48 protein-coding genes, 1 tRNA gene and 2 pseudogenes (1 of these 51 running past the window's edge) are annotated in these 57671 nt (G+C 68.9%); 26 read left to right on the top strand and 25 right to left on the bottom strand.

All coding sequences use genetic code 11. The features are described from left to right. Window positions 1-2305: the 3' portion of a type I DNA topoisomerase gene (topA, locus tag EDD30_RS17520; protein ID WP_071805486.1), read on the top strand. The gene continues 524 nt to the left of window position 1, outside the view; the window shows 2305 of its 2829 coding nt (coding positions 525-2829); its start codon lies off the left edge, out of view; the stop codon is at window positions 2303-2305. Window positions 2306-2352: 47 nt separating this feature from the next. Here topA and EDD30_RS17515 read toward each other — a convergent pair whose 3' ends face one another. From EDD30_RS17515 to EDD30_RS17500, 4 genes are all read right to left on the bottom strand, one after another. Continuing rightward, complete coding sequence (locus EDD30_RS17515) at window positions 2353-4596, bottom strand: MMPL family transporter (protein ID WP_084556398.1); 2244 nt, start codon at window positions 4594-4596, stop codon at window positions 2353-2355. A 139-nt stretch (window positions 4597-4735) separates the two neighbouring features. Continuing rightward, the gene (locus EDD30_RS17510) at window positions 4736-5380 is read right to left on the bottom strand and encodes a response regulator transcription factor (protein ID WP_071805484.1); all 645 of its coding nucleotides are present in this window, start codon (window positions 5378-5380) and stop codon (window positions 4736-4738) included. Further along, the gene (locus EDD30_RS17505) at window positions 5371-6495 is read right to left on the bottom strand and encodes a sensor histidine kinase (RefSeq protein WP_071805482.1); all 1125 of its coding nucleotides are present in this window, start codon (window positions 6493-6495) and stop codon (window positions 5371-5373) included. The genes EDD30_RS17510 and EDD30_RS17505 overlap by 10 nt, the downstream gene beginning before the upstream one ends. Before the next feature lie 27 nt (window positions 6496-6522). Next, window positions 6523-7836: a D-arabinono-1,4-lactone oxidase gene (locus EDD30_RS17500; protein WP_071805481.1), complete on the bottom strand. Its 1314-nt coding sequence runs from the start codon at window positions 7834-7836 to the stop codon at window positions 6523-6525. 218 nt (window positions 7837-8054) lie between these two features. Here EDD30_RS17500 and EDD30_RS17495 point away from each other — a divergent pair, with 218 nt between their 5' ends. Further along, window positions 8055-8684 carry a TetR/AcrR family transcriptional regulator gene (locus tag EDD30_RS17495; RefSeq protein ID WP_244945292.1) on the top strand — a complete coding sequence of 210 codons (630 nt, stop codon included), beginning with the start codon at window positions 8055-8057 and terminating at the stop codon, window positions 8682-8684. 13 nt (window positions 8685-8697) lie between these two features. Here the strand turns inward: EDD30_RS17495 and EDD30_RS17490 are convergent, their stop codons facing one another. Further along, on the bottom strand, window positions 8698-9903 hold the full coding sequence (locus EDD30_RS17490) for an amino acid deaminase/aldolase (RefSeq protein ID WP_071805477.1): 1206 nt from the start codon (window positions 9901-9903) through the stop codon (window positions 8698-8700). A 241-nt stretch (window positions 9904-10144) separates the two neighbouring features. On the opposite strand from EDD30_RS17490, the gene tmk reads away from it, so the two are divergent. The 5 genes from tmk (at window position 10145) to EDD30_RS17465 (ending at window position 14987) form a co-directional block, all read left to right on the top strand. Beyond that, the gene (gene tmk, locus EDD30_RS17485; RefSeq protein WP_244945610.1) at window positions 10145-12454 is read left to right on the top strand and encodes a dTMP kinase; all 2310 of its coding nucleotides are present in this window, start codon (window positions 10145-10147) and stop codon (window positions 12452-12454) included. After that, window positions 12451-13644, top strand: coding sequence for a DNA polymerase III subunit delta' (locus EDD30_RS17480; RefSeq protein ID WP_071805473.1), 1194 nt, complete (start codon window positions 12451-12453; stop codon window positions 13642-13644). Before tmk ends, EDD30_RS17480 begins: the two co-directional genes overlap by 4 nt. Before the next feature lie 103 nt (window positions 13645-13747). Continuing rightward, the gene (locus EDD30_RS17475) at window positions 13748-14074 is read left to right on the top strand and encodes a hypothetical protein (RefSeq protein ID WP_071805471.1); all 327 of its coding nucleotides are present in this window, start codon (window positions 13748-13750) and stop codon (window positions 14072-14074) included. Continuing rightward, window positions 14074-14370, top strand: coding sequence for a type VII secretion target (locus EDD30_RS17470; RefSeq protein WP_071805469.1), 297 nt, complete (start codon window positions 14074-14076; stop codon window positions 14368-14370). The genes EDD30_RS17475 and EDD30_RS17470 overlap by 1 nt, the downstream gene beginning before the upstream one ends. Further along, entirely contained in the window at window positions 14370-14987 is a 618-nt protein-coding gene (locus EDD30_RS17465) for a hypothetical protein (RefSeq protein WP_071805467.1), read from the top strand. The genes EDD30_RS17470 and EDD30_RS17465 overlap by 1 nt, the downstream gene beginning before the upstream one ends. A gap of 145 nt (window positions 14988-15132) precedes the next feature. On the opposite strand, the gene EDD30_RS17460 is transcribed toward EDD30_RS17465, so the two are convergent. Continuing rightward, window positions 15133-16650, bottom strand: coding sequence for a hypothetical protein (locus tag EDD30_RS17460; protein WP_071805465.1), 1518 nt, complete (start codon window positions 16648-16650; stop codon window positions 15133-15135). Between the two features lie 205 nt (window positions 16651-16855). On the opposite strand from EDD30_RS17460, the gene EDD30_RS17455 reads away from it, so the two are divergent. Further along, on the top strand, window positions 16856-17692 hold the full coding sequence (locus tag EDD30_RS17455) for a PSP1 domain-containing protein (protein WP_071805463.1): 837 nt from the start codon (window positions 16856-16858) through the stop codon (window positions 17690-17692). On the opposite strand, the gene EDD30_RS17450 is transcribed toward EDD30_RS17455, so the two are convergent. Then, complete coding sequence (locus tag EDD30_RS17450; protein ID WP_071805462.1) at window positions 17689-19428, bottom strand: metallophosphoesterase; 1740 nt, start codon at window positions 19426-19428, stop codon at window positions 17689-17691. The genes EDD30_RS17455 and EDD30_RS17450 overlap by 4 nt on opposite strands. Before the next feature lie 84 nt (window positions 19429-19512). Between EDD30_RS17450 and EDD30_RS17445 the strand changes: the two genes are divergently transcribed. Beyond that, window positions 19513-19586, top strand: a tRNA-Thr gene (locus EDD30_RS17445). Window positions 19587-19767: 181 nt separating this feature from the next. Here the strand turns inward: EDD30_RS17445 and EDD30_RS40655 are convergent. Both EDD30_RS40655 and EDD30_RS38310 read right to left on the bottom strand, forming a co-directional pair. Continuing rightward, window positions 19768-20310 (bottom strand): annotated as a pseudogene (locus EDD30_RS40655) (site-specific integrase); the annotation flags it as partial. Window positions 20311-21322: 1012 nt separating this feature from the next. Beyond that, complete coding sequence (locus EDD30_RS38310; RefSeq protein WP_143162681.1) at window positions 21323-22696, bottom strand: NsdA family TPR-like regulatory protein; 1374 nt, start codon at window positions 22694-22696, stop codon at window positions 21323-21325. A 362-nt stretch (window positions 22697-23058) separates the two neighbouring features. Between EDD30_RS38310 and EDD30_RS38305 the strand changes: the two genes are divergently transcribed. From EDD30_RS38305 to EDD30_RS17435, 3 genes are all read left to right on the top strand, one after another. After that, a complete protein-coding gene (locus EDD30_RS38305; RefSeq protein ID WP_143162680.1) occupies window positions 23059-23502 on the top strand; it encodes a hypothetical protein in 444 nt (147 codons plus the stop codon). Between the two features lie 127 nt (window positions 23503-23629). Further along, the gene (locus tag EDD30_RS41480) at window positions 23630-23758 is read left to right on the top strand and encodes a hypothetical protein (protein WP_280526151.1); all 129 of its coding nucleotides are present in this window, start codon (window positions 23630-23632) and stop codon (window positions 23756-23758) included. Then, complete coding sequence (locus EDD30_RS17435; protein ID WP_143162679.1) at window positions 23758-24885, top strand: methyltransferase domain-containing protein; 1128 nt, start codon at window positions 23758-23760, stop codon at window positions 24883-24885. The genes EDD30_RS41480 and EDD30_RS17435 overlap by 1 nt, the downstream gene beginning before the upstream one ends. Before the next feature lie 582 nt (window positions 24886-25467). Here the strand turns inward: EDD30_RS17435 and EDD30_RS17430 are convergent. Further along, window positions 25468-25953 (bottom strand): ATP-binding protein, encoded by a 486-nt coding sequence (locus EDD30_RS17430; RefSeq protein WP_123678338.1) that lies wholly within the window; start codon window positions 25951-25953, stop codon window positions 25468-25470. A gap of 803 nt (window positions 25954-26756) precedes the next feature. On the opposite strand from EDD30_RS17430, the gene EDD30_RS17425 reads away from it, so the two are divergent. Together EDD30_RS17425 and EDD30_RS17420 are read left to right on the top strand one after the other, a co-directional pair. Further along, complete coding sequence (locus EDD30_RS17425) at window positions 26757-27461, top strand: GAF and ANTAR domain-containing protein (RefSeq protein ID WP_123678337.1); 705 nt, start codon at window positions 26757-26759, stop codon at window positions 27459-27461. Continuing rightward, on the top strand, window positions 27461-28285 hold the full coding sequence (locus tag EDD30_RS17420) for a GAF and ANTAR domain-containing protein (RefSeq protein WP_071806528.1): 825 nt from the start codon (window positions 27461-27463) through the stop codon (window positions 28283-28285). The genes EDD30_RS17425 and EDD30_RS17420 overlap by 1 nt, the downstream gene beginning before the upstream one ends. 568 nt (window positions 28286-28853) lie before the next feature. Here EDD30_RS17420 and EDD30_RS17415 read toward each other — a convergent pair. The 5 genes and pseudogenes from EDD30_RS17415 to EDD30_RS17395 form a co-directional block, all read right to left on the bottom strand. Continuing rightward, window positions 28854-29228 (bottom strand): STAS domain-containing protein, encoded by a 375-nt coding sequence (locus EDD30_RS17415; protein WP_071806530.1) that lies wholly within the window; start codon window positions 29226-29228, stop codon window positions 28854-28856. Between the two features lie 116 nt (window positions 29229-29344). Continuing rightward, on the bottom strand, window positions 29345-30088 hold the full coding sequence (locus tag EDD30_RS17410; RefSeq protein WP_071806532.1) for a GAF and ANTAR domain-containing protein: 744 nt from the start codon (window positions 30086-30088) through the stop codon (window positions 29345-29347). A gap of 108 nt (window positions 30089-30196) precedes the next feature. Beyond that, window positions 30197-31336 carry an ATP-binding protein gene (locus EDD30_RS17405; protein WP_071806533.1) on the bottom strand — a complete coding sequence of 380 codons (1140 nt, stop codon included), beginning with the start codon at window positions 31334-31336 and terminating at the stop codon, window positions 30197-30199. A gap of 2 nt (window positions 31337-31338) precedes the next feature. Then, window positions 31339-32088: a GAF and ANTAR domain-containing protein gene (locus tag EDD30_RS17400; protein WP_071806537.1), complete on the bottom strand. Its 750-nt coding sequence runs from the start codon at window positions 32086-32088 to the stop codon at window positions 31339-31341. Window positions 32089-32952: 864 nt separating this feature from the next. Then, a pseudogene (locus EDD30_RS17395) lies at window positions 32953-33107 on the bottom strand (response regulator); the annotation flags it as partial. 523 nt (window positions 33108-33630) lie between these two features. Here EDD30_RS17395 and EDD30_RS17390 point away from each other — a divergent pair. The 3 genes from EDD30_RS17390 (at window position 33631) to EDD30_RS17380 (ending at window position 38090) form a co-directional block, all read left to right on the top strand. Further along, window positions 33631-35655: an APC family permease gene (locus EDD30_RS17390; RefSeq protein ID WP_211277848.1), complete on the top strand. Its 2025-nt coding sequence runs from the start codon at window positions 33631-33633 to the stop codon at window positions 35653-35655. A gap of 205 nt (window positions 35656-35860) precedes the next feature. Beyond that, entirely contained in the window at window positions 35861-37432 is a 1572-nt protein-coding gene (locus EDD30_RS17385; RefSeq protein ID WP_244945289.1) for a TrkH family potassium uptake protein, read from the top strand. Beyond that, window positions 37425-38090: a potassium channel family protein gene (locus EDD30_RS17380; RefSeq protein WP_071806535.1), complete on the top strand. Its 666-nt coding sequence runs from the start codon at window positions 37425-37427 to the stop codon at window positions 38088-38090. The genes EDD30_RS17385 and EDD30_RS17380 overlap by 8 nt, the downstream gene beginning before the upstream one ends. A 446-nt stretch (window positions 38091-38536) precedes the next feature. Here EDD30_RS17380 and EDD30_RS17375 read toward each other — a convergent pair whose 3' ends face one another. Continuing rightward, window positions 38537-39673 (bottom strand): IS701 family transposase, encoded by a 1137-nt coding sequence (locus tag EDD30_RS17375; protein WP_084557716.1) that lies wholly within the window; start codon window positions 39671-39673, stop codon window positions 38537-38539. Between the two features lie 459 nt (window positions 39674-40132). Next, window positions 40133-40492 (bottom strand): Acb2/Tad1 domain-containing protein, encoded by a 360-nt coding sequence (locus tag EDD30_RS42040; RefSeq protein ID WP_425321269.1) that lies wholly within the window; start codon window positions 40490-40492, stop codon window positions 40133-40135. Window positions 40493-40618: 126 nt separating this feature from the next. Between EDD30_RS42040 and EDD30_RS17365 the strand changes: the two genes are divergently transcribed. Further along, complete coding sequence (locus EDD30_RS17365; RefSeq protein WP_170047387.1) at window positions 40619-41644, top strand: MOSC domain-containing protein; 1026 nt, start codon at window positions 40619-40621, stop codon at window positions 41642-41644. Here the strand turns inward: EDD30_RS17365 and EDD30_RS17360 are convergent. From EDD30_RS17360 to asnB, 6 genes are all read right to left on the bottom strand, one after another. Beyond that, window positions 41537-42724, bottom strand: coding sequence for an MFS transporter (locus EDD30_RS17360; protein ID WP_170047385.1), 1188 nt, complete (start codon window positions 42722-42724; stop codon window positions 41537-41539). The genes EDD30_RS17365 and EDD30_RS17360 overlap by 108 nt on opposite strands. 133 nt (window positions 42725-42857) lie before the next feature. Further along, window positions 42858-43874, bottom strand: coding sequence for a nucleoside triphosphate pyrophosphohydrolase (locus EDD30_RS17355; protein ID WP_143162764.1), 1017 nt, complete (start codon window positions 43872-43874; stop codon window positions 42858-42860). A 64-nt stretch (window positions 43875-43938) separates the two neighbouring features. Beyond that, window positions 43939-45291, bottom strand: a complete 1353-nt coding sequence (locus EDD30_RS17350) for an FAD-dependent monooxygenase family protein (protein ID WP_143162763.1) — start codon at window positions 45289-45291, stop codon at window positions 43939-43941. Between the two features lie 72 nt (window positions 45292-45363). Continuing rightward, entirely contained in the window at window positions 45364-46278 is a 915-nt protein-coding gene (locus EDD30_RS17345) for an HAD family hydrolase (protein WP_143162762.1), read from the bottom strand. A gap of 96 nt (window positions 46279-46374) precedes the next feature. Beyond that, the gene (locus tag EDD30_RS17340; protein WP_084556553.1) at window positions 46375-47364 is read right to left on the bottom strand and encodes a diiron oxygenase; all 990 of its coding nucleotides are present in this window, start codon (window positions 47362-47364) and stop codon (window positions 46375-46377) included. Further along, window positions 47361-49739 (bottom strand): asparagine synthase (glutamine-hydrolyzing), encoded by a 2379-nt coding sequence (asnB, locus tag EDD30_RS17335; RefSeq protein ID WP_244945288.1) that lies wholly within the window; start codon window positions 49737-49739, stop codon window positions 47361-47363. The genes EDD30_RS17340 and asnB overlap by 4 nt, the downstream gene beginning before the upstream one ends. Window positions 49740-49927: 188 nt before the next feature. On the opposite strand from asnB, the gene EDD30_RS17330 reads away from it, so the two are divergent. Together EDD30_RS17330 and EDD30_RS17325 are read left to right on the top strand one after the other, a co-directional pair. Further along, window positions 49928-50233: a PqqD family protein gene (locus EDD30_RS17330; RefSeq protein ID WP_084556552.1), complete on the top strand. Its 306-nt coding sequence runs from the start codon at window positions 49928-49930 to the stop codon at window positions 50231-50233. Continuing rightward, window positions 50230-51024: a hypothetical protein gene (locus EDD30_RS17325; protein ID WP_071806602.1), complete on the top strand. Its 795-nt coding sequence runs from the start codon at window positions 50230-50232 to the stop codon at window positions 51022-51024. The genes EDD30_RS17330 and EDD30_RS17325 overlap by 4 nt, the downstream gene beginning before the upstream one ends. On the opposite strand, the gene EDD30_RS17320 is transcribed toward EDD30_RS17325, so the two are convergent. Both EDD30_RS17320 and EDD30_RS39160 read right to left on the bottom strand, forming a co-directional pair. Next, a complete protein-coding gene (locus tag EDD30_RS17320; protein ID WP_071806601.1) occupies window positions 51014-51601 on the bottom strand; it encodes a phosphoribosyltransferase in 588 nt (195 codons plus the stop codon). The genes EDD30_RS17325 and EDD30_RS17320 overlap by 11 nt on opposite strands. Beyond that, on the bottom strand, window positions 51601-51768 hold the full coding sequence (locus tag EDD30_RS39160) for a hypothetical protein (protein WP_170047383.1): 168 nt from the start codon (window positions 51766-51768) through the stop codon (window positions 51601-51603). Before EDD30_RS39160 ends, EDD30_RS17320 begins: the two co-directional genes overlap by 1 nt. A 631-nt stretch (window positions 51769-52399) precedes the next feature. Here EDD30_RS39160 and EDD30_RS17315 point away from each other — a divergent pair. Genes EDD30_RS17315 through EDD30_RS42035 form a run of 6 tightly spaced genes read left to right on the top strand, consistent with a single transcriptional unit; the run spans window position 52400 to window position 57421 of the window. Further along, window positions 52400-53383: an ArsR/SmtB family transcription factor gene (locus EDD30_RS17315; RefSeq protein WP_071806600.1), complete on the top strand. Its 984-nt coding sequence runs from the start codon at window positions 52400-52402 to the stop codon at window positions 53381-53383. Window positions 53384-53408: 25 nt separating this feature from the next. Further along, entirely contained in the window at window positions 53409-54107 is a 699-nt protein-coding gene (locus tag EDD30_RS17310) for a dTMP kinase (protein WP_071806599.1), read from the top strand. 23 nt (window positions 54108-54130) lie between these two features. Continuing rightward, window positions 54131-54817 (top strand): methyltransferase domain-containing protein, encoded by a 687-nt coding sequence (locus EDD30_RS17305; protein WP_071806598.1) that lies wholly within the window; start codon window positions 54131-54133, stop codon window positions 54815-54817. After that, entirely contained in the window at window positions 54814-56019 is a 1206-nt protein-coding gene (locus tag EDD30_RS17300; protein WP_071806597.1) for a radical SAM family protein, read from the top strand. Before EDD30_RS17305 ends, EDD30_RS17300 begins: the two co-directional genes overlap by 4 nt. Before the next feature lie 2 nt (window positions 56020-56021). Next, the gene (locus EDD30_RS17295; RefSeq protein WP_071806596.1) at window positions 56022-56912 is read left to right on the top strand and encodes a nucleoside-diphosphate kinase; all 891 of its coding nucleotides are present in this window, start codon (window positions 56022-56024) and stop codon (window positions 56910-56912) included. Then, window positions 56909-57421 (top strand): SLOG cluster 4 domain-containing protein, encoded by a 513-nt coding sequence (locus EDD30_RS42035; RefSeq protein ID WP_071806595.1) that lies wholly within the window; start codon window positions 56909-56911, stop codon window positions 57419-57421. The genes EDD30_RS17295 and EDD30_RS42035 overlap by 4 nt, the downstream gene beginning before the upstream one ends. The last annotated feature ends 250 nt before the right edge of the window (window positions 57422-57671 follow it).

Genomic DNA, 57671 nt, shown 5'->3' with positions numbered 1-57671 from the left:
GGTCATGCCGAAGCTCTCGGCGGGCCGGGTCCAGTCCGTGGCCACCCGGATCGTGGTCGAGCGCGAGCGCCAGCGGATGGCGTTCCGCACGGCGGAGTACTGGGACATCAACGCCCAGCTCGCCATCCAGGAGAAGGCCGAGGGGACGCGCTCGTTCTCCGCGACGCTGATCGCGCTCAACGGCGACCGCGTCGCGACCGGCAAGGACTTCGAGCCGACCACCGGCCGGCTCAAGGCCGGGGCCGCGGTCGTGCATCTGGACGGCGACGGCGCCCGCGGGCTGGCCGCCCGCCTGGAGGACCGGCCGTTCACCGTCACCCGGGTCGAGGAGAAGCCGTACCGGCGCCGGCCGTACGCGCCGTTCATCACCTCGACGCTGCAGCAGGAGGCCGCGCGCAAGCTGCGGATGTCGTCGGCCCAGACGATGCGGACCGCGCAGCGGCTGTACGAGAACGGTTACATCACGTATATGCGTACCGACTCGGTGAACCTGTCGGAGACGGCCATCGCGGCCGCCCGCCGGCAGATCGCCGAGCTCTACGGCGAGCGCAGCGTTCCGCCGGAGCCGCGCCGCTACACCGGCAAGGTCAAGAACGCGCAGGAGGCTCATGAGGCCATCCGCCCCGCCGGAGACGTCTTCCGCGCCCCGGGCGAGCTGGCCAACGAGCTGTCCGGCGACGAGTTCCGGCTCTACGAGCTGATCTGGCGGCGTACGGTCGCGTCTCAGATGACCGACGCCGTCGGAAACTCGATCTCCGTGCGCATCCGGGCGGTCTCGACCGCTCAGGAGGAGGCGGACTTCGCCGCGACCGGCAAGACCATCACCGACCCCGGCTTCCTGCGCGCCTACGTCGAGTCGTCCGACGACGAGAACGCCGAGGCCGAGGATGCCGAGCGCCGCCTGCCCAACCTGGTCAAGGATCAGCCGCTGACCGCCGAGGAACTGGCCGCGGTCGGTCACCACACCAGCCCGCCGGCGCGCTACACCGAGGCCTCGCTCGTCAAGGCCCTGGAGGAGCTCGGCATCGGCCGCCCGTCGACGTACTCGTCGATCATGCAGACGATCCAGGACCGCGGGTACGTGGAGAAGCGCGGCCAGGCGCTGATCCCGACCTTCATCGCGTTCGCGGTGATCGGCCTGATGGAGCAGCACTACCCGCGCCTGGTCGACTACAACTTCACCGCGGCGATGGAGAACGACCTCGACGGCATCGCCGGGGGCGAGAACGCCTCGCTGGACTTCCTCACCTCCTTCTACTTCGGCAGCCAGAAAGCCGGCGCGGACGACGCCATCGCCAACGCCGGGGGTCTGCGCAAGCTGGTCACCGAGAACCTCAGCACCATCGACGCCCGGTCGATCAACTCGATCCCGCTCTTCGCGGACGAGGAGGGTCGCATGATCGTGGTGCGGGTCGGCCGGTACGGGCCGTACCTGCAGCGGCAGCACCCGGGGGCCACCGAGGAGTCGCCGAACGACCGCGCGTCCATCCCGGACGGCGTCGCGCCCGACGAGCTGACCCCGGAGAAGGTCACCGAGCTCTTCCTGGGCGGCGGCGGCGAGCGCAGCCTCGGCGACGACCCGGCGACCGGCGGGCCGGTGCTGCTCAAGTCCGGCCGCTTCGGCCCGTACGTGGAAAGTGGTGAGCGGCGCTCGTCGCTGTTCCGCACCCAGTCGCCGGAGACCCTCACCCTCGAACAGGCGCTGCAACTGCTGAGCCTGCCCCGCGTCGTGGGCAAGGACCCCGAGGGCGCCGAGATCGTCGCCAAGAACGGCAAGTTCGGCCCGTACGTGCAGCGCGGCACCGACTCGCGGTCGCTGCAGAGCGAGGGCGAGCTCTTCACCATCACGCTGGACGAGGCGCTGGCGCTGCTGGCCGCCCCGAAGACCCGCCAGCGCGGTGCCGCCAAGCCGCCACTGCGCGAGATGGGTCCGGACCCGGTCACCCAGAAGCCGATGGTGATCAAGGACGGGCGGTTCGGCCCGTACGTGACCGACGGCGAGTACAACGCGTCGCTGCGGCGGGACCAGACGCCGGAGGAGCTGACCGTCGAGCAGGCGTCCGAAATGCTCGCGGAGAAGCGCGCCAAGGGCCCGGCCCCGAAGAAGAAGGCCGCGGCGAAGAAGGCCCCGGCGAAGAAGGCCGCCGACGGCGCCGAGCCCGCGAAGAAGGCCACGGCCAAGAAGGCGGCGGCGAAGAAGGCGACCGCGGCCAAGAAGGCGACTCCTGCAAAGAAGGCGGCGCCGGCGAAGAAGGCGACCGCGCGGAAGGCCGCGCCCGCGAAGGCGACCGCCGCCACCGAGTAGGAAGTGCCGGGCCAGGACCCGCTCCGGCGGGCCCTGGCCGACAGGACCTATGCGTCGTCGGCCGGCTGAAGCTGCGCGCTGGTGGCCCGGGTGTAGCCGTGCTGCGGAGGCGCCCACCGGGTGCCCGACCCGACGGCCGCCGGGGTTCGCTCGGCCGGCCGGCCGACCGTGATCCGGCCCGGCCACCAGTTCCGGTCGCCGAGCACGGCCATCAGCGCCGGCAGCACGTACGTGCGGATCACCAGCGCGTCGATCAGGATGGCGGTGGCCAGCCCGACGCCGAGCTGCTTGAACTCGATCAGGCTCAGCGTGCCGAAGATCGAGAAGACCCCGACCATCACGACGGCCGCACTGGTGACCACGCCGGCCGAGCGGGTGATGCCCTCCTCGACCGCCGCGCGCAGGGGCCGGCCCTGCTGAGCCGCCTCGCGGATCCGGCTGACCACGAAGACGTGATAGTCCATCGACAGCCCGAACAGGATCACGAACAGGAACAGCGGCAGCCAGTTGATCAGAGCGCCGGACGAGCTGAAGTCCAGCACGCCCTCGGCCCACGTGTGTTGGAAGACCGCTACCAGCACGCCGAACGCCGCCGCTGCGGAGAGCAGGTTGAGCAGGACCGCGGACAGCGCGATGGCGATCGAGCGGAACATCACCGCCATCATCCCCATGGTCAGCAGCAGCACGAAGCCGACCACCCAGGGGAGCCGTTCCTGCAGGTGGTGGGTGAAGTCGTCGCCCTGGGCCACCTTGCCTCCGACCGCGTACTCGACGCCGGAGATGCCGCTGACCGCCTCCGGTAGCCAGCTCCGCAGGGCGGCCAGCGAGGCATGCGCGCCGTCCGACTTGGCGGAATGCGGCGTGCCGACGGTGACGGTGTGCACGGTCCGGTCGGCGGACTCCCGTACCGTCGGCTCGCGGTCCTTGGCGAACAGCGGATCGGCCTCGGCCTTGTCGATCAGCCCCTGCAGCGCCGTGGTGACCGCCTCCGAGTGCGCGGCCGGCGCCCGCACGACTACCTGGTGCGTGGTGCCCTCGCTGGGGAAGTGCGCCGTCAACCGGTCCATGGCCCGGACCACCGCGATGTCCCGGGACAGGTCCTCGGTGCTGGACTGCTTGAGCCTCATGTCCAGCGCCGGCGCCGCCAGCGCCAGCAGCGCGCCGACCGACACGATCAAGGTGAGCACGGGGTGGGACAGGGCCGGACGCAGTAGCTTCGGCCACACCCGGGATGGTCCGGAACGCATCGTGAGGCGCCACAGGAACGGCACCTTGGGCCGATCCACCCAGCGGCCGAGCTTCGCCAGCAGCGCCGGCAGGACGGTCAGCGACGCCAGCATCGCGACCGCGACCACCACGATCGAGCCGGTGGCCAGCGAGGTGAAGGTCGTCTCGCGGGCCAGGTAGAGACCGGCCATGGCCACGATCACCGTGATGCCGGACATGAGGACGGTGTGACCGGAGGTCAGTGCGGCGATCTCGATCGCGTCGAGCCGGTCCCTGCCCCTGGCCCGTTCCTCCCGTTCGCGCTTGACGAAGAACAGCGAATAGTCGACGCCCACCGCCATGCCCATCAGCAGGATGACGTTGGTGACCGTGCTGGTCGCCGGCACGAAGTGGGAGACCAGCGCGGAGAGGCCGATGGCGGCGCCCACCGAGGAGAGCGCCAGCACCACCGGGATGCCCGCCGCGATCACCGCACCGAAGACGACGAGCAGGATGAGCAGGGTCATCGGCAGGCTGAGGAACTCGGCCCGTGCGAAGTCCTCGCCGAGGGTCTCGGTCAGGCCCTTCGCGGTCGAGCCGGTGCCGACCTGTTCGACCCGGAAGCCGGGGTGCGCCCGCTGAACGGCCGCGCTCTGGTCGAGCAGAGGTTGCACGTGCGCGTCCGCCGTCTCGGTGTCACCCGCCATCGTGACCGGGACCAGGACCGCTTCGCCGTCCGGGGCGGGGATCGCCTTGCCGACCTCGGCGACCTCGGGCAGGGCCCGCATCCGCGCGATGACGTCGTCGGACACCGCCTCGGCCGCGGTGGCGTCGAGCTTGCCGCCGTGCTCGGCGGTGATCAGGACGCTCTCCTCGGGTGCCTCCGCGAAGTCGCCGGACGCCTCCAGCCGGGTCGCCGTACCGGACTCGCGCACGCCTGACTCGGCGTCGCTGATCCGGTTGGTGCCGACCGCGCCGCCCAGCAGGTAACACACGACGACGAAGGCCGTCCACAGGCCGATCGCAGACCACGGATGGGTCGCGCTCCAGCGCGCGATCCGCACCGTTGCCGGGTTCTTCCTCACGTTGTTCCTCTCGAGCCCACGGATGTTTCGGGACCTCGATGACGCTAGGGAGCCACGGCGTCGGCGCCTATGAAGTGAACCCCCGAAAACCGGGTGGGAGACCGCAGTCGGATCCTGCGGAAAACCACAGTCGTCCGGGTCAGGAGCCCAGGTACCGCAGGACGGCCAGGACCCGCCGGCTGTAGCCGGTCGTCCGGGTCAGCGCCAACTTCTCGAAGATCATGTTGGCGTTCTTCTCCACCGCGCTCTGCGAAATGTGCAGCTTCAGCGCGATGGCCGCGTTGGTGTGGCCCTGCGCCATCTGTTCCAGCACCTCGCGTTCGCGGGTGGTGAGCCTGCTCAACGGGTCCACGCGCGTGGTACGGGCCAGCAACTGGCGGACGACCTCGGGGTCGATGGCGGTCCCGCCGTGGTGCACCCGCTCGAGCGAATCGAGGAACTCCTCGACCCGTGACACCCGGTCCTTGAGCAGGTAGCCGACTCCGGCGGTATCGGAGGCCAGGAGCTGGGTGGCGTAGTTCTTCTCCACGTGTTGCGACAGCACGAGAACACCGACCGTCGGCCACCGGCGGCGGATCTCGAGTGCCGCACGCAGGCCCTCGTCGGTGTGCGTCGGCGGCATGCGGATGTCCACCACGATGAGATCCGGCCGGCGTTCTCGCACCTCGCGGACCAGCTCGTCGCCGTCACCGACCGCGGCGAGCACCTCGTGCCCCTCCTCGGTGAGCAGCCGGATCAGCCCCTCGCGCAGCAGGATCGAATCTTCGGCCAGGACTATTCGCAAGGAATCTCCACAGTGATCTCGGTCGGTCCGCCCGGTGGGCTGCTGACGAACAGCTCGCCGTCCAGGGCGGCGACGCGCAGACCCAGCCCGGACAGCCCGCTGCCCGCCGGATCCGCGCCGCCGCCACCGTCGTCGGTGATCCTGGCATGGACACGGCCCCGGCCGTGCCCTATCACCACGGCGATCGCGGTGGCGCCGGAGTGCTTCACCGCGTTGGTCACCGCCTCGGAGACCACGAAGTAGGTGGCGGTTTCCACCGGTCGGGGCAGCCGGGCGGGCAGGTCGAGGTCGATCCGCACCGGAATGCCGGCCCGTTCGGCAACCCCCGCCAGCGCCTCCGGCAGGCCGAGGTTGTCCAGCGCCGACGGGTACGCCCGCCAGGCCACCTCGCGCAGCTCGACCAGTACCTCCTCCGACGCGCGGTGCGCCTGTTCCAGCAGGCGGCCGGCCTCCACCGGGTCGCGGTGCCGGCGGGCCCGGCCCAGCAGCATGGCCAGGGCGACCAGCCGCTGCTGGACGCCGTCGTGGAGGTCGCGTTCGATGCGCTGACGTTCCCGGTCGACGGCGCGCACGATGCCGGCCCGGCTCGTGGAGAGCTCGGCGATCCGCCGCTTGAGCAGCTCGCGCTCCGAGGGCCCGAAGTAGCGGCGGGCCAGCCTGCCGTCGAGGGCGGCCAGCGCGATGATGCCCTGCACGTCCAGGAAGAGCAGCACGCCGCCGAGAAGCACCTGCGCGAGGAGCTCCCAGATGCCGACCGAGCCGCGGATCACACCTCGGGTGAGCAGCACGACCAGCACCACGCCGAAGCCGAGCAGCCCGACCACCACCCCGGAGAGCAGCCCGGTGGTCAGACGGGCGGCCAGATAGGGCAGGGTCTTCCGTTCGTCGCGGTCGGCAGGGAAGACGTCGCCGAAGAACCGGGACCGGCGGCGCAGCTCGAGGCCGGTCAGCCACCGCACGCCGGCGAGGAACCGTCGGACGGCCGCCGGGCGGGTGCGCGGCCAGAGCATCGCCGGTCCGAGCACGATGCCCCCGGCCACGAGGTAACCGGCCTCCAGCAGCGCGGTCAGGATGCCGGCCAGATATCCCAGAGCCCGGTTGGTGAAGGATGCCACCGGCAGTCTCACGGTGTCGGTGGGCGGCTAGCTGCCCAGTACACGTTCGAGGTAGGCGTTGGTGAAGACCCTGCCGGGATCGAGCTGGTCGCGCACGGCCAGGAAGTCGTCGAACTTCGGGTACGCCCGGCGCAACGACTCCGCGCTGCGATAGTGCATCTTGCCCCAGTGCGGGCGCCCGCCCAGCGACTCGCACACCGCCTCGAAGGCCCGGAAGTACGGCTCGTACGGACTGCCCGAATACTGGTGGATCGCGATGTACGCGGAGTCGCGCCCGTACCCGTGGGAGAGCCAGATGTCGTCGGGTCCGGTGAAGCGCACCTCGACCGGGAACTGGATCTTGAACGGCAGCCCCTCGACGATCCGCGGCAGAGCGGCCAGCGCCTCGGTCACGCATTCGCGCGGGAGTTCGTACTCCATCTCGACGAAGTGGACGCGGCGCGAGGTGCAGAACACGCGGTCGGACCGGTCCGTGAAGGTCCGGGCCGTCAGGGCCCGGGCCGCGAGCGCGTTCATCGGCGCGACGGCAGCCGGGAACTTCTGACCGACCTTGCAGACGCCCTGGAACAGGGTGTTGGACAGGAACTGCTCGTCCAGCCAGTTCCGGAAGCCGGACAGCGGCCGGTCCGACACCGGCACCTTGTTGTTGCGCTTGAGCTGCGCCCGGTCCGTGTACGGATACCAGTAGAACTCGAGGTGGTCGTTGGTGGCGATCTGCTCGTCCAGCCCGGAGAGCACCTCCGCCAGTGGGAGCGGTCGCTCGTCGGCGAGCAGGACGAAGGCCGGCACGCAGCGCAGCGTCACCTCGACGAGTACGCCCAGGGCGCCGATGCCGAGCCGCGCGGCCGGGAAGAGCTCGGACGACGAGTCGATGTGCAGGATCGACCCCGAGCCGGTCACCAGGGTCACCGCCTCCACCCCGGAGGCCAGGGTGGAGTGTGCCCGGCCGCTGCCGTGGGTACCGGTGGAGATGGCACCGGCGACCGTCTGGTGGTCGATGTCACCCAGATTGGGCATCGCCAGGCCGTGCTCGGCCAGCAATGCGTTCAGCCGGAAGAGGGGCATACCGGCCTGAACCGTGACCAGGTCCCCGTCGATGGAGACCAGCTCGTTCAGCCGGTGCAACACCATCCGCTGGTCGTCGGCGACCGCGATGTCGGTGAAGGAATGGCCGCTGCCGACCGCCTTGACCCGGCGCCCGGCGGCTGCGGCCTCTTTGACCAGGGCCGCTACCTCGTCGGCGGTGCCGGGAGTGAGGACGTCGACGGCGACGGACTCCTGATTGCCGCCCCAATTCCGCCAGCGACGGGAGGCAACGGGAAGCACTTTGTCACTGGTCATTACGGTTCTGTCCTCCCGACGAGCGGACAGTCGCACAAAACCGGGGATGCCGCGCGTCCCCCGCGTCCCGTCGATGCGCCTCGCTCGTTGATCCGAGTAACGTTCCGATTGAGGGTTGTTCGCGACCACTCTTGACCTCCGCTTCGCGCAGGCCAGCGACGGCCTTCTGACCGTCGCGAAGAATCCTCATTATCACTGCTGAGAGGGAGTGGCGACGCGTGTCGACACCAACCGTCACCACCGGACCGCTGCGGCGGGTTCCGGTGCAGGGCAGAAGCGTTGCCCGGGTCCAGCGCATGCTCGACGCCTGCGCGGAGCTGGTGGACGAGGTCGGGTACGAGGGCCTGACCACCACCCTGTTGGCCGAGCGGGCCGAGGTGGCCATCGGCTCGGTGTACCAGTTCTTCCCGGACAAGCGGGCCATCGTCCAAGCCCTTGCCATGCGCAATATGGACGCCTACTTGCAGAGTCTGTCGGCGCGCTTCGGCAACGAGACGTTCGCCCATTGGTGGGACGGCGTGGACGCGGCGATAGACGCCTACATCCACATGCACCGCAGCGTGCCGGGTTTCCGGACGCTGCACTTCGGTGACGTGGTGGACCTGCACCTGCTCGACGCCGAGCGGGACAACAACACGGTCATCGGCGACCGCATCGCCGAGCTGCTGGTGGACCAGTTCCAGCTCATGGACCTCGAGCGGCTGCGCTTCGCGCTGCTGATCGCGGTCGAGGCGGCGGACGCGCTGATCAAGCTCGCCTTCCGGCGCGACCCGGCCGGCGACGATGCCGTGCTGACCGAGGCCAAGGCGCTGATCCGCGAGTACCTGCACCGCCACGTCCCGGCGTGACCGACCGCACCGGTTAGCCGAGGAACGCATACCCCTCGCCCCGGTACGTCGGGGTCGGCGTCGCGGTGTCGCCGTCGACGAGGTGCACCTCGTTGACGTGTTCGCACAGTTCGCCGGCCTTGGCGTGACGGAACCACACCCGGTCGCCCGGCCGGAGCTGGTCGGCCACCGCGCCGATCAGCGGCGTCTGCACCTCGCCGGCGCCCTCGTCGGAGCGGAAACGCAGCCCCTCCGGCAGCCACGGCGTCGGCTGCCGGGACGGCCCCACCGGGCCCGAGGCGATCCAGCCGCCGCCGAGCACCGTGGCGATCCGCGGCGCCGGCCGCCGGACCACCGACAGCGCGTAGAAGGCCGCCGGGACCGGCCGCCAGGCCCGGTAGGCGTCGAAGAGCGTCGGCCCGAACAGCCCGGAGCCGGCCGCGATCTCGGTGATCGACGGGTCGGCGGCGGTGGCGGCCATGCTCCCGGTGCCGCCGCCGTTGACGAACTCCAGGTCGGCGTGTTCGCGGACCGCCCGGACCGCGGCCATCCTGCGCTTGAGCAGCTCCGGCAGGGCCCGGCGCTGGATGAGGCGGATCGCCCGTGCGCGCAGCGCCTGGCCGGGCGGGGCGTCGCCGAGGCCGGCGATGTGTGCCTCGTACGCCATCATCGCGACCAGCGTGAAGCCCGGCCGCGCGACCAGCCGGCGTGCCAGCGCGCCGGCCTGCGCCGCGGAATGGACGGGCGAGCGGCGTACGCCCACGTGCAACGGGCCGGCGGGCCGCCAGGACGCGTCCAGTTCCAGGCAGAGACGTACCGGAGGACGGCGGCCCGGTGCGGTGACCGTGTCGACGAGATCGAGGTGGCCGGGGCTGTCGACCATGATCGTGATGGCCTCGGCGAGCCGCGCGTCGGCGGTCAGCTCGGCGAGGGCGGTCCGATCCACCGTCGGGTACGCCACCAGCACGTCGTCGCTGACTCCGGACCGGACCAGCCAGATCGCCTCGGCCAGCGTGTAGGCCATGACCCCGGACCAGCCCGGCCGCTGCAGCACCCGCTCGAGCAGTGCCCGGACCCGGACGGACTTGCTCGCCACCCGGATCGGCTTGCCGGCCGAGCGCACGCTCAGCGCCGCGGCGTTGGCGTCGAAGGCGGCCAGGTCGACCGCGGCCACCGGCGTCTCGAGGTGGGCCGTGGCCCGGTCGAGGCGTTTTTGTCGAGCGCTGCGTTCGGCGATCACGCGAGCAACCTATCCGCTCGGCGGACAATGCGAAATACCTTCATCTATCCGCCACCCCTACGAGCGCGGCACGGTGACCGGCGTCCGCCCGTTAGAGTGCTTCGGGCAGTGACTACCTGGAGGTAAGGCCATCGACACCGAAGCCAGCACGGCACGCAAGGACGCCGGCCCCGTGGACCTCTCCGGGATCGCGGCGCTGCGCTCCGTGCTGCGGATCCGCCCCTTCCGGCGGCTCTGGCTCGTGCTCAGCGTCGCCTCCTTCGGTGACTGGATCGGCATCCTCGCCACCGCCCTCTTCGCGGCGCAACAGGTCACCGGCAGCGTCGCGCAGGGCAGCGCGTTCAGCAGCACGATCGCCATCCGCCTGGTTCCCGCGCTGATCCTGGGCCCGATCGCCGGGGTGATGGCCGACCGGTTCGACCGGCGCTACACCATGGTCATCTGCGACATTCTGCGCTTTCTCGTGTACGGGTCGATCCCGGTCGTGGCCCTCGTCAGCGACTCCGGCGGCCTCACGGTGACCTGGGCGGTGATCGCGACCTTCATCGGCGAGACGATCACCCTGATGTGGATCCCCGCCAAGGAAGCCGCGGTACCGAACCTCATCCCCAAGGGCCGGCTCGAGGCCTCCAACCAGCTCACGCTGATCACCACGTACGGCATCACCCCGATCCTGGCCGCACTGGTCCTCGCCGCCCTCGACGGCGTGGTCCGTCCCATCGGCGGCCTGCCCCCCTGGGCGTCGCCGGTGCAGATCGCCCTCTACATCAACGCGCTCTCCCGGGCCGCCACCGCCGCGGTGGTGTTCTTCGGCATCAAGGAGATCAGCGCCGGCCGCAGGGAGCGGCAGCAGAAGAACGCCGAGCAGAGCATGTTCCGGCAGTTCGTCGAGGGCTGGAGGTACATCGGCCGGACCCCGTTCGTGCGCGGCCTGGTGCTCGGCATCTTCGGCGCGTTCGCCGGCGCCGGCATCGTCGTCGGCACGGCCCGCTTCTTCACCGCCTCGCTCGGCGCCGGTGACGCGGCCTTCTACCTTCTCTTCGCGACCCTGTTCATCGGCCTCGCGATCGGGATCGGCCTGGGCCCGGCCATCGTCCGGGAGCTGTCCCGGCGGCGCTGGTTCGGCATCAGCCTGGTCCTCGCCAGCGGCGCGGTCGCCTTCCTCTCGGTCGCCTTCCACCTGTCCATGGCCCTGTTCGGTGCGCTGTTCGTCGGCGCCGGGGCGGGCATGGCGTTCCTCGCCGGCGTCACGCTGCTCGGCGGCCAGGTCGACGACGAGGTCCGCGGGCGGGTGTTCGCCGTGGTCCAGATCGGCGCGCGGCTCGTCCTGCTGCTCGCCATCTCCCTCGCCGGCGTGCTGGTCGGCGTCGGCAGCTCCCGTACGGTCCGGCTCGGAGACATCGCCGTCGACATCTCGTCGACCCGCGTGCTGCTGCTCGTCGCCGGCGTCGTCGGGGTGTGGACCGGCGTCGCCGCCTTCCGGCAGATGGACGACAAGCGCGGCGTACCGGTGCTCGCCGACCTGCTCGGCGCGATCCGGGGGCGTCCGCTGTCGCCGGCCGAGCAGTTCACCCGTAAAGGAATCTTCGTGGTCTTCGAGGGCGGCGAAGGCGCCGGCAAATCCACCCAGGTCACCCGCCTGTCCGAGGAGCTGCTCGCGGCCGGGCACGACGTCGTCGTCACCCGCGAGCCGGGCGCGACCGACGTGGGTGCGCGCATCCGCAGCCTGGTGCTCTCGCACGGCGAGGAGGCCGACACCCCCTCTCCACGCGCGGAGGCCCTGCTCTACGCCGCCGACCGGGCGCACCACGTCGCCACCGTCGTCCGCCCGGCGCTGGAGCGGGGCGCCGTGGTGATCAGCGACCGGTACGTCGACTCGTCGCTGGCCTATCAGGGCGCCGGTCGTACGCTTCCGGTCCAGGAGATCTCGTGGTTGTCGTCGTGGGCGACCGGCGGTCTCAAACCCGACCTGGTCGTGCTGCTCGACGTCGACCCGGGCGTGGGGCTGAGCCGGGTGGACAGCCGCGGCCAGGGCACCGACCGCCTGGAGAGCGAGTCGCGTTCCTTCCACGAGCGGGTCCGGTACGCCTTCCTCGACCTCGCCTCGGCGGATCCGAAGCGCTACCTGGTGCTGGACGCGGCGCGGCCGGCCGACGAGATCGCCGGTGTGGTGGCCGCGCGGTTCAAGGCCCTGATGGGCGTCGCGGACGGGGTGCCGTCGGACCCGGATCCGACGATGGTGGTGCGGACGGGCGCCGATCCCGAAGCGACCATGGTCGTGCGTGCGGGCGTGAACCCTCGCCCGGAGGAGACGGTGGTCGTGCGGTCCGTGGGCGGCCCTGACGAGACCGCCGTGATCCTGCCCGCCGGCACGCCCACTTCCTCGCCGGATGTGACGCAGGTCGTGGCGTCGCCGGACGCGACGCAGGTGGTCGCGGCGCCGGACGCCACCCAGGTCGTGCCGTCCTCCGATGCGACGCAGGTGGTGCCGCGGGCCGAGGACGAGCCGGGTGGGCGACCGCCGGGCGGCGAGCGAGAATCGACGCCATGAGTGTGTTCGCCGAGTTGGTCGGGCAGGACGAGGCCGTCGAGACGCTGAGCCGGGCCGCCGCGGCCGCCGCCCGCATCGTCGCCGGCGACACCGCCGGGGCCAACGGCGCCATGACTCACGCCTGGATCTTCACCGGTCCGCCCGGCTCCGGCCGCTCCGTCGCCGCCCGCGCCTTTGCGGCCGCCCTGCAGTGCGAACGCGGTGGCACCGGGTGCGGCGAGTGCCACGGCTGTCACACCGCCCTCGGCGGCACCCACGCCGACATCCGGTTCGTCGTGCCCGAGGGCCTGTCGATCGGCGTCAACGAGATGCGGGCCCTGGTGCTGCGCGCCGGCAGCGCCCCGTCCGGCGGGCGCTGGCAGGCGGTCGTGATCGAGGACGCCGACCGGCTCACCGAGGCGGCCGGCAACGCGTTGCTCAAGGCTGTCGAGGAGCCGCCGCCCCGGACGGTGTTCCTGCTCTGCACCCCGTCGACCCACCCGGACGACATCTCGGTGACGATCCGGTCGCGCTGTCGCGTCGTACCGTTGCGGCAGCCGCCGGCCGAGGCCGTCGCGGACGTCCTGGTACGCCGGGACGGCATCGCCCCCGACGTCGCGGCCTGGGTCGCGGCGGCCGCCCAGGGCCATGTCGGACGGGCCAAGCGGCTCGCCAAGGACCCCGACGCCCGCAGTCGCCGGGAGGCGGTCCTCACCGTGCCGCGCCGACTGACCGGCGTCGGCGCCTGCTTCGACGCGGCGTCGGCGCTGATCGAGGCGGCGGAGGCCGAAGCGGCGGCGGCCTTCGCGGAGACCGACAGCGCCGAGCGCGCGGCCCTCGAACAAGCGCTCGGCGCCGGAGGCACTGGCCGCGGTGCGGCGGGCGCCATGCGTGGGGCGGCGGGACAGATCAAGGACCTCGAGAAGCGCCAGAAGTCCCGCTTCACCCGCTCCCAGCGGGACGCCCTCGACCGGGCCCTGGTGGACCTGGCCGGTTTCTACCGCGACGTCCTGATCACCAGCCTGCGGGCGCCGGTCAGCGTGGTCCACACGGATACCGCGGCGCAGTCGTCGGCGGCGGCCGGAAAGTGGACGCCCGAGAGCACGCTCCGGCGCCTCGAGGCGGTGCTCGCCTGCCGCGACGCCATCGAGCAGAACGTCAAACCGAAGATCGCGGTGGAAGCGATGATGCTCAGCCTCTGGCGCGGATAGTTATCCACAGCGGGCGTCCACAGGGGATGCGCGGTGGTCTCCGGACCGGTACGTTCGGTGCCGTAACGCCACCAAGGCGCCACGCCCCGTAAGGAGCCGACGGATGCCCCGCGAGATCGACGAAGCGTGGATCGACGAGGCTATCGAGCGCTACCGCCGCCTCGACGTGCTGCGGGCGGAGTTCGACAAGGCCGTCAGGGCGCATGTCGTCTCGGTCCACTCGCCGGACGACACGGTGGAAGTCCTGGTCACGGCGGCGGGCGACATCGCCGACGTGCGGATCCGCGGCGACCTGCACCACCGCAACGCCGCGGAGCTGGCACGAGAGGTGCAAGCGGTGGTCACCAACGCGAAGGAAGCGGCCCGCTGGGCGCGGGAGAAACTTCACGACGAGACCTTCGGCGCCTTCCGGGGTCTGGGGGAGCGATGATGGAGCAGCTCGCGGAGGACCTCGAAGCTGCTGCGGACGGGCTCACCACTGTGGACCGCTCGCTGTCCGCCTACGCGGCCTCGCCGGGATCGTTCGGTGCGGACGAGGCCGGCGTGCCGGGCCGGCTCGGACGTCAACTGCACGACCATTGGCGCGCGGTGCTCGGCGCCCGCTCCCGCGAGGCGGCGGACGCCTCGAAACGGCTGCTCGACATCGCGGCCGACGTCCGTATCACGGCGCAGACCTACGGCGAGACCGACGACGAGACGGCCCGCCGCATCCGACGGGGGATCTGATGGACCGGCTCGGACAGCTCTTCGACACCGCGGGCCCGCTCCTGCGCCGCGTCGACGCACTGCTCGACGTCGGCGGCGCACCTGCCGAGCATGGGGTGTGGGCGCAGCTCCGGCGCGTACGGCTGCTGTCCGGAGACGCGGTGCAGGCGGTCGCCGCGCTGCGCCCGGCCGACCTGGGCGACGCGGCCCCGGAGCTGCGCGCGGACGCCCGCACCTACGCGGCGCTGGCCGCATCGCTGCCCGTGCCGAAGGAATGGTCGGGAGCGGCGGCGGAGGCATACGAGAGGGCCCGCCGGCGCACGGCCGCCCATCTCAGCGGCGACGCGGACAGCTTGGGCGACCGCCTCCGAGCCTCGGCCGACCTCGCGGACGATCTCGTCGACTGGATGCGCACCAGCCGGGAAGCGCTGGCCGTAGCCCTGGCGGAAGTCCTCGGCTCCAGCGAGGCGATCACGCTGTCCGCGGACACAGTGGACATCCCCTCGCCGGCGCAGATCGCCGCCGCGGCCGACGTGGCGGAAACCATCCTGCGAACCGTGGCCGACGCCTACGACCGCGCCGCCGACCTCCTGCACACCTCGTCGGCCCTGGCCGAGCCCCTCGCGCCGGCCCGCTGACTCACGCAGGCGTGGGGGAGCTCTACTCCGGCCCGCTGAGTCGCACAGGCCCGTTGGCTTGACGCCGGCCCGTCGACGAGCCCTTCACCGCGGCCCACGACGGGCCACAGCGGCAGGCCGTCGACGGGCCGGGCGTGGGTGCGGGTCAGTCGCCGGAAGAGCGCGACCGTCCGCGCGTGCCGAAGATCAGGGCGGCCGCGCCGGCGATCAGGAGGGCCACGCCGCTCAAGGCGATCACGTCCACCCGAGGTCCCGTGATCGGCAGTCCCGCGCCGGCACCCGCGGCCGCGTCCGATACCCCGCCGGGCACCGACTCGGGCGCCACGGCGGCCGCTTCCAGCATGCCCATGTCGAAGGCCAGTGCGACGCTGTCGCCGTACCCGGGCTTGGTGCGGCCCTCGGACGAACCGTGCGCGACCATCACGGAGAGCGCGGTCGCTCTCGCCGCGATGGCCCGGCCGCGTGCGGCCTGCCGGACGTCGCCGAGGGAGATCCGCACCTTGGTTCCCGATTCCACCGAGGGTGCGGTCTCCCGGTCCGGCTGGGCGACGTCGGGCACCCCGGGCACCTCCGGCAGGGGCAGCGGATTACCGGAATTCAGCACCTGACCGACGACCGGCATCTTGCCGACCAGCCCGGTGACTCCGGATTCGTCCCGTTTTCCGGCATCCTCGCTGTCGCCCGTACCGTCGTCGGCGCGGTCGCCGGCGCCGGCGGAGTCGCTCTCGCCCTTGCCGTCGACGGTGATCTCGACGGTGTCTCCGGCCGTGTCGAGCCGCTCGGTCTTGAAGCCCTGTCCGGACACCTCGATCACCGCGGGGGCATAGCGGACCTCCCCACCATCCTTGATGGACATGCTCGCCCGCAGCGACGGCGCCTTCACGATCTTCACGTGCACCGCGCCGTCCAGCAGGTCGAGGTCTCCGCCTCCCAGCCCGGCCGTGGCCACGGTGGTCGCGGTCGCGCCGCGCCCCTCCAGCTTCGTCGTGCTCTCGCTCTCGACCTTTCCGGGTATGCGGGCAAGCCCCGCGATCCCGGCCTCCCGCAACCGCGCCGCGGCCCGGGTGACCTCGCCGTCCGCGGCGCCGCAGGCCATGCCGGCCTCCCACCGGGCGTGCGTGGTGAGCCCGCCGGCGCCGAGGCTGAGCGGCCCGACGTCGGCGGCCTTGGTCGCCCGCCGTTCCGGCTTCGCGTTGGTCGGCGGGGCCTGCTGGTGCACGACCTCGGACAGCCCCGCGGGCTTGCCCCCGCCCTCGACGTCGATCATGCGTGCGACGGCCGCGGAGCTGATCTGCGCCTGGGCGACCATCGCGGACTTCGCCTCGCCGACGTTCATGTCCTGGTCGCCGGGCCGCTTGGACCCGGCGGCGAGGTGGGTCAGCCGCAGAATCTGACTTCCGGACTGCGCCGAGTATCGCTGTGCCTGCTCACAGGGTGCGGGTGCGGCGTCGGCGGGCAGCGGCACGAACAACATCCCGACGGCGCTGGCCACCCCACCGACGACGAGAGCCCGTCGGCGGTGGGTTCGGATTCCGCCTGTCGGCGCTGCGTCGCCGGCCGGTGAATCGCCGGCCGGCGAACCGGTGGCCGACCTCTCGGCGGCGGCCAGCATGCCGAGTCGCCACCCCCTGGTGAACATGACGATGGCAGGCACTCCGGTCATCCCGCGTTCCGCGAGCGGGACGTCCCGGGCCGAGCATTCAAGATCATCCGTTACGGGTACGGCACGCATCAAAGTCCTCCCCCAAGGATCGCCGCGACGAGCGGCTCTACGGGACTGCCCAACGAGGTTCGATGCGGGGGGTTGCGCGGATCTATGTACTTCTGTTCCATTTCGCACGCCTGGTCCGTCGCCGTAGGCTGGGTGCATGGGCATGCTGTGCGCGGTCAGCTTCACCCGGTACGGCCGTCTCTACTACCTCGACCCCGGCGAATTCTCGCCGCAGGTGGGCGACCGCGTGCTGGTTCCGACCGACGACGGGCCCGAGGTGGCGGAGTGCGTCTGGGCGGCGCAATGGGTCAGCGAGGACACCGACGGTTTCCCCAGGGTGGCCGGGCTCGCCGACGAGCACGACCTGCGCCGCGACGAACTCCTGAGAAAACGAAAGGCCGAGGCGAAGGTCGCGGCCAAGAAATTGATCAAGGCACACGACCTGCCGATGAAGGTGGTCGCGGTGGACCATGTCATCGAGCAGGGAGGCGCGGGCGGCAACCGCACGACCATCTACTTCACGGCCCCGCACCGCGTCGACTTCCGCTCTCTGGTCCGCGATCTGGGGGCAACCCTGCACTGCCGCGTCGAGCTGCGCCAGCTCTCGGCCCGAGACTCGGCCCGCGTCCAGGGCGGCATAGGCTCCTGCGGGCGCGATCTCTGCTGCGCCACGTTCCTGACCGACTTCGAGCCGGTCACCATCCGGATGGCGAAGGATCAGGACCTACCCCTCAACCCCCTGCGCATCTCCGGCGCCTGCGGACGGCTGATGTGCTGCCTGAAGTACGAGCACCCGCTGTACCAGAAGTTCCAGTCCTCGGCGCCGGCCGTGGGCAGCCGGATCACGACCCCGGAGGGCGACGGCCGGGTGGTCGGCCACAGCGTCCCGAAGGATGCGGTGGTGGTCCGCCTGGACGCCGACGGGTCCCGGTGCTCCTGCAGCCGGGCGTCGGTCTGCGGGCCCCGTCAAGCCCACGACGAGCAGTACAACTAGTCCACCACTATCGGCGGCTCGATGGCGCAGGCCCGCAGGGATGTGACCGGATGGAGCCAGGAGGAGTCCGGAGCGCCGTGCGGGTCCGCCTTCCACCGGTGGCAGATCTTGTCGACGCCCAGGGGGTGGATCGTCAGAGTGCCGTCCGCCGCGATGTGCATCCTGAGGAAGCTCTTCGAGTCCTCGATGCCCTGGCCCGCGAACAGCTCGTTGACGTTCACGTCGAAGAGGCTGGCGATCAGCAGATACAGCGTCAGGAGCTGGGTGGCCAGAAGCGCGATCACCGGCCCGTACAGAATGGCCGCGACGACCAGCGGGCCCGGCCAGGACCACTCGTGGAACGGCAGGCGCAACCACAGCCAGGAGCCGCCGGCGGCGAGCGCGATGTGGGCGAAGCCGTGCACCAGACCCAGAATCCAGTGCCGGGCATGTTTGTCCTGACTGGCCTCCGGTGGCTGGGCGAACAACACGGTGCCCAGCAGGATCAGCACCATCATGAAGACCAACGGGATGCTGAAGAGACGCTGGAAGATCCCGGCCTGCCCGGCGGCGCCCGCCATCGCCAGCATGGTCAGGGTCTGGATGATGCCCAGCATGGTCGCGAAGCCCGCGTTGCGCGCGGGGATCTTCCGGAAGGCTCCCCAGCTCATCCGGCGCGACTCCGAGAAGGTGGGAAACCGGGACGCCAGCGCGTACTCCCGGCTGCGGCTCGCGTTGCGGGTCAGCGTCTCCCTGGGAGGCACGATCAGCTTCTCCGGGAGCTGATGCGTCGCCAGCAGGTACGCCCCGCCGCCGCCACAGGTGATGAGCTCTCGGTCCTCGCCGGTGTAGCGCGCGTAGTGGTGTAGGTCGCCGGAGACGAGCAGTCGCACCTGCGCCCCGGTGGGGGCCAGAATCGTCCGGATGAAGTAGTCGACCGAGTCGTACGCTCCGGGCTTCTTCGCGGCCTTGACCCAGGTCGGCGACGGCGTCATCAGGATGATCCGGTCCGCGGGCCCGAGTCCGCCGGCCGCCTTCTCGAAATACACAAGCTGAGGATCGTCGATATACGCACCGAACTGCTCGTCGATCGCGAACAGCCACCAGTCGGCGGGCAGCTTCACGGCGAAGTACGACCGGCGTTGCTGGGTCCGCCACCCCCCGATGTGGCCGTCCTTGCGCCGGGCGAAGAGGCGCAGGAAGGCGGTCAACCCGTCGTACCAGTCATGGTTGCCGGGCAGGGCGAACAGCGTGGGCCGGGGCCCTGCGGCCGGCGGCTCGGGAAGAGCGGCCCGATACGGCCCCTTCATCCGGTTCTCGTACCCGTCGCCGTTGGCGAGCGGATAGACCTGGTCGCCGCCCATCACCAACATCTGGCCCCGCGGCAGCGTCCGGCCCCCGACCTCAAGACCCGGCTGCGCCAGCAGGTACGCCACCGAGTAGGTCGCGTCGAAGCCGTCACCGAGATCCGACACGTAGTCGAGCCAGAGCTCGCCGTCGGTCCCCGGCTGCTCGAACGACTCGCCGGGCAGCGCGTTCTGCAGCTCCCGCTTGTCGAGGTAGGCGCCAAACAGAATCGCCATCAGCGTGCGCAGGCCGGTGTTGAGCAGCAGCAGCGGCGCCAGCCAGCCCACCGGCCGCTGGGGAGTGAAGCCGAGCTCCTGGGGATCCATGCTGACCGGGCGGCGCGCGGTGGACGGCTCGGCCTCGGCGGACCCGGTGCGCGGGCGGCGCGGGGCGGGCTCTTCATCGGTCACGCACGAAGATTAGTCCGGATCCGGCGCGTCCAGGCCCACCTCGTGCGGAAGCGTCGGCGGCATGCCGTACACTCAAGGACCGTTGCCGCCTTAGCTCAGTCGGCTAGAGCGACGCACTCGTAATGCGTAGGTCGACGGTTCGATTCCGTCAGGCGGCTCAGGGTGATAGTGCCCCTGAGCTGGCGTTTCATCCGAGGCGCTGGCTCGGGGGCCTTCTCTTTCTTCGATGCACCTCCGCCCTGCGGGCGCGCTGCGGGCGCCCGAAGGCGTCTGACGGGGCACGATCAGAGCCGCCGCTTCTGCTGCCTCCACCGCGACTTCGGGTAGCACTGACGTATAGGTGTTCGCCGTGAAGTGCTCCGACGAATGCCCCAACATGGCCTGAATCGTCTTCATGGTCACACCGGCCGCGTGCGCGAGCGTTGCACCGAGATGGCGTAGATCGTGCAGCCGGATCGTGGGAAGCCCGAGACGCCGGATCAGGCGCTCGAAGTAGTCGGAAAGCCATCCCGGTGCGAGCCAAGAGCCGTCCTCGCGGGTGAAGACCCGACCGGTCTCGATCCACGCGTCCCCGGCGTCGATACGCGCCATGATTTGACATGTGCGGTGTCGGCGGAAGGTCTCGATGGACTCCGTGTCCAACGCGACGATCCGTGCGCCTGCTTCGCTCTTCGGGTCGCTCTCGTGAACCTCGCCCGCATACTCGATCAACTGAGTTGTCACGGTGATCGTCCCGGCGTCAAGGTCAACGTCTTCCCATCGCAGGCCGCACAGTTCGCCGCGACGTAGACCGCGAAACCGGAGACATGAAAGAGGCAGTACAGGCGGGTCTCCGCTGATCGCATCGAGGAAGCGGCCGAACTGCGCGGGGGTCCACACCATCACCGGAGACGGGCGAAGACCCGACTCCTGCCAGCGCTCGACCCGCGCGGCGGTCCACACCACTGCTGTTGGGCGCTTGACTGCATCGATCTCGACGTGTGCCGCCGGGTTGAAGGTGAGCAAGTTCAACGAGATCGCAACGTTCAACGCTGCACGCAGGGTGGCCTTGATGTGCTGTCGGGTAGCCGGCCCGGTCGTCCGTCTGAACGGCGGCATGGCCTCAATCGCTGATCGTGCACGTCGGCGGGCCTCACGTCCCTTGATCTTCGTCGGTTCTGCTATTGCGGCTCGTCGAAGGCGATTGCTCTCCTCAATTTCCATGTTCCGTTCAATGATCTTGTTGAACATCTCGCCGAGGTGGGTCACGTTCAGCGGTGCGTGAGCGGGGTGCGATCACGGCATCGGCAGCCTCGTAGAAGACCTTGACGCCAGGGACTGTGGGCACCGTGGGCCATCCTCCGACGGCGGCCCGGTCGGAATATTCATCCGGGCCCTCTTCGTACTCCTCCACGTCTTCGGCGAGAATCTTCGCGCCCTCCGCGTACAGCTCGCGAGCCGATACCCGGTGGCCAGGAGGGACACTTGCTAGCCAGAGACGGAGCCAATGCACGGCGTTCTCCGCCTCGCGGGCGCGGCGGGCGGCCCGTGAGGCGCGTTGGCGCTCAGTGGCCGTTGGTGGCGGACCCCTGCACCCTCCGGGTTTTCCCGTTCGCCTGGCCCGCCACTCCGCGCCCAACGCAACAAGGCTGTGGAGGACGGAGGACGATGGAATCCGAGCGTTGGATTGCACTCCTGCGACGTCCGCAGTGAAAGAAGGGAACTTTGAACGCAAAAGCCAGCGGCAGAGGACTCGGCTACGGACCAGTCCACACTGGGTTGCTTCGCCGAAGCGCACCAAGAGGCGCTCGGCGAGGAAGGAGCCGACCCCCTATAGGCCGCGATACAGCTCAAGCTGAGCGGCATCGGCGGAAGGAAGCTACGCCCGCGAAGAGAAGGCTTTCAACTGCAAACTTCACAACGCCGATGAGGAAGCGTCGATGCTCGCAGACCTCTCTAGGACGCTTCTTACCTCCGTCACCCCTCGCTTGTGGAAGGGTGAAAGCATCTGTCGCATCGTAGTCACGGTTTCTTTGGTCCGAGACGATTGAATGCCATTCATTAGATCCAGCGCGTTCGCCCAAGTATGACAAGCGCGCTCAACGTGACCACGATTGCATTGTGCTTCCGCAAGCCAAGCCGATGTCAGGGCGTATACGCGTGGCTTGGTGGTTGGATCGAGATGATAACGCAGCGTCTGAGTGAAGTGCTCCTCTGCGCCGGTGTAGTCTCCTAGATCGACCAGCGCCTTGGCGACATGGTTATGGAACTGGCTCGCGTTGGCACTATGCATTCCCGCCCACGTCGGGCGTTCCTCGTCACTTCTAGCCTGAGCCATCAGCGCTTCAGCCCGAGCAATGGTTTGGATGGTGCGGTGACGGTCGCCTTGCATAGCGTTAGCTTTCGCGAGGGTAAGCTCGAATATCGCCTCAGTGTGCTTGTCGACTTTGCCTTTAGCGCGACCGACAGCCGCTTCCGCCAGTGCTGAGCAATTTGTGACATGGCCCATGTCGTAGGCTTGGTGTGCCAGGATGCGCATTGCATAGGCGGCTTGTCCGTCGTCGCCGGAGTCCTTGGCGAGCTGGTATGAGTAGAGGTAGTACCGCTGCGCTAAGCCTTCCTTTTTCAGGTCATGAGCTTTCCAGCCCGATAGGTATGCCAGTTGCGCCGCCTCGCTCAATATGTCCTTGCGTACCGATGCGGAGCTTTGGGCGTGACAGTATGCCGTGACGTCTGTTGACAGATACTCAACAACCGCCGTACGCCCGAATCCCCCTCCCATCTTCTCGTCTGCACGGTTGAAAGCGGCGGTCACGTCGCGTACTGCGTCGACCTCTGACCAGCCGATCGTGCGACCTTGGGAGGCATGCTCGGCACGCTCAGCGATGGCCTGCTTGTAAGTCAAGGGAAGTAACAGCGCGCCGAGCGAATAGACCGCGCTGCTCAGAATCGTTCTTCTATCAACATCCGCCCGCCCCAGTGTTGCCAACGCCGCAACGGGGTCGTCGGGCAGATGGTTCAGATCATCGCTTTCCTCGACGGCGTATCCCATATCAAGTAGATGGACTCGACGTCCGAGGCGCCGGGAGAGAACTTCAGCGATATAGACGATGGTTCGCGGGTTCGGTCGTACACCCTTCAGCCAATGCGTCACGGATGACTTATTGGTGCGCAAGACCTCGCCATGCTCAGCGGCCACTTGGTTGACGGCACGGGCAAACGCCCCGTGCGTCATCCCTGCCTGAGTAAGTAGCTTCCGGAACTGCTCGTTGCCGTTCGCTACGTCCACGGGCATCACCCACTCTTGATCATGGTCCGGTTAAACCATTAAACCGCTAGCTGTGATCCAACTGTCGCGCTCATCGAGGGCTGCCGTCCAAACTACACGAGATCGACCAGCGCAGCCCGATCCGTCCGGTGCACCAAGGATCCCGTTGCTGATGCGCCACACCACCGCCGCGCGGCAAGATCGATGAGGAGTAGAAGCCGTGCTAATCGCTTCGTTGGTCTCAGGTGCGCTGCTAGTTGGCTTTGCGGTGGGGCTGTTCAGCTTCAAGATCAAGTCTCAGTGGTGCCCCACATATGGCGCAACGCTGACATGTCCAGACCCGACATACCACCATGACCCGCCGCAAGAGCTGAGGCTCGAACATGACACGCACAGCAACCCTTCCCCAGCGGACACCGGGCGCACAACTGCCGATCGATGCTCCACCGCGCTATGTGGGCCGCGCAAAAATCCCCTTACCTGAGGGTGTCAGGATCGACGACGCAGCCCATCTCACCATTCACGACCTGGAGCGCTTGCGTGACGCGATACGCGATTGGGACCTGATGGCCGGCTCTCCCACACCTCCACGGTCCGGTGAGGTGTACGCACTATCCGAAGAGAACTATCGCTATGGTGTTGGTCCGGTTCTCGTTCGCGTCATCAGCGTGAACGCCCTTCTGCCGTATCACGGTGAGCCGTGGTGGCAGGTGACCGCTGACTTCACTCAGGGCACGCCCGAACGGTTCTCCCCAGAATGGCGACCCGTCGAGTTCTACCTGCGCGCTGAGGGTTTGGCATCCGCATGCATCCGTCAGCAACCTTAGGCCTCCGCATCTGTACGCGGAAGCGATACCAGGGAGTCGCTGAGCGAGATTAGGCATCACTGGACACCACAACAATGTGGTTGTCCGCCATCCATACCTCTATCCTCGCGAGGGAAGGTAGTGCGACATGGCGAAGCATGACACCACGGGCGACGGTCACAAGAAAGGTATCGACCCCTCACGTATCACCAAGCCCAAGGATGACCGCGGCAAGCACTCGGGCGGAGATCAAGGTGGCAAGGGAGGCAAGAAGTAGTGATCCCCGAACACGCGCGTCTAGTCCAAACCCTTTCCGACGAGGGCGTGCTACCAAATGAATGGCGTTCAGCATTCGAGAACGTACCCCGGCACCTGTTCGTGCCGGATCAGGCATGGCTCATCGGGAACGGCCGAACCTGCATCGATAGGTCCGCCGACGAGGCGGGATGGCTAGCGGCGGCCTACTCGGATGAACCGATCATCACCCAGTGGGACGACGGTTCCTCATCCAGTGAGAAGCCGGGCGCGGCAGCCACAAGTTCGCTGTCGATGCCCACCATCGTGGCAATCATGCTGCGAGAGTCGCTGATCAGCGACGGCATGAAGGTGCTAGAGATCGGCACAGGTAGCGGCTGGAACGCGGCACTCCTCGGCGCCCGGCTCGGAGACGACAACGTTTACACGATCGAGGTGGACTCGGCGGTCGCCGAACGTGCCCGGGACAACTTGGCTAAGTCAGGTAGGAAGGTTGTCGCCGCAGTCGGCGACGGAGCTAACGGGTTCCCTGAGCATGCGCCCTATGACCGGATGCTAGCGACGCTCTCTGTATCGACCGTGCCGAGAGCGTGGATCGAGCAGACCAAATCCGGCGGGTACATCGTCACGCCTTGGCGAATCCCGCTGCTGAACGGGCTCCTTCTCCGGTTGCAGGTGAACAACGATGGCACGGCCGCCGGCCGTTTCATCAACACGGCTGTGTTCATGCCGATGCGCTCCCAGCGCCCGTCGACCGACGACGTACCGATCGAGCTGGACGCGCCCGTCGAGGAAACATCGACAGACCCCCGCGACCTGCTCAACGACGATCATGCTCAATTCGTGATCGGTCTGCTCGTGCAGGAGTGCTACGAGTGGACCGAGACGACAGACCAGGGGACGGTTCAACGGTTGGACGATCCTTCGTCCGGCTCTTGGGCCACAGTTACCGCCGACGACACAACTAGCGGGCGGTATGAGGTTCGTCAGGGCGGACCGCGTCGGCTTTGGGACGAGATCGTGTCGGCTCACGAGTGGTGGCAAGGGCAAGGCAGCCCGGTTTTCACTCGCTTCGGTGTGACCGTCGATCAGGACGGGCGACGTCTATGGCTGGACGAGCCCGGCAACGTGGTGCCTCCGGCGCTGTAGTCCGCTGTACGGCCCGCTGAGAGCAAAAGAGACCCCGGCGTCGTCTCTCGCTCCGAGGCCTCGCTGTGTCGCGTGCCGACATCGCCCTGGTGGCCGCCGTCGGGGCACTGCGCGGTGCCCTCGGCACCGCAGGGATGCGGTCGGGCCGCCGCCTGCGCGAGGTCTAGCGCACGACAGACCGGGGCCGTGGGTGGGATGACGATTCCGCCCACGGCCCCGTCTCCGTTGTGCCGACTATGGATCGTGCCCGTGCAGGTCGCGCAGGACCGGTGGTTGGTCGGGTCTGTCGCACCCGCCCAGGGGAACGCACTGTCACCTACGCGACAGATGATCGGCTACCGGTCCGCCGTCAGGCGGCTGCCGACCTGTTCAGCGCCCATCTCCGAAGCTTCGGGTTTGGTTCACACGCGCCGATCAACGGACGTCGCCGCCACACCATGACCGCCTTCATGGTGTGGCGGCGCTGCTGTCTTCCGGAGTGGTTCCAGGTGGGCCGCCCCAGCCCGGACGTGCGTCTCCGGCCGGGCTCGTGCCGCACGGCGTCCGGTTGGCCATGTCGGCTGGTGTGCGTGACAGTTCCTGTCATGCGGCCGACGGGGTCACCGGTGTGTTGGCGCCCGGCTGCGACGGTGGGTGGAGGGGGAAGTGCAGCAGGATGCGGGTGCCGGCGCTGTCGCAGGTGATGGTGACGTCGTGGCAGACACGCCGGATCAGCCATAGTCCGCGGCCGTTGCTGCTGTCAGGCTCAGGGCATGGCGGGTGACGCAGGTTGGTGGCGATGCCGGGGCCTTGATCGCTGATCTGGCAGCTGAGGCGGTCGGCGTGTTGCCAGAGGTGGACCTTGCCGCGGCCGCCGCCGTGGCACACGGCGTTGATCACGGCCTCGTGGACTGCCAGGCAGAACACGAACACCGCCAGATCGTCGAGCCCGGCCGCGCGGGCGCAGCGCTCGACGGCGCGGCGCAGGCTGGTCACCGATGTGGCGTCGAAGGAGCAGGTGAGCAGGGCCGTGTCCGGGACCGACGGTGGTGCGGTGCCCTGGCCTGGGGAAGGTGACTGGAGTGTCACGGATGTTCGCCTCCTCGCGTGCAAGCGCTAGCCGGCTGCATCGGGGTTAGGGAATGGTTCCGAGTTCTGTCGGCAGTTGGTCGGGCTGGCCGGTCCGGCGACGCCGTGAACCGTGGGCGCACGGTGCCGTGGCGGCGTGACGGTGCACGGGCGTGATCATGACTGCGTTGCGGCCGTTGCGGCCGGTTAGCGAGAGTCCGCCGGAGTGTGCTGCCTGATCCGCGGTCAAGGGGCGGAGGCGAGCAGCAGACCGGACTGGGCCAACGCCGATGCGCCGCTGCCGCCGATGCGGGGCGGTGCGACAGTCCATGCAGTCCGTCGGCAACCGTGGGGCGCGCTGAGGCGGGGTTCCGCGGCATGCGCGTGGGAGTCCATACAGGGCCACGAGACCTCCCGGCGGGCACCTGGACACCAAAGGGGTCGGTGCGCCACCGGGTCTCTGGGGCAGCGGTTGATCGCTACGGCCTGCTGTCGCGGCCCGTGCCGACAGTCTAGCGACTCGGCGTTGCCGACGCAGCACCCTATGTGCCGTATTCAGGGGCTTCCGGGCTCCGACCGACAGCGGCGCCGCCGTGTGCCAATATCCGTACTGGTGGCGGCACCGGCGTTCAGGGCGCGGTCATCGGCGTAGGGTGATGGTGTTGGACTCGTTCCGGTGACTCGGTCGTACTCGATCTAGCATTCCCGTATTGCTCCCGATCCAGGACGAGTGTCTGTACGACACTCGCTGATCGGAGGGCTCTGATGAGCCAGCCTTCGCTTCGCACTGCCCGGGGTTCGACAGTCACCACACGGTGGGCGTCATGACCGGGCCGGTGCCGGAGAACGGACAGCATCATGACCTGGTGGCCCGGTTGGTCGCGGTATTGCGCGCCACGGGCGGCACCGCAGCGGTGTGCACAGCCTGCCACGCCGTGATCCCGACCGTCGACGGAGTGGGCCTGACCCTGTTCACCACGCACGCCCGGTTCGTCCTCGGCGCCACCGGACCGCTCATTGAGCAGATCGAGGACCTGCAGATCTCTCTGGACCAGGGGCCATGCCTGCACGCCGTCCACCACCGCGCCCCGGTCCTCGTCGACGACCTGACACCCACCGACCCACGCTGGCCGGCGTTCGCCAGCCACGCACGCCGGCGCGGCGTCGCGGCGATGTTCGCGTTCCCGGTGCTGCTCGATGACCACCCGGTCGCCGTGCTCGACCTGTGCCGCACCACCGCCGGCCCCCTGTCCGACACTGACCGCCGACAGGCCACCGTCTACGCCGCCGCAGCGGCTGTGCTGCTGCGCGCCGACGCCGACGCCGACCACGGCGACGGCGCGGTGGTATCGGCCAGCGCGGCCCGCACCCAGCAGGCCACCGGAATGGTGATGCACCAGGCCGGCATCGACGCCGCCGCCGCGCTGCACCGGCTACGCACCCACGCCTTCGACCAGAACCAGGATCTCGCCCAAGTGGTCACCGACGTGCTGACCCGCCGGCTCCGCTTCGACCCCACCCCCGGCTAATGACCCCCCCCGACCCGGCCGGACCCGCCAGGCCGCCTGAACCGCCCCGCGAGCAACGCATCGCCGAAGCGTTCGTCGCGCTCGCCGACAGCCTCGCCGACGACTTCGACCTACCCGACTTCCTGCACCAACTCACCACCCACTGCCTGGACCTGCTGCATACCGACGGTGCCGGGGTCATGCTCGCCGACCCCGACGGCCGGCTACGGCTGCTGGCCTCCTCCAGCGAACGGGTCCGGCTACTGGAACTGTTCGAGATCGACGCCACCGACGGCCCCTGCCTGACCGCCTACCACAGCGGACACACCACCGAACACCGCGACCTGAGCATGCCCGACCCCCGCTGGACACGGTTCACCACGCGCGCCCGCCACGACGGCTACCGCTCCGTCCACGCCATCCCGATGCGCCTACGCGGCGAAGTCATCGGCGTGCTCAACCTCTTCCACACCGCCACCGGCCCGCTGGACGCCACCAGCCAGTCTCTCGGCCGGGCCCTCGCCGACATCGCCACGCTCGCCCTGCTGCAGCGACGCACCATCAACCAGCACCGCTCCCTCGCCGAGCAGCTCCGGACCGCGTTCACCACCCGCCTCGACATCGAACAAGCCAAAGGGCTACTCGCCGAACGCCTCAACATCGAGCCCGACGAAGCATTCGAACGCCTCCGCCAACACGCCCGCGCCACCAACACCAAACTCGCCCACCTCGCCCGCGACATCACCGCCGGGCGTACCACCCTCCCCGAAACAGCAAAGAACCGCCCGACACGGCCAGCACCCCAGACCCGCCACCCCACTGAACCAACCGAACGGCAGCCATAGAACCCGACGCCACAGCACCCGCCTGGACGAACTATCGCCGCTGCGGCCCTCCAGCAGCACACCCACCCCCGCCCCGGCGGCCTCGGCGTCGGCCTGCACCTCTCATCAGAAATCCATCGACGAACCGACCAGCAGGCCGTCAACTCCGGCCTTTGCACGCCGGCCATCGCCGTGCGCAGTCCCGCGCTGTTCGACGGCGGCTCGCTGGCCTCCCTCACCATCCGCCGCTCCGACGATCAGCCGGGACGCTGGCAGCTCGGCGCCATCGGCCACGGCTCCGACGGCGAACAGCTCGCCACCCGCGTCGTGGAAGAGATCACGGTCTGGGATCCCGACCGCACGGCCGACCCTCGCCTGGTCGCCTACCCGACCGGCACGATCCCGCTCACCGACCTGCCCGGCAAGGTCATCGTCAGCCTGAGGTCCACCTCTACCTCGCCTACCATCTGCCCTGACCACACCATCGTGCCGACGAGACCACCACGGGCCAGCCGGGTTCCCGAGTCAGGTTGGAAACACCGAAGGATCCACAGTCCCGGCAGGCTCTGGGCGGGCGAGCAATGCCGTGCTAGGCGCTGCGGGTGCCGTCCGGCGGTGATTCAGCGGCCGGCTGGTAGCCCAGTGACGGTGCCGTCCGGGTGAGGGTCAGCAGGTAGTCCACGGCAGGGGACGCGGCGCTCACACGTACGGCGCGGCCCGCTGCGGCGGTCTGCGCGCTTACGTGCAGCAACAGCCGCAGGCCGGCGAGGTCACAAAAGTCCAGGCCGCTGAGGTCCAGGCGCGCCTGCGGCGCCGGAGACCGCTCGAGCAGGGCTGTCAGCTGGGTACGTGCGGTCTCGGCGGTGGTGATGCTCAGCTCACCGGTCATCGTCAGGGTGAGCACTCCGTCTGCTGCCGTGTCTGCGACCACCCACAGACCGGCGATGGGATCCGACGCTTGCATCCTGTGGCTCCCTTGCGGATCGGTGCCGACGGCCTTGTCCGGCGGCGGGCATAGCCCTCAGCAGTTCGGAAATCGTGGCATGCTCACCGCCGGCGTTTCACCCCTCTGGGTGTCAGTCAGTGGGGCCCGGCTACGCCGTCGAGCAGGGCGGTCGCGGTGTCGGTCAGCGAGAGGCCGGTCTCAGCGGCCCGGAGCCGTAGTTGCCGGTAGGCCTCGGCGGGGCTGTGGTTGTCACGGGCCATGAGCACACCGGTGGCTTGTTGGATGGTGGCCCGCACGGTCAATGCCTGCGTCAGACCGGTGAGGAGTTGCTGAGCGCCGGCGTCGATCCCGCCCGGTCGGTCGGTGGCCGGTGGTGGCTGCCCGGTGTAGACGGCGCGGACGGCGGCGATCAGCGGGGCCATGGTGGCGGTGTCGCGGCCGTAGAGGTTGAGTACGGCGATCGGTTTGCCGCTGCCGGCGAACAGTGGTATCGACAGTGAGGCGTGCAGGCCCAGCCCGTGCGCTGCACGGTAGAAGCCTGGCCAGGACATGATCGCCGCGATGTCGGACACCCCGACCGGTGCGGCTTCCTCCAGGGCATGGAGACAGGGCCCGGCCTTGTCGGCGTACTGCGCCTGGTCGACCGCCCGTGCGAGGTCGCTGCTGGCGGCCACTGTGGTGTAGCCCTGCCCGCGCCATGCCGTGATCGACGCATAGTCGACGGCGGCGAGCGTGTCGACCGCCAGCCGGACGACCTGGGCCAGATGGGCATCGATGATCGAAGCGTCGTCGGCCGTTGCGGCCAGCGCGACGAGGGTGTCCGCCAGCGAGGCCGATGCCGACCCGTTGGGAGTATCGGGCTGCTGTGCAGTCGGCATGGCTAGCCTTTCTCATCGCGGGCCGCACCGGGTGCCCCGCACTCGCGGTGGATTGGCCGCAAGGCGAACGTAGCGGTAGACCTCGTCGGTCTGCCGGCCGGACAGCGCTTATCCGCGCTCGCGCGGCACCGGTGCCGACAGTTGGTAGCGCAGCAGCAGTCGGGCGCCACCCGTGGGGGCGGTGGCGATGGCAAGATCATCGGCGGCTTGCTCGATGAGCCAGAGGCCGCTGCCGCTGCCGATGCCGTCGGGCACGACAACCGGCACGGTGACGTCCGTCGGCAGGCCGGGGCCGTCGTCGCTGATCTCGCACCACAGGCTGCCGGCGTGCGACCAGAGCCACAGCCGGCCGGAGCCGCCGCCGTGGCCCACGGCGTTGACGGCCGCTTCATGCAAGGCCAGCACAAGCTTGTACCGCACGTGTTCGGGCAGGCCGGCGGCGGTCAGCCGGCGGCTCACCACGGCGCGAAGCGCGGCGAGGGTGCCGCGGTCGAAGCGCCGGACCAGCAGTACCGGATCGGTGATCGTATCGACATCGGCGCGTTCGTTGGCGGGATCGCCGTCCAGGACGGCGTGGGCGATCTCGCCCAGCGGCTGGCCGACGCGTGCGCTGTGCCGCAGCAGCTCGTCCAGAGCGGTGTCGATGTCGATGTCCAGGCGTTCGGCGACGAGCCCCTTGGCGCGCTCGATGAGCACTCTGCTGTTCAACACGTGTCGCAGCTGTTCGCCGAGGACCCGCCGTTGCGCCAGCGTGCGATGCTGCAGCAGGCCGACCGTGGTCACGTTGGCCAGCGCCTGCCCCAGCCGGATGTCGTCGCCACTCAGCGCACCGGCCTGCTCGCGGAGCAGCGCGAGCACGCCGATGACCTCGCCGCGCAGGCGCATCGGTAGCGCGTACATCGAGCGGAATCCGGCGGCGTGGGCCTGCCGGGCGAACTGCGGCCAGCGCCCGCCGGCCCTGTCCGGGTCCAGGTCCAGGACGGCCACCAGCTCGCCGGTGGCGAAGCAGTCCGCGCACGGTGCCACTTCGATCTCGAACAGCTCCAGCAGCCGGCCGTACTCCGACGACGCCGCCGTCAACCGCAGCACCCCGTGCTGGTCGGCCACCATCACCCCGGCCAGATGCACATCCAGCAGCTGCGTGCACCGCCCGGTGAGCAGGCGCACGAACTCCACCACGTCGATGTCGGCGACCAGTGTGTCGGACAACTCCAGGAACGCCTCGGCAACCGCCTGCTCCCGCGACATATTCACCTCGCACCATCTCTGTCACCGGCACCGCGGCCCGGCTCACCGTCAAGTTGATCGAAGCGCAGCCGACGGGCCACCACCTCAGCTGCCACCGCGTCCAACTCGCGCTCCGCGGCGAACGCGTACGCGCGCAGCCGCGCGAACGCTTCCTCGACTCCCACCTCGAGCTGGGCGCTGACCATGCCGGTGGCCTGGTGCACCACCGCCCGCTGCGCCAGGTAACTCCCGCCACCGCCGCCGTAGTCGCCACTGCGGTCACCGTTGGGTAGGGCCTCGGCCAACAGCAGATCGGTGACCGCGTCGGCGAAGTCCAACGCGTCCGCCAATTCCTGGCCGGTCAGGGCGCCCGGGCTGTCGCGGTACAGATCCAGCACCCCGACTCCCAGCGTGCCGGCGCGCAAGGGCAGCGCGAACACCGCGCGCGCCCCGGCCTGCAGCGCCGCCCCGGCGAACGCAGGCCACCGCTCACGCCACGCCGCTGCCTGTAGATCTTCGGCCAGCACCGGGCCACCCGTGTCGAAGGCATCCCGGCACGGGCCCTCACCGAGCAGCAGCTGCAGGTTCTCCACCCGCTCGCTGACCAGGTCACTGGCATAGCGCACCTGCTGCGCTGTGCCGGTCATCACCGCCACACTCACACCCTGGATGTCGGGGAAGTGCGCGACACACGCCCGACACAACACGTCCACGTCCGGGCCGTGGGCCGCCACCAGCCGGTCCACCCGGGGCCGTCGGCCATCGCTATCCACCACGACCACGGCCAGCCCGGCTGTTGTGCATACACCGATCGGTCACCATGACGGAGACCTCCGACCCTGCCCGGGGCAACCGCACGAATTCGAACCCGGCATCACAAGAGCCGGCATCCCACCGAAACAGCACCACCCGCATCTATGGCAGATCTGCCCCCACCTTACCCCCGGTAGCCTCCGCCACCCCGGCTCACCGCTGCCGACCCCAACACCAACCTTCCCGAAAGAGTGACCCGCACCTGCTGCGTACGGGAGCGGACGGCGTGGAAGTCGTCGCGGGCCTCGCCAGGCGCAGCACTCTGTTCGGTGCCTCGGCAGAGCGCGGGCCGCAGACGGGCGTCGGGATAGCAGCCGGCCCCTGCGCGATGGCCTCCGGGGGCGGCGAGATCGCTTATCGGCAGCGCTTACCGCCGCTCGTTGCGCGGCGATGCGCCGCCCGGGGAACCCCCGTTTACCCCCGAAAACCACTGCCAACGGTTGACCGGCGGTGGCAAGTGGAGATCACTCGGTCGCGACGTTTGCGCAGGTCAGCGCCGGTTTGAATCGCCCCCCGATAACGCCTGTGGGCGATCAGGTTCGGCATGTCCCCGACGGGGCGTCGGCCCGCCGTCTGCCGGCGTCATCCCGCCCATGATCGCTGTGTCCGGGGTTGGTGGTTGCTCGTCTACCGCGGAGTTGGTTCAGTCTGTCCGAGCAGCCGAGCGAGGCGGCAGTGGACGCCACGAACGGTGAGGGCGACACCCTGGGCGAGAAGGTGGGTGGTCGGGTCGCCGCACCCGCGCAGGGAAACGCACTGTCACCTACGCGACAGATGATCGGCTGCGGTCCGCCGTCACGCATGCAAGTCCGCTCTCCGTCGGGGTCGAGCACGACGAGGTCGGGGTGGTGGGTGGCCGCGGCGTGCAGGCTTCGGCGCCGTCGGCGGCGGTGACGACCCCGTACTGCCGGGCGTGCAGGTTGATCCGCAGGGCACGCAGGATCTGGGGCTCGTCGTCGACGACGAGGATGCGGGTCATGTCGCGGCTCCGGGGAGGTGCTCGGCGGGTGCGCTGACGGGCAAGCTCAGGGCTAGGACGTTCTCCGGCTCGCCGACGATCCAGCGGTGCAGTAGGTCTTGCCCACACCCGGAGCAGCGCCGAGGTACAGGCGCAGCTGTCCACGCATCACATTGCCCTCCTGTCTGCCGCCCGCCCGCGTCCCTTGCACTCACGGTACGGTCACCCGCCGACCGCGTGCGCCGGTCCAGGGCGATGTTGAGTTCCGGGACGTTCATGCCCGCCTCGCCGAAAGAGCCCAGCACCCGGCCAGTTCCTTGATGATCTCCCGGCTGGCCGGTCCCGCGTCGGCCTGCAGGTACCACCCGATACGCAGTACCTAGCGGGTGGCCTGGATTTTCACGCGATTTCTACGCCCAACGCTTGGGCGGAAAGGCGCCAAGGCGCCGAGAATTGTCCCGGCCTGGCAGGGCTGGCAGCGCGGTAGCCACGCGGCCGTGGCACGAGCACCGTCGGCATGACGGACGGGGACGGGAAGATCTTGATGGACGCCGAGCACGCCGGCGGGAACACCGACACGGTGCGGGCGGCTGACGATTTCGTCGTGCCCGCGGTGGTGGACTCTGCGGCCCGGGCACCGCTTCCCACCCGGAGGCTGACCGGGTGGCTGCTGCGCCACCGGGTGCAGCCGGTCGGGCCGGCCGCCGCGGAGGCGCACGGCGAGCACCACGCCTGGTGGAAGGTCATGTGCCTGACCGGGGTGGACTACTTCTCCAGCCTGGCCTACGTACCGGCGATCGCCGTCGCCGCGGCCGGCGCGGTGTCGCCATTGGCGACGCTGCTGATCGTCGCGTTGACCCTGTTCGGGGTGCTGCCCATGTACCGGCGGGTGGCCCGGGAGAGCCCGCACGGCGCCGGATCGGTGGCGATGCTGGAGAAGCTGCTGCCGTTCTGGCGGGGCAAGCTGTTCGTGCTGGTCCTGCTCGGCTTCGTCGCCACCTCCTGGATCATCACGATCACCCTGTCCGCCGCCGACGCCGGCGTGCACGTGGTGGAGAACCCCTACCTGCCGGGCTTCCTGCACGGCCACGAGGTCGCCCTCACGGTGGTGCTGCTGCTGGTCCTGGGCGGCGTGTTCCTGCTCGGCTTCAGCGAGGCGGTCAGCGTCGCCATCCCCCTCGTGGCGGTCTTCCTCGGCCTCAACACCGTGATCATCGGTGTCGGCGTCGCCGAAGTGATCACCACGCCGGGGGCGTGGGCGACGTGGGTCGACGCGCTGGGCCAGGTCGGCGGCGGCGGCGGTATCGGCGGCCTGCTCGGACCGGCGGTGTTGGCGTTCCCGCTGCTGGTACTCGGTCTGTCCGGCTTCGAGACCGGGGTGAGCATGATGCCGCTGGTCGCCGCCGACGGCGCCACCGCCGAGCAGCGGCTGCGCGCCCGCATTCGCAACAGTCACAAGCTGCTGACCGCCGCCGCGGTCATCATGAGCGGATACCTGCTGTCGGCCAGTTTCGTCACCACCCTGCTCATCCCGGCGGAGGAGTTCGCGCCGGGCGGTGAGGCCAACGGTCGGGCCCTGGCCTGGCTGGCGCACGAGCATCTCGGCGAGGCGATCGGCACCGCTTACGACATCTCCACCATCCTGATCCTGTGGTTCGCCGGCGCCTCCGCCATGGCCGGTCTGATCAACATCGTGCCCCGCTACCTACCCAGCTACGGCATGGCGCCGGAATGGGGCCGGGCCGTACGACCGGTCGTGCTGGTCTACACGGCGATCAGCGTGATCATCACGGTCGCGTTCGGCGCCGACGTCAACGCCCAGGCCGGCGCGTACGCCACCGGCATCCTGGCCATGATGGTCTCCGGCGCCTTCGCCGTCACCATCTGGGCGCACCGCCACCGGCGCCGCATCGCCGTGGTCGGTTTCGGGCTGCTCACCGCGGTGCTGCTGTACGCCCTGGTCGAGAACATCATCAAGAAGCCGGACGGCATCTCCATCTCCGGCATGTTCATCGCCGGGATCATCACCGTCTCGCTGATCTCCCGCGTGGCGCGCACCACCGAGCTCCGCGCCGACCACATCGAGCTCGACGACGCCGCGCGCCGATTCGTCACCGACACGATCGCCCACGACGGGGAGATCAACCTCATCGCCAACCGCCGCCAGGCCGGCGACGCCACCGAGTACCGGCTCAAGGAGCGCGAACAGCGCGGCGACAACCCCGTGCCCGGCCCCGCCGACGTCATCTTTCTTGAGATCGACGTCGTCGATCCGTCCGAGTTCAGCAACACCCTCGCCGTGCGCGGAATCGAGGTCGACGGACATCGGGTGCTGCGCGCCGAGGCGCCCGCGGCACCGAACGCCATCGCCGCGATCCTGCTCGCCCTGCGCGACACCACCGGAGTCCGGCCGCACTGCTACTTCGCCTGGGCCGAAGGCAGCCCTCTCGTCCACATGATCCGCTACTTCCTCCTCGGCCGCGGCGACACCGCACCCGTCACCAGAGAAATCATCCGCAGACACGAACCCGACCCGCACTGCCGCCCAGGCATCCACGTCGGCTCCTGACCGCGCTCCCGGTGCAACACGGCGTGACGGTTCCTGAGAACCGCCGCCGGGCGCCGCCGACACTCGTCGGGCACCAGCCCCAGCCGCGGCTGCGTGTACGACTTCACCGTGACCGCCTCAGGCGGCACCCGGCCCACGGTTCACCGGCCGATGTTGACGACACGAGGTCCCGCCGCAGCGCGGGAAGGACAAGGATCAACTGCTGATGGGTTCGACTGTGGAGCAGACGCTGTTGGCACTGGTGCTGGTAATGGGCATGCTGCTTGCCTGGGTCGCCGGCGTCGCCCTGTTGGGGTGGAGTCCGGTGAGTCGAGCGAGGCCCTCGGCCAAGCCGTCGCCGTGGCGGTGGATCCGAGATCGCGCGGTGCCCTACCTGCGCCGCCAGGTCGTCGCTGCGTGGGCGGGGGTGCGGCGGTGGCGGCCGCCGGTGGCGGTAGCAGCGGCGGTGTCGCAGGTGGTGCGGCATCCGGCGCGGCTGGTGGTGGTGGGCTTCGGCGCGGCGGTGCTGCTGGGCACGGGACTGCTTTCCCTGCCGATCGCCACCGAGTCCGGCCAGCGTGCCCCGGTGTTGACGGCGTTGTTCACTGCCACGTCGGCGGTCTGTGTGACCGGTCTGGTCATCGAGGACACCGGCTCGTACTGGTCCGGATTCGGCGAGGTGGCGATCCTCGGCCTGATCCAGATCGGCGGGTTCGGAATCATGACGTTGGCATCGCTGCTGGGCCTGTTGGTCGCACGGCGGCTACGCATGCGGCTACAGCTGGGCACGCAAGCCGAGACCAAGACGATGGGAGTCGGTGGGGTTCGCCGGGTCGTGCTGGGAGTGCTGCGGATCAGCGTGATGGTCGAGGTCACCGTCGCCGCAATGTTGGCGTGGAGGTTCGCGGACGGCTACGGCCACCACGCGAGCAGGGCGATCTATCTGGGGGTGTTCCACTCGATCTCGGCGTTCAACAACGCCGGATTCGGGCTCTACCGCGACTCGCTGATGCAGTTCGTGAACGATCCACTGATCTGCCTGCCGATCTGCGCGGCCATCATCATCGGCGGACTCGGCTTCCCCGTCATCTTCGAGCTGCGCCGTGAACTCCGCACGCCGCGCAAGTGGTCGGTCCACACCAAGATCACCATCGGGATGACGGTGACCCTGCTCCTCGGCGGGTGGGTGGCGATCACAGCCGGCGAGTGGACGAACCCCGCCACGCTGGGGCCGCTGGGCGTCTGGGGCAAGCTGCTGGCCGGATTCGTCACGGCGGTGATGCCGCGTACGGCCGGGTTCAACAGCGTCGACCTGGCCCAGCTCCACGACGGCACCCTGTTGATCAACGACGCGTTGATGTTCATCGGCGCCGGTAGCGCCGGCACCGCCGGCGGCATCAAGGTCACCACGTTCGCCCTGCTGGGATTCGTCATCCTCGCCGAGATCCGGGGTGAGCCGAGCGTGCACGCCCTGGGTCGGCGGTTGCCGGCCGGGGTGCAACGGCAGGCGTTGACCATCGCCCTGCTCAGCGTCGCGGCCGTGGTCTCCGCCACCATGGCCCTGCTGGTGTTGACGCCGTTCACCCTCGATCAGGTGCTGTTCGAGGTAACCTCGGCGTTCGCCACCGTCGGCATGTCTACCGGCATTACCGCCCAGGTCGGCACCGCCGGGCATGTCATCCTGATCTTGCTGATGTTCATCGGCCGGCTCGGGCCGGTTACCGCGGCCACAGCGCTGGCGTTGCGGGAGCGCACCCGCCGCTACGAACTACCGGAGGAGCGACCCATCGTTGGCTAAGAAACCGAACGACAACCGCATCGCGGTGCTCGGCCTGGGTCGCTTCGGCAGTTCTCTGGCCCTGGAGTTGATGCGCCAGGACTGGGAGGTGGTCGGCGTCGACTCGGACCCGCAGATGGTACAGACCTACGCCGACCAGCTGACCCACACGGCGGTCGTGAACACGACCGATGAGGAAGCGTTACGTCAGCTCGGCGTGCACGAGATGACCCATGCGGTGGTCGCGGTCGGCACCTTCATCGAGGTCAGCGTCATGACCACCTCGCTGCTCGTCGACTTTGGCATTCCGAACATCTGGGCCAAGGCGATCAGCCGGCAGCACGCCACCATTCTGCGCCGCGTCGGCGCGCATCATGTGGTGCTGCCCGAGCACGAAATGGGCGAGCGCGTCGCGCACCTGGTCACCGGGCATGTCCTGGACTTCATGGAGTTCGAGGACGACTACGCCCTGGTCAAGACCCGCGCGCCGAAACAGGTCACCGATCGGACGCTCGCGGACGCGGCGCTCCGCGCGAAGTACGGCGTGACGGTCGTGTCGATCAAACGCCCGGGCGAGGAATTCACCTACACCACCGCCGACACCACCGTCTACGCCGGTGACATCCTCATCGTCGCGGGCAAGACCCGACACGTCGAAGCATTCGCCAACCTGGACTGAACAACATACGTCCGTCCCGCGCGGACAGCGCCGCCCGGTCACGCCCGGCGGCGCTGACCGCGTTGCAACGCCAGGCCTCATCAGGGTATTGCCAATAGCTACGACGGGGCCTGGCCGGATTGCGGTTCGCCGTGGCGGTAACCCGATCGTTCGCCCCATGCCGCCCGTTCACCCCCGAAAACTCATGCCGACCGCTGACGATTGGCGGCAACCTTGATCAGTGGGCAGCCGCGTCTGCGCAGGGTCAGCGATCATTCGTGACGACTAGTACTGCAACGGCAGTTAGGTGAGTGGATAGCCGCGTCGTCGGTAGTGGCATAGCCGTGCCTGGTATTGGCGTGTGCGGCGCCATCGTGACCACCACCAGACGTGGTGTCTGTGCTGGTGGGAGCGGACGACCAGTGCGGCGATCAGGCGCCTGATCTCGGGTACGGTGAAACCGATCATCATGTGCTCGCCGGTGCAGGTTCCCCCTTTGCGGTAAGGGTTTTCGCGACGACGAGCCAAGCGTGCGCGGCCATCGACAAGGTGATGTGGGCATACCAGGCCCGCCAGTCACGGACCTGATACTCGTCGAGACCGGCACCGTTTTTGGCTTGCTGGAAGCATTCCTCCACGGCCCAGCGGCTGCCGGCTACGCGGGCCAGGTCCATCAGCCGGGTCTGGCGAGGTCCGTAGCAGACGTAGTAGGCCAGCTCGCCCGTGCTGATGTTGCGGCGAGCGAGCAGCCAGTGCCCGCGACCCGGCCGCCAGAACACCCGGATCGGCGTCCGCGCCCAGTGGTATTCGCGGGGTCCGTGAGCGCCGGGCCCGGCCGAGATCCTCGACCAGGCCCGGCCCGGCAGCGCGGCGATCAGGTTGTCGACGCGGGCGAAGCCCATGCTGGTGGTGACCACGTCATCGTTGCGGCGGGTGGCGACCACATGCGCCTGGTCGTGCTCTTCCATCCACACCCGCAGCGACTTCGACTGCCCGTAGGCCTCGTCCATCGTCACCCACCCGGGTGCGATCCCCGCGGCGAACGCCCGGCCGAGCATGGTGCGGGCCATCTCGACCTTGGTGGCGAAGCCGACCTCGTCCGGGATCCCCGCAGCCCGACAGCGTTCACGGTCGTCGGTCCAGGCCTGCGGCAGATACAACTGCCGGTCGATCAACGCGTGACCCTTGCACGAGCGGTAAGCCAGGAACACCCCGACCTGGCAGTTCTCGACCCTGCCGGCCGTTCCCGAGTACTGACGGGCCACGCCGGCGGACTTCACGCCCTTCTTCAGAAAGCCGGTGTCGTCAATGATCAGTACACTCTGCGGGTCGCCGAGGTGCTCGACCACGTAGTCCCGCACGTCGTCACGGACTGTGTCGACGTCCCAGTCCGCCCACCGCAACAGGCGTTGCATTCCGTCCGGCGACACATCGCCGGCCTGCTCCGCCAGGGTCCAACCATTGGTCCGATCCAGGCCCGCGACCAGCCCGCACAGGTACTGCCGGGCCCGCCGCCGCGGCTCCGCACGCGTGAACCGGCCCGCGATCCGGGCATGCAACCGATCCAATTCCGCCGACCACACCGCAACATCGACATTCGTCACACCATGACCAACGACCCGATCATGAACTCGTTTCGCCTGCTGAGTGCCGTTGCAGTACTAGGGCGCGTCTCGAAGTGGTCGGAGAGCCACCCGGGCGCTACCTATGACCCATCCTCGCGGGTAAGACGCGGCCAGTGGCGGCGCTGCTCATCGGGCTTCGGTGCGTGCATCGTGCCGCGACGCCATCGATCGTCCTTTCGGGCGTGGCTTCTTGTGCATCGGGCTTACCCTTGTGGACGGAGGCCCATGAGATGCGAAGCCGGTGATGAGCGGCCCTGACACAGGGACGTTTTTCAACGACTTCGAACCGCGGAGTCTGCGGAAGGATTTCTTCATGCCGAAGATTGAGTAGCGCGGTCGCGACCTGGGTCGGGCTCGCCCTCTTGGGCGGCGTGCTCGGCAATGTCGCCTACGACCTGCTCAAGGAACTGTGCAAGCGCGTGATTGCCAAGATCCGCGCTAGGACTGCCGCGCGGCGGCAGCGTTTGCTCGGCACATCACCTCTTCGACCTTCGTCAGCGCGACAGCCTTCTCGCAGCCGTCAGGCAAGAGGTCGTCGAGCACGTCGGCGAGGCATCCGCAGGACTCGCGCGCCGCCTGGTGCTCCCCGGGCCCGCGCCTACGGGGAGACAGTGGGTCCTGCGATCGTGTGCGCTGTGATCGAACTGGTTGAGCGCGTGGACGATCAGGATCGGGTACTTGGCGTCGTCGATCGGGCCGAGACCGTCCGCAGTGGTTGGCTCCACCGCATCGCGACCAGCGTCTGTCGGGATGCGCATGGACGGTTCCTGGTGTACCGGGGTGGAAGGGACCGATCATCCGCCGTCAGGTGTGCCCACAGTGCTCCGGGTGCGAGGCCCTGACCAGTCGAAATGCCGGTCAGTGCCTCGCGTTTGTCTATGCGAGCGCGCATCGCCCCTGACAAATCGCGTTCGGGTCATCACCATGCTGAGCTTGAATGCGGCCACGCGCCTAGGCCATGATCAGCCCCTGGTAGGGGGAGAAGGTGGTTCCATGGCAGGACGACTGGACCGGATTCTGACCTATCCGGTGAAGGCGGCGCGGGGATCGGCCTTGTCGGCGGCGGCGGTCGAGCCCTGGGGGCTCGCCGGCGATCGGCGGTGGGCAATCGTCGACGACCAGCACCGCCTGCTCGGTGTGGTCGGCTGTCCCGCGATCATGACGATCACCCCACACGTCCAGGCCGACGGCGGGCTGGTGCTGGCCGCGCCGGCAAGATCGCCGGTCCGGGTGCCGCCGCTGGGACCGAACGCCTCGCGCATCGAGGCCGGTTCCGAGGGCCTGGACGTTGCCGTGGTCACCGACCCGGCCGTCGACGATTGGCTAGCCGATACTCTCGGGCGTCCCGCCAAGGTGGTGTGGCAGGACGATCCTTCTCGCAAACCCATGGTGGCCGAGGACGGTGGCCGCGACGGTGACATCGTCAGCCTGGCTCACGCCGCTCCCCTGCTGCTGACCTCTGCCGAGTCCTTGGACCAACTCGATCGGTGGATCGCGGCCGGCGCACCGCAGGAAGCCGGTTCGGGTTCGACACCCGCGCGGCTTGACGTGATGCGATTCCGGCCCAACATCGTCGTAGCCGGCTTCGAGCCGTTCGTCGAAGACCACTGGGACAGGGTCACTGTGGGCACCGTAAGCTTTCGCGTATCGGCTCCCTGCTACCGCTGCGCGGTCACTCTGGTCGATCCGGACACGCTCGCCCGTGGCAAGGAACCGATCCGTACCCTTGCCCGCTACCGCAACCGCGGCAGGAAGGTCCATTTCGGCGTCTGGCTGGTTCCGGAGAACACGGGGTTCATCCGCCTCGACGACGAGGTCGTTCCCGAGCGGCCGGCTGGATCTTCACCCCGTACGGTCAGCCTTGGCAGCCAGGGTTCTCGAATCCGCGGCCTTGTGGGCCCACAAGGCGACGCCGATGGTGGCGATCACCAGTCCGAGGGCCGCCCATAGCGGAGCGGACCAGCCCCAGCCGCGACTGAGCAGCGCACCGCCGAGTGCCGGCCCCAGCGTGTTCCCGATGTTGAACGCCGAGACGTTCACGGCCGCGGCCAAGGTCGGGGCTCCCGAAGCGAGGTGGAAGACCCGGGCGTTCAGCGCACCTCCGATCGAGAACGCCGCCGCGCCGAACGCGAACACCGCGACCGCCTCACCAACCGGCTGCCTCGCGACGAGGATGAGCAGCAGAACGACCACGGCGAGGCAGGTGAGCCCGCCCAGCAGCGTGGCCTTCGGGTCGTTGTCGGCTAACCGGCCGCCCACCATGACGCCGAGCAACGACCCGAGCCCGAATGCGAGAAGCACGGCGGGGATCAGCGATTCCGGGATGCCGGAGACCTCCAGAAGCACGGGGACCAGGTAGGTGAACGCGCAGAAGATCCCGGCCTGCGACAACGCAGTGGTGGCGAGGGCGAGCCAGACTGCAGGATTCTTGAAAGCCGCGCTTTCGGTCTTGACAAGGCTTTTGAGCGGTACGTCATTCTTCGGCGCCTCGTCCACGACCAGCACTTTGATCGCCAGCGCGCAGACGACCGTACATGCGGCCACGGCGAAGAAGGACGCCCGCCAGCCCAGCGGGCCGCCGATCCAGGTGCCGATCGGTACACCGATGACGTTGGCAAGGGTGAGCCCGCCGATGAGCATGGCAAGCGCCTCGGCTGTGCGGCCGGCCGGGGCATTCTCGACCGCAAGTACCGCACCGATCGCCCAGTACGTCGCGCAAGCGAGGGCGGCGATGATGCGCAGCGCAACGATCGCGGGATAGTTGTCGATGAACAACACCGCGGCGTGAGCCGCAGCGAAGACTGCGCAGGCCGCCAGGAGCGTCCTCTTGCGAGGAATCTTGAGCGTGACCACGGCCATCAACGGCGAACCGATCACCATTCCGATGGCGAAGAGGCTGACCAGATAGCCCGCCGCGGAGATGGAAACCTGAAGGGAGGACGCCAACTGGGGGAGTAGGCCGACGAACATGAACTCCGAGGTACCGATGCAGAAGATCCCGAGAGTCAGGGTATAAACCGCCAGCGGCATGCGGGCTGTCGCCGACCTCTGCGTCCTCATCCGAAAGCCTTCCTCTTGTGCTGTGGTCCGGATCCAGCCCAGAGCCACGGTCGATTCGTATCGCGCGGTGCAGTCGTTGCCCGGATGCGTTCCCGGGACGCGGTCACCGTCCAGACACGACGCGCCTCTCCAGATGCCGGAGCGCGTCCCGCAACTCGGACGCCGGATCCACGCCCACCTCACGCGCCTTGTAGACCTCGGCCAGAAGCCGATTGCCGATCGTCGGGGTTCCGCTCGCGCCGATCGGCGTGGCTAACAACTCAGCGAGATCGGCATCCGCTTCCGCCCGACGCAGCCGGTCGAGTATCTTGACCGCCCGCTCCAGTGTCGGCATCGCAGCCGGTATGCCGTCCAATGGGGACGACCGAGCGGGCTTCTCTGCCGCCTTCGCGCTTTCCCAACCCTGTACCGGGTCGCCGGAACGGCGTGCTTCGTCGTTCTTGAAGACACCTGGCTGCCGTCCCACGAGCTTCGTGACGATAGCAGCACAGACATCGTCGATATCGAATGGATCGTCGGCTCGCTCCGCACCGATTCTGGCCAGGAAGACGACCTGCATGAGGACGTCGCCCAGTTCTTCGACGATGTCGTCGCGGGCGTCGGTCTCCAGCGCCTCGACCGCCTCGTACGTCTCCTCGATCAGATACGGCACCAGACTGCGCTGGGTCTGCGCGCCGTCCCAAGGGCATCCTCCGGGAGAACGCAAGCGGTCCATGGCCCACACCAGGTCGAGGAATCCGGCCCCGGCCGGGTCCCAGGAACCCCGGATGCTGCGCACCGATGGTGCCTGAGCCCGCCGAGTCGACTCATCCGCGAGCGCCTTGGTCAGGTCCGGGTCACCATCCCTGGAGACCAACCAGATCACCGCCCGCTCCGATGCCAGATCCAGGAGCGTGCCGGCCAAACCTTCGGCCGGCATCGCGACGTCCTGTACCTCGACGTGCAGGCCTGCCGCGATCACGGCACTCACCACCGGCTCACCCGGACGGCGAGCCTGCACCACGTCCGCCGCGGCCAGGCTGGCCCAGGCTTCTCGCGTCAGGAGGTCTGCCGGTAGCCGTGCGGATGTGTGCAGCAGGCTGAGGCCGGGAGCACGCAATGACGCCGGATTCTCACTCACTTGTTCAGCTCTCCGTGGAAGTTGTGGTGGCTTGCTTTCGGGCCGTACGGCAGCCTTCCGGAGCTCATGCTGAGATGCACCGCTCCAGAAGGCCTGCCGGAGACGCAGCGGCACAGACGCCGTCCCGGATGCTCGACTGGATCTCGGTCAGTGGCGAGTCGGTCTCACCGCGCCGGAAGGCACCGACTCCTGCGCGATAGGCGGCGAGCACGGTGTCCGCATCGTCCAGCGGGTGGAAGCTGGTGATTCCCTTCTCGCCCCATGCTTGGGAGTCGTCGAGAACCGCCGAGGAATAGCGCTGGACGGCGGCCTCTGTCGCCTCGCCGCCATCGATTTCACGCAGCAGGGTCTTCAGTCGCTCGACATGGCAGATCGCACCGACCTGCATGCCACCGCCTTCGTTCCAGTGGCCGGTGCCGACGGTGTCTCCCATCAGGACGAGATTGGTGCCGGCATAGGCTTTCGGCATCAGGCGCTGCTGCAGCGAGAAGAACCTCGGATGCGGCAGTGAAGTTGTCGGCCCCTCGACTCCTGCGCTCATGATCCGGGAGACGGGGACGTCCAACGCTACCGACGCCTTACGGGCGAGGGTTTCCTTCGACATCGCGGCAACCGACGACGGCGTCATGCGAGCATCGAATTCCGTGGTGCCGTCCTCACCGGTCCGTACTCCGGCCGCCGGCCCGACGTCGCCGACAACCCAGGTGCGCCCCAGCCCCCGCTGCGAGATGGTGCCGACCTCGGACACGTCGGCTTCCTCACGGTGGAGCTGTTTCACCATCGAACCGTCGCCGCCGAGTCCGATCTGGCCCGCGATCTGCAGCCTTGCCGGTGATGTGGGAGCCGACTCCAGACCGAGCCGCGAAGCGGTACGGCTACTCGCGCCCTCGGCCACCACGATCAGGCTCGGCTTGCCGATCTCCGGCAGGGAGAAGCGGCCCGCCGCATCGGGCCCCATGAGGTTCAGCACCTCGCCTCGGACGGTCGTCACGTTCGGCAACCCGTCGAGGTAGCGCCGCAGCAGCATCTCGATCCGGCGCGCGCCGACGAGAAAGCATGCGGGCTCCTCCAGCATGTCGTATGCGGAGTCCGGGATGATCCACGGATCGCCGTACGCGGGCAGCGGCTTCTGTTTGGTGACGCGGATGCCGTCGACATCCACCCTGGTGGAGCCCAGCGAGATGGGTCCGCAGGTCTTCCGGAGGAATTCGTCGGCGAGATCTCGGTTAAGGAAGGACAACTGGTTGATGAAACTCTGGCGGCCGGCCCACTGGATATTCCGGGAGAACTCCTTGCGGCGCTCGATTGCGAGAACGGAATAGCCGTACGCCGCCAGAGTGGCGGCGGCGATCATACCTGTCACGGATTGGCCGGAGACGACAGCAAAGCGCGTATCACGCTTCGACGGAGCGAGCATGAAAGACCCCCCATGGCCCTTTGGAATCGTTTCACCGAGCAGCGGCAGACGCCGCGGCAACGGTCTCAGCGTTCAGGCATCGCGTACCCGTTCGGGCGCGATGGCATCGAAGAGCATCAGGATGCCGTCAGCTCTGACGTCACCGACGACGCGATCTGCCTTCCCCTTCACGTCTTCCGGAGCGTTTCCCATGGCCGCGGAATACGACGCCCAGGAGAACATCTCGAGGTCGTTGACCTGGTCGCCGCAGGCGACGGTGGCGTCGGCCGCGACGCCCAACTTCATCCGGATCTTCTCGAGGGCGGACGCCTTGGACACACCGGGCGGCGTGATGTCGACCCACGAACGCCCTTCGACGTCGTAGGCGGCACCCTTGATTCCCATCCGCTCGAGTTCCGCCATCAGTTCCCGAGCGGTCCGATCGGGATGCCGCAGCGTCACCCTGGTGGCCTGATGGCCGCGAAGCTCTTCCCAGTGGTGCATGTGCTGCTGCCCCATGAGCTCGCCGGCCGGGAAGCTAGCGTTGACCCGGAAGCCGAGCCACGCACCCTCCAGTGCCACCTTCACGCCGGGAAGCCCGACACAGACCGCGTCGAGCACCTCGGCCGGGTTGAACGTGACCGAATCGACGATGCGGAAGGACTCCGCCGACATGCCGTCGATCCAGGCCGTCAGCGATCCGTTGGAGCACACCGCATATCCGGCGATACCGATCGCCTCGAAGACCGGAATGGTGGCCACGACCGAACGGCCGGTGGCCAGGACGATGTGCACTCCGGCTCGATCAAGCGAGCGGATCCCTTCGACGACGCCGTCCGAGACGATGCCGTCCTTGTCGGCTATGGTGCCGTCGATGTCGAGGCACAGCATCCCGCAGGCCCGGCGCAGCGTTCGGCCGATCACCGGTGTCGGAAAACCGTCGACGGCGGAATTCGCATTCAAAGTCACTCCGTTGGATAGCAGTTCAGCCCCGGCGCGGCAGGGCACCGAGGAACGGGATTGCAGGATTCAGGGAATAGGAGCGGCCGTCGATGTTCCGTACGGACTCGGCCGGCTCACCCGCTTGTCAGAGTTTGTCGGAAATCAGCCCGCTTCCACGATCAGGCCGGCCGCGTGGAAGGCTTCCCGCGTCGCGGGGTCCGCGAGCGCGCCGACGTCCCACAGATATCGGACGGTGGTGGCGGCGGCGTCCGCGATCTGCGCGCGCACGACGCCCTCCGGATAGCTCTCCGCCAGCACTTGTTCCACCTGCGGCGTATCGAGGCCGATATCGGACAGGGCGTAGGCCAGTCCCAGTGGATCCGGTTCCAGGAAGACCTCCATCAGCTCCGGGAACATCGGGCCGAGGGTGCGCTGCTGCCGCACGTCCAGGCTGGGCCAGAACGCTTGCAGGACCGACCGGAAGTACGCATGATGTCGCCCTTCGTCCTCGGCGTGGTCGGCGACCAGATCCCGCACGGAGGGCGGCAGTCGCCGGTCCTTGGGCAGGTCGGCCAGCAGCGCGGAGATCAGGGTCTCGCTGACGACCGCGAACGCGAGATCGGTACAGCCGCGTACCTCGGACGCGGCGGCGGCACGGATCCGGGCGAGCCGGTCCAGGAAGTACGGCCGATGAGGTAGGCGTACTGGGATGCCCGTGTCGTGGGCGATCTGTGTCATCAGATCGTCGGAGAACTGGGCGTGCCAGGCCTCGTCTGTCGTGATCTTGAAGGCGTCGCGTTGCATGTCGCGGGGCAGCGCCAGTCCCGACCGGTTGAGACTGATGTCCAGCGTGACGGGGATGACCGCCGCGGCCTCGAGCTGGATGGTGAAGTCCAGGTACTGGTAAAGGCGGGACAGCAGAAGCTGTCGTACGGCCCCCGGACCGCGAGAGGTGACGAGCGGATGGCTGACCGCCGGCACGAGCTCGGGCGGGAAGTACAGGTGGGCAGGACCGTCGCCGGTCACCACCCGGCGAGGCTTGGTGCGTACGCTCGCCCGGCGCTCCCAACTACCGAAGCGACTGCGATACTCCTTCGTGGCCACCCTCGCCGCACCGAGGCGCGCCTGCGTCGTACTCTTGCCGGCACTCATGCTGGGTATGCCCCGGGCAGTTCGAGCAGGCCCTGGTCGGTCAGATCGGTCAGCACCGGCCGCAGGTCGTCGAGGGTGACATCCAGGTCGTCGAGCAGCATGCCGAGTGAGGTCTGGCCGTCGACGCGGGTGAGCAGATCTCGATAGGTCGGGTTGTCGCCGTCCAGAACGTACTCGATGACACCGTCGACCGCGAGGTACCAGCGGTCGGATTCGGCGGGCCGGGTCAGGAGCAGGACGCCGTCGGCCAGCCGCGGCACCAGGCCGGCCGCCAGCGTCGGCCGCAACCCCACGGACAGTTCCACCTTCGCGCGCTGCCCGGCCCAGTCCTGGACGGACAGCGACGGCCGGACGGACCCGCTGGGCGTGCTTCTGGTGGCGGGCGGCAGGTCCACGGCCATGGCGGCCAGCAGCCCGAGGTTCACCACGCGCAGCGCCATCTCGATCTGGGAGCTCGTGGGGTCCGCGACGGCCTGCCGGAGCCGATCACGCACCCCGTCGGCGTTCAGGTAGCGCTCGGCCCCCGGGGCGGACAGTGCCTCGTCGATCAGCGCGCCACCGTCCCGCTCCAGCATGCGCGTGAGCATCCGGTACGTGTGTGGCAGGCCCGGCCCGTAGAAGAACGGTGTCTTCGGTCGCGCCGCCACGTCCTCAGGCAACAGATCCCGCACTCCTCGGCGGAGAATCTGCTTGTCCCATAGCAGTTGCGGGCGCAGGTGGGGCGGGACCGCCGCCGCCAGTTCCACCAGCCGGTGGTCGAGGAAGGGTACGCGTGCCTCGATGCCGCTGCCCGCGGCGCTGCGGTCCTCGTGCCACACGTTGTACTGCTGGATCTTGCGGTACTGCCCGGCGAGGTACTCGTGGTACGGGTCGCCGGGGGCAGCCCCGGTGAGGTCGGCGACGGCTTCGTCGGTGAGCAGTCCTGCGTTGCCGTGCGCCCACCATGGCGCCAGGTCGGGCCGGTCGCGCAGCCGGCCGGTACGCGTCATGGCGGCAAGCTGCACGGTGAAGTCGTGCCAGTCGCCGCCTCCGGCCATGTCGACGGAGTACCCACCGTTGAATTCGTCGCTGGCCGCGCCGAGCAGCATGCCGCGCAAGTGCGGCCGGGCTACTTTCGCGTAGCGATGCAGTTCGTGCTTGTAGTAGATCTCCGGGCTGCACAACGGCGTCTCGGTCAGCCAGAGCAGCCGTTTCCATTCGGCGGCGGTCGGGACGTGTTCGCCGTCGAACAGGACCTGGTGGTTGGGCAGGCCGAGCTTCTCGGCGACCCGGTGGGCGTATTCGGCGTCCTGGTTCCGGTAGGTGGCGGCGGACAGCACAGTGAAGGTGTGCAGGGGTACGTCCTGCGCGGCGGCGAGGGCGGCGACCGCGGCCGAGTCGACGCCGCCGGACAGGAACAGGCCCAGCTCCGCGTCGGCGGTGGCGCATTCCCGGACCGAGTCGGCAAGAAGCGCTCGGTATCGCTCGACGAAGTCGTCGGCGGTTCGCGGGATGTCCCGAATGGTGCCAGGAAAGGACCAGTAGGGGTGCTCCGAAGTATGCCCGCCGTTGAGGTCGATACGCATGATGGTGCCGGCCGGAACCGCGTTCACGTCCTCGAACCAGGTGGTGACCGGCGCTTCGCTGAAAGTGGGTGACGCCGCCAACGCGGGAGTCGTGAGAGCCGTATCCCAATCGAATCGGCGCGGCGTCTCGCCGTCCAGGAAAAGCGCTTTCATCTCCGAGGAGAGTATGATTCGGGACGCGTTCCTGTGAAAGTAGAGCGGCTTTATCCCGAATCGGTCACGGGCCAGTAGGAGCCGACCGGCGCGGCGGTCCCAGAGGATGACGGCGAACATCCCGCGAACGTCGTCCAGGAATCGGATGCCGCGTTCCCGGTACAGGTGCAGCAGTACTTCGCAGTCCGATCCGGTGCGCATTCTCGTGCCGGTGGGCAGGCTCGCGGCCAGTTCCCGGTGGTTGTAGACCTCGCCGTTGGCGATGAGGGTCAGCGAGCCGTCGTCGAGGGTCAGCGGCTGGCTGCCGCCGTCCGGATCGGTCAGTGACAGCCGGGTGAAGGCCAGGCCCACCGGGCCCTCGCGGAGTAGCTCTCGCTCGTCGGGGCCGCGGTGCGCCAAGACCTGGGCGAGACGCTCGAGCAGACCATCGACGCCGGCGTCGAGATGGCCGCCGTCGATCCGCGCCACCGCTCCAATGCCACACATGTTGCGCCTTTCAAACACGTTCCCCGTGGTGCGCCGGTGACCGGCGCAAAAAGCCACCGCACCGGCATCCGCCGGTACGGTGGCTTTTCTTACGCGTTGCCGCGCAGTACGGTCGCCTGCGAAACGGGCTTGACCGTGGGCTTGGTGTACTTCTTCATCAGTCACCCCCATCGTTGGACCGTCGACGTCCCGAGCGGGACATCGATGATGCTATTCGAGGGGTTGCGTGATTCGCCAGGGATTCGGTGGGCGCCGAAACCTCGCCTTGGTGACGTGGCTGACATGGACAGCAACGGTGCTATGCGACATGCTGACTATTTGGCAAGCGGACGCCGATCCGCGATTCGAGGTGATCTTCCGTGCCGTCTCCCGGCGTGTATCCGACATCCGTTCCGACTGCCCTGCTCGACGTGCGGGTCCGGCGTATCGGTGGAGACTTCCTGTTGAGCCGGGCCGACCGGTCGTATTCACTCTCTGATTCCGCGGCGTTCATCTGGCAGCAGATCGACGGGCGGCGCGACGCCACCGAGATCGCCCACCGACTAGCCGCAGAATATGAGGTGGCGACCGACGCTGCGCTCGCTGACACTCTCGGGGTACTGCACGAGCTGACCGGCCTGGGCCTGCTGGGTCACGCCGAGACGCAGACGGGCACGGGCGCATGATCGCTCGCGCGCCGCGGTCTGAGTGGACGACCGCCATTCTGGACACCCCGGGGTTGGTGCCGCCCGATGCCACCGCGTCGTTCATCGGCGGTTCGGTGGCGCGCGGTTGGCAACACGCGCGGAGTGATGCCGACGTCTACGTCGTCCTGAGCCAGCCCTGGACCGGGCCGGCGAACGGGATGAACACCGTCGCCCTGTCGCCCGGCGTGGTGCCCACTCAGATCACCCACCTCGACGACCGCCGCTGGGAGTTGCGCTACTGGACGGAAGGCCAGGTGTCGCAACTGTTCGAGAAGACCGGCTGGGACGTCTTCTCGGCCGATGACCCGACGGGTCGACGGATCACCCCGTACGAGGTGGCGTTTCTGTGCCGGCTCGCCACCGCCCTGCCGATCAGTGGTGTTTCCTGGCTGCACGAGGCCGGGCAGCGCCTGAAGGCCTCGGCGTTCCGTGCGATTCTCACCGTTCGTGCCCTGAACGACGCCGATGCCGCGGTGGAGGACGCCCTGGGCATGGTGGAGTCTGGCGACCTCGGCTCCGCAGTGCTGGCCGCCCGGACGGCGTTCGGTGCTGCGGTCGATGCGCTGACCCTGCACCACGGCGAGTACGGACTCGAAGCGAAGTGGCAGGACCGACGGGTTCGGGCGACCCAGCCGGCGTTGCTACCGATTGGTGTCTACCGAGACTTCATCACGTTGCGCTCTCTGGACCCGCGATCGCCAACGGACTGGATCATGTCAGTGCTGGAGTGGTGCCGCCGGGTGGCGCTGGAGGTGGAGGTCACCGCCTGACATCGATTTCACTCACGGAGCGCCGGGACAAGGCCACCGGCGCCGGCATGGTGCGGATCTCCGGCAACGCCCGGTGCCGGTCGGCCGGTCCCAGGCCATAGCCGCCGACCGTGCCGATCTCGTGGGTGATGTCGAAGCCGACGTAGCGGGGCGCGTCCGCGCGTGCCCGCGCCGCCGGCGTTCGCAGCAGCACGCAGGTCGCGATCGAGCGGGGCTGCCGCTCAGCCAGCCGCGCGGTGAGCCAGGCGAGAGTGAGACCGGTGTCCATGATGGCCTCTACGAGCAGCACGTCGCGCCTGGCCGGGTCGCCGTCCAGATCCTTGGTCAGCCGGACCGTCCCGGAGCGGCCCCGGCCGGAGGCGCGGGCGGCCACCGCCAGCCAGTCCAGTCCGGTAGGGACGGTGAGCGCACGCACCAGGTCAGCAGTGAACAGGGCTGCCTCGCCGAGCACTCCCACCAGCAACAGGTCCCGCCCCGCGTAGTCGGCGGAAATCTGCTCGCCCAGCTCTACCACCCGGCGTCGGATGTCGTCGGCGCCGAGCACGAGGTCGTCCTCGGCCGTGGTCAGCACACCCATCAGCGGGATTCCAGAGCGCTGCCGGAAATCCTGCCGCTCCGCTCCAGGAATGCAGGTGCCGGCAGGGAAGGCCATGCGGGCGTCTGATCGGTGAATTCGTAGACCGTAAACATATGCTTTCTCGAGTGTGATTCGGGCGTGCCGTCATGCGGTGCTTCGAGCAGCATGATTCTCACTCCACGAGCTAGCGTAAACGATTGCCTTTGGCCGTCAGGTTCACCAGCCTACCTCCTCGCGGGAGGTCTCGACGACCAATACATAGTGGACGGCGCTGCGTGGTCGCGGCCGAGTTTCCCCGGCGTGGAGGCGCTGTCCACGCCGTTGCAAAAGTGCAAGTGTGGTGCGAAGCGGGGTCGGCGGGTTTCGCCGGTGACCATTTTCACAGCTCCCTGCTCGTGGTGAGCGGGAGCGGAGCCGGCATAGGGGTGCACGGGTGCGGTGACGCCAGGTAAGGAATGGTTGTTCATTTCCGAGTCGCTGCGACCGGCAAAACCGACGCCGCCTGGGGGAATGGTCAATGTGGACGTCCATCAATGGTTACCTTCCGTTAATCTTGTTGCATGTTCGGTCGGAATCGATCAAGATGTCTGCCTGGCGACGCTTGCCCGCTTCGCGGCGTAGCACCTTGAGTGCCTCGCACGCTGGTTGAGCTCCCCGTCTCCTATGGGGAGCGGGGTTGCCGACCAGGGCTGGAATCACCCGCTGCCGGCGGGCGCATCCGAGCTGAGCGGGCGCTACCCGACAAGAGGAGCACCAGATGTACCACTGCCTGCCCCGAGGCCGCGGGAACACTCGCGGATGACGTTGATCCATGTCGCCGATCCCGAGGCGACTCCTCTGCGGCTCGCGGCCAGTCCTCTGTGGGAGGTCTTCGCCAGCATCGCATCGCTCGAGGCAGCCGATCCGTCACCGTGGCCACACGGCGAATGGGAGCGGACCGCTCGTCAGGCGCTGGCCCGCCGACGCGCCGCCGGCGAGTTGCTCGGCTGGTTCAACAAGCTGTCGAGAATCCCCTCGATCCTGCTGACTCCCGCGCCGGACGGCATCGGGCGGACCGTGGAGGAGCACGTGGAGCGGCTGCAACGCCGGATCCGTCACGCTTCGCCGCAGCGCCTCGCCGAGCTGGGCATTCGCGGCGACCAGGTCGGCGAGTGGGCACGCTGGCTTTCCCAGGGCTTGCTCGACTATTGGCACGTCGCGCTCGCCCCATACTGGCCGGCGATGCAAACCGCGCTTCGCGACGATCTGGCCAACCGCGCCCTGGTCCTCGCCACGGGTGGCATCGGCGGCGTGCTCGCCGGTCTGGACGCTCGCCTACGCTGGCAGCCCCCAGTGCTCGAAGTGCGGGATTCCGCCGGCGATGAACCGGTACGGTGCCGGAAGCGCTTGGTCGCGGTGCCGATGATCTTCGGGCACCGGACGGTGCATTGGGTGGCGACCGGCAGCGGAACCGTGGTTGTGGGGTATCAGACGCAAGGCGCCACCGTGCTGGCCAAGCCGCGTCAGTACCTGGACACCGCGGCGGCGGAGATCTCCGGGGACCGCCTCGCTCTCCTCCTGGGGCGGGGACGGGCGGCCGTGCTGCGCGGCCTGACCGAACCGGCCACCACGTCGCAGCTCGCCGCGTCGCTGGCGATGTCGGCCAGCACGGTCTCCCAGCATCTGAGCGTCCTCGTCGCCGCGGACGTGGCACACCGGCGTCGCGACGGCGGCCGGGTCCTGTACGGCCTGGGCACCGCAGGTCTGGCCCTGTTGCGCTATCTGAGCAGCGAGCTCAATTGACGTCCGCCATCGAAGGAGAGACGTGATGCTGGTCGCTCTCGAAGGCATCGACGCCGCGGGCAAGACCACGATCGCACCCCTGCTCGCCGACCGGCTGCGTGAGCACGGCTACGGGACGTACCTGCATCCCAAGAAGGACTACGAATTCGGCGACGACACCGTTCGCGAGCGCCTGAGCCAGTTGCACCGGCTGATCTGGGGTGCCGGTCACCAGGAGCCCGACCACGATCCGATGGGCACCCAATATCACCTTTTCCTGCACGCGGCGTGGTTCGCATCGGCGTACCGGCACCGTCTCGGAGCCTGGCAGGCGGATCCCGGCGCGGTCGCGGTGGTGGATGGCTGGTATCACCGGTCGGTCGCCAAGGCGATGATCCGCGACGACCTGTCACGATCCTGGTGCCAGGCGCTGTTCGAGCCGGCCGGCACCCCGGACGCCGTCGTGTTCCTCGACGTCGATCCCGATCTGGCCTGGCAACGCCGCGCGGGGCGGTTCACCGCCGCCGAGCTCGGCCGCTGGGACGGGCAGCACGGCGTTGCGTACGAGGCGTTCCGCGCCTATCAATCCGCCGTCGCCGAGGTGCTTCGGGAATTCGCCCGCGACTTCGGCTGGATCGTCGTACGACCCGAGCCCACATGTAGCCCCGCCCATGTCCTCGAAATGACCCTCGAACCGCTTCTCGCCAGGATCGGCCGCCGCTCAGGTTCGGCGAGCCGGCACTGACGAGCGCACATCAAAGGAAACCCATGTCCCTGTATGACCCCGCGCCGGCCCTGGCGCTCGTGAAGCGGCACGAAGACGTGCAGTATCCCTACCTGTGCGAGTTCGGCGGCGCCAGCCTGGTGGTGGACGAGGGGGTGTTCTGCCCGCTGCTGACCAAGACCTCGCCCTTCCTGCTGCGTTGCATCGACTTCCGCCCCGGCGAACGAGTCCTGGACGTGTTCTCCGGCACGGGGGCGTTCGGCATCGTGGCCGCCCTGCAGGGCGCGCACACTGTGACCGTCGATCGATCCCCCAAGGCGGTCGACTGCGCCCGCCGCAACGCCGAGCGCAACGACGTTGCGCGACGGGTCGACGTCCGGCTCGGCGACTTCTCGACGACCCGTCCCGAGACGTACGGCGTGCGCCTAGACGAGACGTTCGACCTGGTCATCGCCAATCCGCCGCTGCTACCCGGCGCCCCCCGGGACGCGCTGTCGGGTGCCCTGTTCGATCCGGAACTCACGGCGACCGCGACATTCCTGGCTGTCCTACCCCAGCACCTGGCCCAGGATGGCCGGTGCTATCTGCTCACCTCCGACGTGCTGGAGCGGTTCGGGATGAGCGTCGAACGGACGTGCGACGAGCACGGGCTGCGCGCCGAGATCGTCGACGTGTACGACGTCGGCTACGAGCAGTACCGGGTGCATCGGATCACCAGGAGCCGGGGGTGACCGGGCTGACCCCGTTCCGCCGACGGCTGCTCGACGCGATCCCGCCGGCTATGGACCGGCTCGCGCCGCATCCCAGCACAGCCTTCGTCTGGCCGACCGAACACTGCTCGGTCGGCTGCGCGCACTGCAACTTCGCCTCCGTCCCGCGCCGCGGGCCCGCGGCGCCTGGCATGGATCCGGACGACCTGGTCCGTTGGCTGGTCGAGGCGGGCGCGAAGCGGGTGGTCCTCTGCGGCGGCGGTGAACCGCTGGACGAGCCGGACTTCTGTACCGCGGTCATCGCCTCGTGCGCGCGTACCTCGCTCGACTTCGGTCTCTACACCGGTGGGCACTCACTGTCCGCACCCCGCCCGCCCGAGGAGTACATCCGCACCTGGCAGGCTTTGCGCGGGCCCCGGCCGCAAGGGCGATTCTGGCTGAGACTGAGCCTGGACGCCTTCCACGCCGACCGGATCGGTACCCGCGTCGTCGCCGAGTGGATCACCAAGGCCGAGGCGCTCGCCCCGGACTGGCGTGTCACCCTGCGTACGCTGCGGGTGGAGCACGACACCAGTCTGGCCGAACTGGCCGGTCACCTCGGCGCGCGGATCCGCGACGCACCGAACGGCTCCGCCCGGCTGGTGCTACCCAGCGGGCGTGGCGTCGTCGTCGAGCGCATGTCGTTCATCGTGGACGGTCGGGGGACCGTCGACCTGCTTCGCCGTCGCGGCCTGGCGCTACCCGCCGAGGACGAGCAGCGGCTCGCACCCTGGCAGTCCCTTGTCGGCCGGTCGAACCGGTTGGGCCGGCCGCTGTCCCGCCGGCTCACCGTCGGCGCCCGGCACGTCGACCTCGAGATTCACGCCGACGCGAGCGTGCACGTGCTGGAGTCCCAGCCGTTCGACGCACGGTTGTCCTGGCGTGAGTACGACTGGCCCGCGATGAGAGAACGGTACTACCGGGACCCGATGATTCACGCCGTCGCCTGGGGCGGACTGGACCTGCCCGCTCAACTGCTGCGTGAGGCGATGCAGGAGGGGGTGGCCGAGCGGTCGATCGTACCGTTCTCCCTGGAGAAGCTGTGCGACGCTCAGGTCCTGGACTGGATCACCGCCCGCGCCGTGCTGCACCTGGCGGAGATCTTCGATTACCCGCCCGCCGCGGTACAGGACGCCCAGCGGTTGCTGGCGCGAGCGCAGCCCGCGGCGGCCGAGGTGGGGTGACGATGACCGGCTATCACACAGCACCGATGATCGTGGACACCGACGGAGATCGCGGGCTGCGTGACATCTATTTTCATGAGTCGGTGACCGACCTGTCCGACGTGGCCGGGCCGGCGTGGCCGGAGGTGCTGCACCGCACTGCTCTGTTGCTGTTCACCCCGGATGCGGTGGTGAGCAACCAGGTCGGCGCGGGGATAGAGTTCCTCCGCCGGCATGGATACACCGTGGCGGCGCACGCGCCCGTTCGGCTGCATCGCCATCACATCCGCGAAATCTGGCGCCGAGACTTGTCCGATCCGGGCTGGGAGACAAGGGACCGGCTGGCGATTTGTGACCGCCTGCTGACCTTCACCGACAGCCTGGCCGTCTTGCTGGTGGACGAGTCACCCGAGCCGGATCGACCCGCGGCCCGCCGGCTCACCGCGCTCAAGGGCAGCGGTGAACCGCAACAGCGGACGGCAGGCACCCTGAGAGCGTCGCTGGACTCGCCCAACAACGTGTTCCGGCTGGTGCACGCGTCCGACGGCCCCGAGCAGGTGTTGCGTGAGATCGGAATCCTGTTCGCCGCGCGGCGGCGGCGGGAGCTGTTCAAAGCCCTGACTCACGCCGACCGGGTCCCGGCGGCGGTCTTGACCGCGGATGCCCGGCAACTGGCACGGACAGCCGGACCGCAGTCGCTGAATGCTGAGCCGTCGCTGCGCCGGCTCCTTGACGCGTCGCCCACCGCAAACCTGCACCGGCACCTCGCCGACCTGGCGGCCGGACGGCCGGTGCACTGCTGGGCACTGTACGAGGCCATCGACGAGTCGGGCCTCGACTTCATCGAGTGGGACGTCATCGCCGTCGGCGCGCTCGCACTCAGCTCCCTGCCCCGGCCGCCCGAGGAGGCATGATGAGAACGCTGCACATCGGCGTGATCGGGCCCTCCGCGGCCGCGGTCACCTTGTGCGCCCAAGCCCGCACGGCCGGTGCGATGCTCGCGACCGCTGGAGTCGCCGTGGTCGTGGGCGGAACCGACGGCGTGTCCCGTGCCGCCGCCGAGGGGGCGGCATCCTCCGGCGGGACGGTCATCGGCTTTCTCACCGGGTACGCGCGCTCAACGGTCCAGCTTCCACTCACCGTGGCCGTACCCACCGGGATCGGTGAACTCTCCAACGGCCTTCTGGTCCGTAGCTGCGACGCTCTGCTCAGCATCGGCGGTGGTTGGGGCACTCTGATGGAGGTCGCGCTGGCCCAGCGCACCGAGGTACCGGTGGTCAGCCTCGACGGCTGGGTCCTGAGCGACGGCGCCGGGCAGCCGATCGCGGGGCCCACCGCCGCAGCGACCGTGGACGAGGCGGTGGAAATGGTGCGCCGGGCGGCAGCCCAGCGGCGTTCCACCGATGAGCACCGCATTGGTTGACGCGCCCCCTTCCCGGTGAGTGACGGGGGTCTTGCGGTCGGAAGCAGGGCCCGGCGCATCGCCGATGGCCGCGGGTGCCGGGCCGTGCCGTGGGACGTTGGTGATCCGGACCTGGCGCACCGTCCAGCCGTCGCCGACGGCGACGCCGCCGCCGGTGTTGGTGGTGGCGCCCGGGATGCTGCGGAAGTCGCAGTCCTCGCCGGGGCGGCCCGGCATGTCGGTCGGGATCGGGGCGCCCGCCCCGGTGCGG

It is taken from the genome of Couchioplanes caeruleus, assembly GCF_003751945.1.
Classification (GTDB): Bacteria; Actinomycetota; Actinomycetes; order Mycobacteriales; family Micromonosporaceae; genus Actinoplanes; species Actinoplanes caeruleus.
The sequence above is the reverse complement of the archived record's forward strand: the minus strand, read 5'-3'. Positions and strand labels throughout refer to the sequence as shown.

Bases quoted from the DNA above. Each gene is read 5' to 3' on its own strand.
- EDD30_RS17500 (WP_071805481.1), bottom strand. From the start codon at position 7,836: ATGACCAGTGACAAAGTGCTTCCCGTTGCCTCCCGTCGCTGGCGGAAT.
- EDD30_RS17480 (WP_071805473.1), top strand. From the start codon at position 12,451: ATGAGTGTGTTCGCCGAGTTGGTCGGGCAGGACGAGGCCGTCGAGACG.
- EDD30_RS17475 (WP_071805471.1), top strand. From the start codon at position 13,748: ATGCCCCGCGAGATCGACGAAGCGTGGATCGACGAGGCTATCGAGCGC.
- EDD30_RS17470 (WP_071805469.1), top strand. From the start codon at position 14,074: ATGGAGCAGCTCGCGGAGGACCTCGAAGCTGCTGCGGACGGGCTCACC.
- EDD30_RS17465 (WP_071805467.1), top strand. From the start codon at position 14,370: ATGGACCGGCTCGGACAGCTCTTCGACACCGCGGGCCCGCTCCTGCGC.
- EDD30_RS17460 (WP_071805465.1), bottom strand. From the start codon at position 16,650: ATGACCGGAGTGCCTGCCATCGTCATGTTCACCAGGGGGTGGCGACTC.
- EDD30_RS17455 (WP_071805463.1), top strand. From the start codon at position 16,856: ATGGGCATGCTGTGCGCGGTCAGCTTCACCCGGTACGGCCGTCTCTAC.
- EDD30_RS38305 (WP_143162680.1), top strand. From the start codon at position 23,059: ATGACACGCACAGCAACCCTTCCCCAGCGGACACCGGGCGCACAACTG.
- EDD30_RS41480 (WP_280526151.1), top strand. From the start codon at position 23,630: ATGGCGAAGCATGACACCACGGGCGACGGTCACAAGAAAGGTATCGAC.
- EDD30_RS17425 (WP_123678337.1), top strand. From the start codon at position 26,757: ATGACCGGGCCGGTGCCGGAGAACGGACAGCATCATGACCTGGTGGCC.
- EDD30_RS17420 (WP_071806528.1), top strand. From the start codon at position 27,461: ATGACCCCCCCCGACCCGGCCGGACCCGCCAGGCCGCCTGAACCGCCC.
- EDD30_RS17415 (WP_071806530.1), bottom strand. From the start codon at position 29,228: ATGCAAGCGTCGGATCCCATCGCCGGTCTGTGGGTGGTCGCAGACACG.
- EDD30_RS17410 (WP_071806532.1), bottom strand. From the start codon at position 30,088: ATGCCGACTGCACAGCAGCCCGATACTCCCAACGGGTCGGCATCGGCC.
- EDD30_RS17405 (WP_071806533.1), bottom strand. From the start codon at position 31,336: ATGTCGCGGGAGCAGGCGGTTGCCGAGGCGTTCCTGGAGTTGTCCGAC.
- EDD30_RS17390 (WP_211277848.1), top strand. From the start codon at position 33,631: ATGGACGCCGAGCACGCCGGCGGGAACACCGACACGGTGCGGGCGGCT.
- EDD30_RS17385 (WP_244945289.1), top strand. From the start codon at position 35,861: ATGGGTTCGACTGTGGAGCAGACGCTGTTGGCACTGGTGCTGGTAATG.
- EDD30_RS42040 (WP_425321269.1), bottom strand. From the start codon at position 40,492: ATGATCGGTCCCTTCCACCCCGGTACACCAGGAACCGTCCATGCGCAT.
- EDD30_RS17365 (WP_170047387.1), top strand. From the start codon at position 40,619: ATGCTGAGCTTGAATGCGGCCACGCGCCTAGGCCATGATCAGCCCCTG.
- EDD30_RS17360 (WP_170047385.1), bottom strand. From the start codon at position 42,724: ATGCCGCTGGCGGTTTATACCCTGACTCTCGGGATCTTCTGCATCGGT.
- EDD30_RS17350 (WP_143162763.1), bottom strand. From the start codon at position 45,291: ATGCTCGCTCCGTCGAAGCGTGATACGCGCTTTGCTGTCGTCTCCGGC.
- EDD30_RS17340 (WP_084556553.1), bottom strand. From the start codon at position 47,364: ATGAGTGCCGGCAAGAGTACGACGCAGGCGCGCCTCGGTGCGGCGAGG.
- asnB (WP_244945288.1), bottom strand. From the start codon at position 49,739: ATGGGGGTGACTGATGAAGAAGTACACCAAGCCCACGGTCAAGCCCGT.
- EDD30_RS17325 (WP_071806602.1), top strand. From the start codon at position 50,230: ATGATCGCTCGCGCGCCGCGGTCTGAGTGGACGACCGCCATTCTGGAC.
- EDD30_RS17320 (WP_071806601.1), bottom strand. From the start codon at position 51,601: ATGGGTGTGCTGACCACGGCCGAGGACGACCTCGTGCTCGGCGCCGAC.
- EDD30_RS39160 (WP_170047383.1), bottom strand. From the start codon at position 51,768: ATGCTGCTCGAAGCACCGCATGACGGCACGCCCGAATCACACTCGAGA.
- EDD30_RS17315 (WP_071806600.1), top strand. From the start codon at position 52,400: ATGACGTTGATCCATGTCGCCGATCCCGAGGCGACTCCTCTGCGGCTC.
- EDD30_RS17310 (WP_071806599.1), top strand. From the start codon at position 53,409: ATGCTGGTCGCTCTCGAAGGCATCGACGCCGCGGGCAAGACCACGATC.
- EDD30_RS17305 (WP_071806598.1), top strand. From the start codon at position 54,131: ATGTCCCTGTATGACCCCGCGCCGGCCCTGGCGCTCGTGAAGCGGCAC.
- EDD30_RS17295 (WP_071806596.1), top strand. From the start codon at position 56,022: ATGACCGGCTATCACACAGCACCGATGATCGTGGACACCGACGGAGAT.
- EDD30_RS42035 (WP_071806595.1), top strand. From the start codon at position 56,909: ATGATGAGAACGCTGCACATCGGCGTGATCGGGCCCTCCGCGGCCGCG.